This window comes from Curtobacterium sp. PhB136, assembly GCF_004346855.1.
Taxonomy (GTDB): Bacteria; Actinomycetota; Actinomycetes; order Actinomycetales; family Microbacteriaceae; genus Curtobacterium.
Genome location: NZ_SMGH01000006.1, coordinates 113268 through 170938 on the forward strand (window position 1 = coordinate 113268; position 57671 = coordinate 170938).

A 57671-nucleotide genomic window follows, 5' to 3' on the forward strand; every position below is an offset into this window, starting at 1 on the left:
CCGAGGACGGGGAGTTGTACGCGAACTGGCCCGGGTTGGCCTTGATCCAGGCGAGGAGGTCGTCGAGGGTCTCCGGGGCGTCCGTGACCTTCGTCGAGTCGTAGGCGAGCAGCACGCTCGAGGCCCGGTACGGGATCGCGCTCGTGCCGCCCTGCTCCTTCGTCGCCTCGGGGACGTCCTCGAGGTTCGGGATGCTGCTGTCGCTGACCTTCGCCATCAGGCCGGCCTTGCCCGCGGTGGTGACGAAGCCGGCGTCGACCAGGTCGTACGCGACGGACTTACCGGCCTTGACGGCGGTCGCGAGGTTCGCCTGGGTCTGGGCGTCGTGCTCGCCGTGCAGGTCGATGCTCGTGCTGACGTGGATCTCCGGGTTCGCCTTCTCGAAGGCGGGGATGAGCGACTTCTCCCAGAGGTCCTGGACGTTCGTGTCGCCGCTGATGAACACGGTGAGGTTGACTGTGCCGCTGCTGGAGTCGGCGGCGTTCGAGGCGTTGGCGCTCTGCACGCAGCCCGACAGCGCGACGGTCGCGGCGGCCGCGATCGCGAGGCCGGCGAGGACTCGGGTCTTCACGTCGATGTTCTCCCTGGTTCGTGGGGTGGGGGTGATGTGGTGCGGGTGGTGGTGCGGTGGTGGTGCGGGAACGTTCCCGCACCGTGGTCGAGTGTGGCGCTGCCCGGTGAACGGCGGGTGCCCCGCCCGTGCAGCCCCGGTGAACGCTGCGGTGCGCGCGGCCCCGAGGAGGGCTGCGAGAATGGCGTCGTGACCGATCGCACCTGGGGCTGGCTCGCAGCCGTCATCGACGTCGTGCTCATCGTGGTGTTCGCCCTCATCGGGCGTTCCTCGCACGGGGAGACGAACTCCATCGGCGCGCTGTGGACCACCGCGTACCCGTTCCTCGCCGGCTGGGCGATCGCCTACGTCACGAGCGGGGCATGGGCTCGACCGCTGAAGACCTGGCCGACCGGCGTCGTCGCGTGGATCCTGACCGTCTTCGTCGGCATGGCGATCCGGGTCGCGACGGGACAGGGCGTCGTGGACGGCAACCCGCTCCCCATCTCGTTCCTCATCGTCGCCACGGTCGTCCTCGGGGTCTTCCTGCTCGGTTGGCGGCTCGTCGCCCGCGGCGCCCTGCGCGCGGTGGCCGCACGGAGGAGCACATCCGCCCCCGCCCTCGGCGACCCGACGAAGGGCGACCCGGCAGCGGACCCGTCGAACAGCCCGGGCGTCACTCCCGGCACGTGAACGGCACACGGGGAACGCAACCGACGATCCTCGACGTCGCGGCACGAGCCGGCGTGTCGAAGTCCGCGGTGAGCCGCGTGCTGTCCGGTTCCGGCCGGTTCTCCGACGAGACCCGTGAACGTGTCGAGCGCGCGGTCGCCGAGCTCGGCTACGTCGCGAACGCGATGGCCAGGGGTCTCGTCAGCGGACGGACCAACACCATCGGCATGCTCGTCCGTGACGCCTCCTCGATGCTCTACACCGCCCTGCACGCGGTCATGGAGCAACGGGCCTCCGAGCTCGGGTACCGCGTCGTCACCACCACCGGTGTCGGACGCGTCGAGGACGAGAAGTCGGCGCTCGCAGCCCTGGTGTCGATGCGGGTCGACGGGCTCGTCGTCTGCAGCGGCCTGCTGCCCTCGGCTGACATCGCCGAGTTCGCACCACGGATCGCGACGGTGGTGGCCGGTCGACCGGAGCTCCATCCGGCCCTGTCGAGCGTGTACTGCGACGAGGCTGACGGTGGCGCACGGATCGCCGACGCCGTTGCCGACGCCGGACACCGGAATGTCATCGTGCTCACCGTCCCCATCGACAACGCACTCACGCAGCATGCTCGTTCCCGCGCGATGGTCGGACGGTTGCGCGAACGCGGCATCGCGACCGTCGACATCGACGCGAGCTTCGTCCGTCCCGCCGACGACATCGCGGCAGACGTCATCGAGACGATGGAACTCTCCGGCACGACCGCGGTGATGTGCCCGACGGACCGGATGATGCTCGACGTGTGCGATGCCCTCGCGAAGCGCGGCATCGACGTCCCCGGTGACGTCTCGGTGACCGGTTTCGACGGCGTCTACCCGCTCGCGAACGACTGGATCGGGTTCACGACGCTGCAGCAACCCGTCGACCGCATCGGGCGGGAGGCCATCGACCTCGTCATCGGCCGCATCGACGACCCGACACGGCCGGTGGAGCACCGCTCCCTCCGAGGAACGGTCGTCCCGGGACGGACGCTCGTCCGCCGGTAGCCACGAACGGCGGGCACGACGCGCGGCCCTCCGTCAGAACAGGCCTCCGCGCGACCCGTCCCCGTCGAGCCCGCGGAACATGTCCGACACCAGTGCTTCGATCTGCGGCTCGACGAGACGCTCCACGGCCTCGGTGATCCGCGGTCGGTGGTCGATCAGCGCGAGGCACACGGCAGTGCCGGTCGACCGTGCGCACTCGTCGGAGAGGTCGATCTCGTGACGGAGCGCCGCCTTCGCCTCGTCCGACAGCGGTTCGCGCGGCGCGGCCTGTGACGCTCCGGTGCCCGCGAGCCCCTCGAGCGTGAAGAGGAACGGCGCTCCCTCTTGCGGCTGCGGATCGACGTCGAGCCCCTGGAACTCGGGCGAGAGCCCCTCCGCCGGCTGGTACCCCTCGTGCCGCTTCCGTGCTGCGGCGCGCTCGAGCTCACGCTGCAGCAGCGGCAGGTTCTTCGCGGTGTAGTCGTCGACCGAGTCCTCGATGATGGTCGAGATGCGGCCGATCAGGGCGTGCTGCACGGGGTGCGGCACGTCCGGTCCGAACCCCGCGGCGCTGGCGATCGGCGACCCGGTGCACTTCCGACAGATGCGGGTGCGCGGTCGGGCGGTGCCGATCTGCCACCGCGGGAGCCACCGCAGCCAGACGTCGACGGCGTTCCGCACGCGCCCGTCGATGCCGTCCATGGTCCAACGATACGGACTGCGCGCCCGGAGCGGCGCTATGCGGTCGGCTCGGTGACGAAGTCGATGAGCTCCTCGACGCGCCCGAGCAGCGCCGGCTCCAGGTCGGCGAACGTCCGCACCTGCCCGAGGATCCGCTGCCAGGCCCTGGCGATGTCGGCCTGCTCCGCGTTCGGCCACCCGAGCGCCTGGCAGATCCCCTTCTTCCACTCGATCGACCGCGGGATCTTCGGCCAGGCAGTCAGTCCCACCCGCGCGGGCTTCACCGACTGCCAGACGTCGACGAACGGGTGCCCCACGACGAGCACGTGGGCACCCCACTTCCCGCGCATCACGGCGTCCGCGAACCGGGACTCCTTCGACCCGGGGACCAGATGGTCGACGAGCACCCCGACGCGACGCTCCCGTGACGGCCGGAACTCGTCGAGCACCTCCGCCAGGTTGTCGACGCCGGACAGTTCCTCGACGACGACGCCCTCGACGCGGAGGTCCGCTCCCCAGACCTTCTCCACCAGTTCGGCGTCGTGCTTGCCCTCGACCATGATCCGGGAGGGCAGCGCGATCCGCGCGCGCTGCGACTCGACCGCGAAGGAACCCGAGGCGGTCCGGAGCCGACCACCGTCGGACGCATGTCTGACCGTGGGACCGGCACCGGGCCTCCTGGCCGGCGGAGCAGCTGCGGCAGACCGCCCGACCGGCGCCTGCGGCCGACCCAGCGTGACGAGCTCGCCCTCGAGCAGGAACTGCCCGTCGAAGGGGAAGGCGCGGGTGCGGCCCTTCCAGTCCTCGAGGGAGACGTTCCCGGCCTCGAGCCCGACGACGGCGCCGGCCCACCCGGATGCCGGGTCCTCCAGCACCATGTCGCGTTCGAGCGGCACCTGCCGCACCTTCTTCACGCCCTTCGAGCGCCAGTCGCCCGAGAGCACGTCGCTGCCGTACCGGTCGTCGTCCACCCGCACGAGGGTACTGTCGAGTGGTCCCGCAACGGCGCTGGCGGACGGCGCGTTCCCGCGCCCGAACGAACCACAGAACGGAAAGGCACGCCCGTGCGCGCAGCAGTCATCCACGCCCCTCGCGACATCCGCGTCGAGGACCTCGACCAGCCCGAGCTGATCAGCCAGCGCGACGTCGTCGTCAAGGTCGCCGCAGCCTGCGTGTGCGGGTCGGACCTCTGGCCCTACCGCGGCGTCACCGAGACGAAGCACGCCCGACCGATCGGCCACGAGATGGTCGGCGAGGTCACCGCGGTCGGGGCCGAGGTCACCGGCATCGCGGTCGGCGACTTCGTGATCTCCCCCTTCACCATGAACGAGGGCACCTGCCAGGCGTGCCGCAACGGCATGACCTCCGGCTGCGAGCACCTCTCCGGCTTCGGCGGGAAGGACGCCTACGGCGACCCGGTCGGCGGCGCGCAGGCGGAGTACGTCCGCGTCCCCGACGCATCGGCGACCCTGGTCGTCGTCCCCGGACCGGTCGACCCAGCGCTCGTCCCGTCGCTCCTGACGCTGTCCGACGTGTTCTCCACCGGGCACCACGCCGCGGTCTCCGCGGGCGTCGGCCCCGGCAAGACCGTCGTCGTGGTCGGTGACGGCGCCGTCGGGCTCTGCGCGGTCCTCGCGGCGAAGCGCCTCGGCGCCGAGCGCATCATCGCGATGAGCCGGCACGCGGACCGGCAGGCGCTCGCACGGGAGTTCGGTGCGACCGACATCGTCGAGACCCGCGGCGACGAGGGCGTGCAGGCGGTCCGGGACCTGCTCGGCGGCGACCTGGCGGACTGCGCGGTCGAGGCGGTCGGCACCGAGCAGAGCATGGACCAGGCACTGCACGTCGTCCGGCCCGGTGGCGCGCTCGGCTTCGTCGGCGTCCCGCACGGGGTGCCGACCATCGGGATGCGGTACCTCTTCGACACGAACATCACCGTCGGTGGCGGGATGGCCCCGGCGCGGGCGTACATCCCGGAGCTGCTGCCGGACGTGCTGTCCGGCGCGATCGACCCCGGCAAGGTCTTCGACCTGGAGCTCCCGCTCGACGAGGCCGCTGAGGCCTACGCCGCGATGGACGAGCGCCGCGCGATCAAGGTGCTGCTGCGCCCGTAGGTGCACCGCGCGTTCTCACCCATGACGCTTGCGGTGGGAAGGTGAATCGCGCGTGGGAGGTCGGAACTTCCGACCGCCTACGCGCGATTCGACTCACCACGCGCGATTCGACCCGCTGACCCCGCCACGCCACGCCCCGCCCCGGACCCCCGGCGTGTTTCGCGGAACGGAACGCGTGTTTCGGAACTGTGAACAAACCTTTCAGTAAAGAAGGTTGTCCGTTACAGTCCTCGACATGACCACACGAGGACGCACCCCCGGGCAGCCCGCCCTGCTGCGCGTGCTCAACGACCGCGCCGCCCTCGGCATGCTCCTCGACGACGGCCCGATGACCCGGAACGAGATCGCGCAGCGCACCGGGCTGAGCAAGCCGACCGCCGCCGAGATCATCCGCCGGCTCGAAGCGGCCGGGCTGATCCACGAAGCCGGCACCGAGACCCAGACCGGCCGCCGCGGCCCGAGCGCCGTCGTGTACGGCGCGACGACCGACCGGGACCTCGCCGTCGCCGTGGACGTCCAGCTCGTCGACGTCCGCTCCACCGTGGTCGACGCCACCGGGCGCACCTACCCCGTGGCCGAGCACCGGATGAGCGACGCGGAGGTGCGCGCCCCCGGCGAGGACATCGTCGCCGCCGCGGTCGGCCGCGCCGCAGCAGCCGCCGGCGTCGACCCGGACCTGGTCACCGCCGTCGCCGTGGGCGTCCAGGCGTCCGTCGACCACGCCACCGACACCCTCATCTTCACCGACGGGCTGCCCGGCTGGCCGCGCGAACAGGTGTCGGCCACGCTCTCCAGGGCGCTCGGTGTGCAGGTCGTCGTGGAGAACGACGCGAACCTCGCCGCGATCGCCGAACGGAACATGGGCGCCGGCCGCGCGCTCGGCTCCTTCGCCCTGCTGTGGATGGCGGAGGGCCTCGGCATGGCCCTCGACCTCGGCGGCCGCCTGCACGCCGGAGCATCCGGCGCCGCGGGTGAGATCGGCTACCTGAGCGTGCCCGCCGACGCGCTCCCCCTCGACCCGACGGCCACGATCGTCGCGGACCTCATCTCCGAGACCGCGATCACCGCGCTCGCCGCCGAACACGGGATCACCGCACCGGACGGCACCGCTGCCGACTGGCGCCAGGTGCTCCCGCAGCTGCCCGGCCTCCCCGAGCAGCACCCCTTCACGACCGCCCTCGGCGAGCGCGTCGGGCACAACGTGCTCCCCGCGCTCGCCGTCGCCGATCCCGAGACGGTCGTCCTGCACGGCCCGACCGGGATCGCGGGCGGTCCCGCCCTGGCCGCCGCCGTGACCGCCTGGCTCCGGACCCGCTCCCGCTGGTCCACCGCCGTGGTGGCGCCCGGTGTCCCCGACACACCCGTCCTGCACGGCGCACGTCACGTCCTCATCGACGTCGTGCGCACCGCGCTCGCGGACCGGCTCGACCGCATCAGTGACGATGCGACCGAACCGGATCCCGTCCAGCGCGCCTGAGCCAGCACCAACCGCCAGCTCCACCTCCTGTACCGGCACCACTCGAGCCACACCCCAGCCCTGCCAGAGGGCTCTTCGGCGCGCCCGGAACCGGCGCCGCACGTCCGTGCGGCGTCCACCGGACGCCTCGGAGCGAGACCAGAGAGCGAGTCATCCCGTGTCACTCCCCCGCACGCACCTCAGGCGGATCCTCACCGCCACCGCCGTCGCCGCCACCGGCGCGCTCGTCGTCGCCGGCTGCAGTTCCGGCAGCAGCGCGGCGTCCATCGACGAGAGCGCCCCGAAGACCCTCAAGGGCACCGTGTCCCTGTGGCACTTCTTCACCGGCCGTGAAGCCGGCGTCGTCAAGAAGGCCGTCGCCGGCTTCGAGAAGGCGAACCCCGACGTCACGGTCGACATCCACGCCGGCCAGGACGACGAGAAGCTGCAGAAGGCGATCTCGTCCGGGCAGAACATCGACGTCGGCCTGTCCTACTCGACCGCGATCGTCGGGAGCTTCTGCTCCTCGGGCGCCTTCCGCGACCTGTCGCCGTACATCAAGCGCGACAAGGTGGACCTGTCCGACATCCCGAAGGCCGTGCAGGGCTACACCGAGTACAAGGGCACCCGGTGCACGCTCCCGGCCCTCGCCGACGTCAGCGCGCTGATGTACAACAAGCCCGCCATGCAGGCTGCCGGCATCAGCACGCCGCCGAAGACGCTCGACGAGCTCAAGACCGACGCGCTGAAGATGACGACGTACAACGCGGACGGCTCGATCAAGCAGCTCGGCTTCAACCCGCTCATCGACTTCTACGAGAACTCGCCCGAGCACTGGGCACCGATGATCGACGGCACCTGGCTGGACAGCAAGGGCAACAGCGAGATCGGCACTTCCGCCGCCTGGAAGAAGCTCATCGAGTGGCAGAAGGGCTTCGTCGACGCGATCGGCTACGACAAGCTCAAGGCGTTCACGTCCGGCCTCGGCCAGGAGTTCGCCGCGGACAACGCGTTCCAGACCGGGCAGGTCGCGATGCAGATCGACGGTGAGTACCGCACCGCGTTCATCAAGGACCAGAAGCCGGACCTGGACTACGGCACCGCGCCGACCCCGGTGATGGACGGGCTCGGCAACTACGGCTCGACGTACATCGCGGGCAACGTCGCGGGCATCGCGAAGGGCTCGAAGAACCCGGAGCTCGCCTGGGCGCTGCTGGAGTACCTGTCCACGAACACGGACGCGCAGGTCACGATGGGCAACGGGCTGAAGAACATCCCGACCCTCACCTCCGCGCTGACCTCCCCCGACCTCGAGGTCGATGCGAACTACAAGACCTTCGTCGACGTCGCCGGGAACAAGGACACGATGACCTCGCCCGCCACGGCGGACGGCGCCGCGTACATCGGCACCTTCACGAAGTTCTGGCAGGCGTACCAGGAGAACGGCGGCGACCTCGACGCCAAGCTCAAGAAGCTGGACTCCGACATCGACAACGCGAACCAGCTGGCTGGTCCGTGATGAGCGTCCCCACCAAGACCGTCTCCGGCCGGGAGGCGCGGCTCGCCCGTTCCTCCCGGCCCGCGGGCCCGACGGGGTCGGGTCCGGTGCCCGCCACGGCTCCGCCCCGTCGGCGCCGCTCCGCCGACTCCCGCCGCCGACTCGTCGCGCTGACGATGCTGGCGCCGGCCCTGCTGGGCCTCGTGGTGTTCTTCGCGTACCCGCTGGTGGCGTCGATCTTCTACTCGTTCACCCGCTACAACCAGCTGCAGGAGCCGCAGTTCGTCGGCCTGCTGAACTACCGGTTCCTGTTCACCCAGGACCCGCAGGTCGGCGCAGCGGCCCTGAACACGCTCTGGTTCGTCGTCATCCTGGTGCCGGTGCGGATCGTGTGCGGGCTCCTCGTCGCCGGGCTGCTCAGCCGGGCGAAGACCGCGACGGGGTTCTGGCGGACGCTGTTCTACCTGCCCGCCCTGGTCCCGCCGGTCGCGAGCGTCGTGGCGTTCGTGTTCCTGTTCAACCCCGGCACCGGGCCGGTCAACCAGATCCTCCGGGTGTTCGGCATCGACGGGCCGCTGTGGTTCAACGACCCGTCGTGGTCGAAGCCCTCGCTCGTGATCATGGGCGTCTGGGTGATGGGTGACATCATGATCATCTTCCTGGCGTCGCTCCTCGACGTGCCGCGCGACCTCTACGAGGCGGCGTCGCTCGACGGGGCGAACGGCGTCCAGCAGGTGCGGCACATCACGCTGCCGACGATCGCCCCGGTGATCGGCTTCGCTGCGGTGACGGGGGTGATCGCGGCGCTGCAGTACTTCACGGAGGCTGCGGTCGCCTCGGGTGTCGCGAGTGGCAAGGCCACGATCGGCGGTGGGACGGCGGCGCAGCTCGGGTACCCGGGCACGTCGCTCCTGACCTACACCGAGCTGCTCTACCAGCACGGGTTCGCGAACTTCCAGTTCGGCTACGCGTCCGCGATGGCCGTCGTGCTGTTCGTGATCACCGCGATCGTGCTCGTGTTCACGATGCGCCGGATCAGTGTGTTCCGGCCGGAGGAGTCCTGATGACCGCCGTCTCCCAGTCGCCGCTCGCCCGGGCACCCCGTGGCGCAGCGCCCGGAGCAGCCCGCGGGCCGCGTCGCAGCCTGCTGCTCTGGATCGCCGAGCACGCCGCACTCGTCGCGCTCGGTGTCGTCACCCTCGCCCCGATCGTCTTCGTGATCCTGACCTCGCTGATGTCGAGCAACCAGGCGCTGACGGCGTCGATCCTGCCGCGGCCGTTCGACTTCTCGAACTACGCCAGGGTCTTCACCGAACTGCCGCTCGCGCAGTGGTTCGGGAACTCGGCCCTCTACGCCGTGCTCGCGACCGCGTTCATGCTCGTCAGCTCGGTGCCGGCCGCGTACGCGCTGGCGCAGATCAAGTTCAAGGGCGCGAACCTGATCTTCACGGTGATCATCGTCGCGATGCTCCTGCCCCCGCAGGTCACCGCGGTGCCGGTCTACGTGATGTGGTCGCACCTGCACCTGACGGGCACGTTGTGGCCGCTGATCCTGCCGAACCTGCTCGGGGACGCGTTCAGCATCTTCCTGCTCCGGCAGTTCTTCATGACGATCCCGAAGGAGTACGGCGACGCCGCACGGATCGACGGCTGCGGTGAGTGGCGCGTGCTCTGGCGCGTCATCGTGCCGATGGCCCGGCCCGGCATCGCATCAGCGGCGATCTTCATGTTCTTCAACTCGTGGAACGACTACTACGGCCCGCTCCTCTACGCGTCCGAGAACCAGGCTGCCTGGCCGGTGGCGTACGGGCTCGCCACGTTCCGCGGGCAGCACGGCACCGACTGGTCGATGACGATGGCGATGACCGTCGTCGTCATGGTCCCGGTCGTCGTCATCTTCTTCTTCGCACAGAAGGCATTCGTCGAGGGCATCGCGCTCACCGGCGTGAAGGGATAAGCACCACAGTGAAACTCGCAGTCATCGGTGGCGGTTCCACCTACACCCCCGAACTCGTGGACGGCTTCGCCCGGCTCCGCGACCAGCTCCCCATCGACGAGCTCTGGCTCGTCGACCCCGACCCCGTCCGCCGCGAACTCGTCGGCGGTGTGGCGAAGCGCATGTTCGCACACGCCGGGCACCCCGGCACCGTGCACGTCACCGACGACGTCGTCGCCGGGGTCAGCGACGCCGACGCCGTGATGTTCCAGCTCCGCATCGGCGGGCAGGCTGCACGGCAGCAGGACGAGACCTGGCCGCACGAGGCCTGCTGCATCGGGCAGGAGACGACGGGGCCGGGCGGGTTCGCCAAGGCCCTCCGCACGGTGCCCGTGGTCCTGGAGTACGCCGAACTCGTCCGGAAGCACGCCAAGCCGGACGCCTGGATCGTCGACTTCACGAACCCGGTCGGCATCGTCACCCGCGCGCTCCTCGAGGCCGGGCACCGCGCCGTCGGGCTCTGCAACGTGGCGATCGGCTTCCAGCGCCGGTTCGCGGCGGAGTTCCAGGTCGCACCGTCCGCGGTCCGGCTCGACCACGTCGGGCTGAACCACCTGACGTGGGAGCGCGGCGTGCACGTCACCGACGCCGACGGCCGGACCCGTGACGTCCTCGACGACCTGCTCGGCGCCGACGCCCTCGACCGCACCGCCGAGAGCGTGCACATGCACCCGGACCTGCTCCGCCTGCAGCACGCGATCCCGTCGTACTACCTGCGCTACTTCTACAGCCACGACATCGTGCTCGAGGAACAGCTCCACGAGCCGACCCGCGCCGAGGCCGTGATGGCGACCGAGCGTGCCCTGCTCGCGAAGTACGCCGACGAGTCCGTGGTCACGAAGCCCGCCGAGCTCGAGCAGCGCGGCGGTGCGTACTACTCGGAGGCGGCGATCGACGTGCTGTCCTCGATCCTCGGCGACCGCGGTGAAGTGCAGGTGCTCAACGTCCGGAACGACGGCACCTTCCCGTTCCTGCCCGACGACCACGTGATCGAGGTCCCGGCCCGCGTGACCCGGCAGGCGATCACCCCCCTGCCGGTCGCGCCGCTCGACGCGGACATGGTCGGGCTCGTGTCGCACGTCGCCGGGTACGAGCGGCTCGCGCTCGACGCGGCCGTGCACGGCGGACGCGACCGCGTGCTCCGCGCGATGTGGGCCCACCCCCTCGTCGGACAGGTGGACAAGGCCGAGAAGCTCACCGACCTGCTGCTGGCCGCGAACGCGGAACACCTGCCGTGGACGCGATCGGAGCAGGTGACGTGGGCGGGCTGAGCCGCGGCGGCGGGGCGGGGGTGACCCCGGCCTCCAGGCCGACCCGCGACACGACGGACGCGAGCGGCCCGTCGGACGTGGGCCGTGCGCCGGACGGGGGCACCACGGACGCCGGCCGTGCGCCGGACGTGGTGCTCGCCGTGGACGGCGGCGGCAGCAAGACCGACGTCGTCGCGATCGCCCTCGACGGCACGCTCGTGGGGCACGCCCGCGGGCCCGGGTCGAACCCGCAGACCCGCGGGTGGGAGCTCGCCGGACCGATCCTCGACGACGTCCGCGGGCGGGTCGTCCACGCGCTCGACGGTGCGCGCGTCCTGACCACGCACGTGTACCTCGCGGGGCTCGACCTGCCCGACGAGATCACCGCGGCCACGGCGGCGCTGCAGCACTGGGCGCAGGACGGCGGGGCGCCGGACGTCCTCGACAACGACCTGTTCGCGCTGCTCCGCGCCGGCACCCTGTCGCCGGACGCCGCCGCGGTGGTGTGCGGCACCGGCATCAACGCGCTCGCGGTGCGGGCCGACGGTGCGACCTCCCGGTTCCCGGCGATCGGGGACGTGTCGGGCGACTGGGGCGGTGGCGCGTACCTCGGCAACCGGGCGCTGTGGCACGCGGCCCGGGCGGAGGACGGCCGCGGACCGGCGACGGCGCTGACGGCTGCGGTCCCGGCAGCACTCGGGCTCGGCACCGTCCGCGAGGTCACCGAGGCCGTCCACTTCGGCCGCCTCGACCAGAGCGTGTTCAACCGGCTCTGCCCCGTGCTCTTCGAGGTCGCCGCCACGGGCGACCCGGTCGCCGCCGGGGTCGTGGCGCGGCAGGCGGAGGAGATCGTGCTGCTGGCGTCGGTCGCCCTCGGGCGGCTCGGCCTCGGCGCCGCCGGCTCGTCGGTCCCCGTCGTCCTCGGCGGGGGCGTGCTCGCCGCCCGGCACCCGCTGCTCGTCGACGCGGTCGTCGGCGGGTTGGCGGCCCGCGTGCCGGGCGCGGTGCCCACGTGGGTGACCGCTCCCCCGGTGCTCGGTGCGGGGCTCGCGGCGCTGGAGTCCGTCGGTGCGGAGCCCGCGGCGCTCGAGCGGTACCGGGCCGCGGTGCTGTCGCGGTCGTTCGCGTCCACGACGGCGCGCATCGCGTAGGCGCGGCGCCCGGCGCCCGCGCGGCGCCGCCGCCGCGGCCGCGGCCGCGGCCGGTCTGGTCGCGGAAAGCGACAGTGCTCGCCCCGGAGACGGGCGAGCACTGTCGCTTTGCGCGACCGCTCCGGCTAGACCGCCGCCGCCGGCGCGCCCGCGCCCGCGAGCATCCCGAGCGTGTCGACGACCCGGTTCGAGAAGCCCCATTCGTTGTCGTACCAGGCGACGACCTTCACGTGCCGCCCGCCGTCGACCCGGGTGAGCAGGGAGTCGAACACGCTCGACTCACTCCGCCCGGTGATGTCCGTCGACACGATCGGGTCCGCCGTGAACGCCAGCACCCCGGCGAGCGGCCCGGCAGCAGCGGCCCGGTACGCCTCGTTCACCTGCTCGACGGTGACGTCCCGCGCGACGACGGTGTTCAGCTCGACGATCGACCCGACGGGCACCGGCACGCGGATGGCGTCCCCGGACAGCTTGCCGTCGAGTCGCGGGAGCACCAGACCGATCGCCTTCGCGGCACCGGTGGTGGTCGGCACGATGTTCACCCCGGCCGCACGGGCACGGCGCAGGTCGCGGTGCGGTCCGTCCTGCAGGTTCTGCTCCTGCGTGTACGCGTGCACGGTCGTCATGAACCCGTGCTCGATGCCGGCGAGGTCGTCGAGCACCGACGCCAGCGGTGCGAGCGAGTTCGTGGTGCAGCTCGCGTTGCTGATCACGGTGTGGACCGCCGGGTCGAAGGTGTCCGAGTTCACGCCGTAGGCGATCGTCGCGTCCGCACCGGTCGCGGGCGCGCTGATCAGCACCCGCTGCGCGCCGGCCGTCAGGTGCGCGGCGGCGGCGTCCCGGGCCGTGAAGCGGCCGGTGGACTCGAGGACGACCTCGACGCCGAGGTCACCCCACGGCAGGTCGGCGGGCTCGCGGGAGGCGAGGACGCGGATCCGTCGGCCGTCGATCACGAGGGCGTCGCCGTCGACCTCGACGGTGCCGTCGAAGGGTCCGAGCGCGGAGTCGTAGCGGAACAGGTGAGCGAGGGTCTCCGGTGCGGTCAGGTCGTTGACGGCGACGACGTCGAGGTCGTCACCGCCCCGGGCGATGAGTGCGCGGAGGGTGTTGCGGCCGATCCGGCCGAAGCCGTTGATCCCGATGCGGGTCATGGGGGTTCCTTTCGTTCCGCTGACCATGCTCACGGGCCTGGAGGCACGGCTCCAGTGGCAGGACAGCCAGGGTCCGCAAGGATCTCGCCACCATCTCCGAGGCCCTGGCGGGTGCGTCAGTCCTGGAACGTGCGCCGGTACTCCGTCGGCGAGGTCCCGAGCACGCGGCGGAAGTGGGTCCGCAGGTTCGCGTCGGACCCGAGCCCGGCCCGCGCCGCGACCTGGTCCACCCCGAGGTCGGTGCGCTCCAGCAGCTCGCGCGCCAGGTCGACCCGCGCCCGCAGCACCCACTGCATCGGCGTGTAGCCGGTGTCGTCCACGAAGCGGCGTGAGAACGTGCGCGGCGACACCGTGGCGTTCCGGGCGAGGACATCGAGCGTGAGCGGGTCGGCGAGGTGACGGAGTGCCCACTCCCGGGTCTCCGCGAAGACGTCCCCGAGCGGTTCCGGGACGCTCCGCGGGACGTACTGCGCCTGCCCGCCGCTCCGGTACGGGGCGCTGACCAGCCGCCGGGCGACGTGGTTCGACAGCGCGACGCCGTGGTCCCGCCGCACCAGGTGCAGGCACAGGTCGATCCCGCTCGCGGCGCCCGCGCTCGTCAGGACCGTGCCGGCGTCGACGAAGAGCACGTTCTCGTCGACCTCGACGGCGGGGTACCGGTCGCGGAGGACGCGGGTGTAGTGCCAGTGCGTCGTCGCCCGGCGCCCGTCGAGCAGTCCCGCGGCCGCGAGTGCGAACGCTCCCGTGGAGATCGCCGCGATCCGGGTCCCGCGCTCGTGCGCCCGGACGAGTGCCGCGACGACGGAGTCGGGTGGCGGCGTGTCGGCCGGGTACCGGTAGCCGGGCACGAACACGGTGTCCGCCCAGTCGAACGCCTCGAGCCCGTGGTCGACGGCGTACGCCATGCCGTCCCCTCCGGCGACCCGACCGGCACGCGGACCGCACACCCGGACCTCGTACGGCATGCTCGGCCGGTTCGAGAACACCTGCGCCGGGATCCCGACGTCGAGCGGCTTCGCTCCGTCGAGCACGAGCACCGCGACCCGGTGGAGGCGAGGGGACACCATGCCCCGACGCTAGCCGACCCGCGCCCCACGAGTTCTCCACAGGTCAGCGGCTGCCGACCTCCACGCCGAGCTCGTGCGCCAGGCCGCCGAACGGGCCTGACCAGCGTCCGCCCCTCAGGCGTCGCGGATCGCGAGCACCCGGTGCGGTGCCGCCGCCTCCGCCCGCCACCCCGTCGGCAGCGCCGCGTGCAGCTCCGGCAGCGTGAAGCTCCGCCGGATCGAGCGGAGCCCGTCCACGCGCACGAAGGTCCCTGCGGCCACCAGGGCCGACCCGAGCGCGTACGCCCGGTAGGCCGCGGGCGACCGCCGGATGTCCGAGTGCAGGCTCCGCGTCGTCGCGAGCCGCTCGGAGTCGGCCAGGAACCCCGCACGCTCCTCGTCGCCGAGGTGGTGCAGCACGTGGTTCGAGACCACCACGTCGAACCGCTCCCCGGCCGCGACGAGGTCGCCGCTCGACTGCTCGCGGAAGGTCACTCCGCGCGGCGTCGAGCGCGTCGCCGCGGCGATGGCACGGGGATCGGGGTCGATGCCGACCACCTCGACGTCGAACCCGTCGCTCGCCGCCCAGCGCACCAGCGCGCGGGCGAGGTCGCCGCCGCCACAACCGAGGTCGAGCACACGGCCGCGCCCGTTCGCCGGCAGCGCCGGGACGACGTGGGTCCGCCACGCGGCCCGCCATCCGCTGACGAGCGAGTTCACGACGGCGAACCGCCGGAACGTCCGCGCGAGGGCGCGCGGGTCGCAGTCCGGGTCGTCCATCAGCTCCCGCAGCTCCAGGTCGCGGGTGCGCAGGTCGACGGCCGGGAGGCCCGGTCCGGCCTCGGTGCGTCGGCTCACCGGTACTCCACGGCCAGGTCCGGAGCCGCGATCGCCTCGGCGACACGGGTCCCGACGGCGGTCAGGCGGGCGCTCTCGACGGTGAGGCCGGGCCCGAAGGCGAGCGCGACGACGGAGGCCCCGTCTTCGATCCCGGCGTCGAACGCGTCCCGCAGCACGAAGAGCACGGTGGCGCTCGACATGTTCCCGTGGTCACGGAGGACGGCACGGCTGCTCGCCATCGCGGCGTCGGGCAGGGCGAGGGCGTCCTGCGTCCGGTCGAGGATGGCGCGTCCGCCCGGGTGCACGGCCCAGATCGGGACGTCCGCGGCGGGACCGTCGAGGAGCGGTGCGACGGCCTCCGCGACGGTGGCGCCGACGAGCTTGGGGACGGCGGTGCTGAGGACCATCTCGAAGCCCTCGTCGCCGATGTTCCACGCCATCTCCGACGCCCCCTCGGGGACGACCGTGGTCGCGAACCGGTCGAGCCGGAGCCCGGGGCCCTCTGCCGTGACGACCGCTGCGGCCGCGCCGTCACCGAAGACGCTGTTCGCGACGATCTGGTCCGGGTCGTCCGACGCCCGGACGTGCAGCGTGCAGAGCTCGGCGCAGACCACGAGCACGACGGCGGTCGGGTCGGACTCGGCGAACGCGGCAGCGATGCGGAGGGCGGGGAACGCGGCGAAGCAGCCCATGAAGCCGACGTGCTGCCGGAACACCGTGCGGCGCAGGCCGAGTTCCTCGACGATCGCCAGGTCCGGGCCCGGTTGCGTGAAGCCCGTGCAGGACACGGTCACGACGTGGGTGACCTCGGCCGGGTCCATCCCGGAGCGCTCGAGGGCGTCCCGGGCGGAGGCGACGAACAGCGGCGGCGCGAGCTCGCGGTACCGGTCGTTGCGGGTCCCGGTCGACGGCGAGTGCAGGACCCCGTCGGCGTCGCGGAACGCGCCGGGCGCTCCGGCCGGGTCGAGGTCCGTCAGGACGGTGTGCCGATGCTCCACCGCCGAGGCGTCGAAGGCCGCTGGGACGATGCGGCGACCGAGCCGACCGAGGTCGGGCTGCGCGGTGAACAGGTCGCGCACGGCGGCCTGGTCGAGCGTCGTCGGGGGGACGGCGGTGCCGATGGCACGGATCGTTGCGGACACGCCTCATCCTGTCACCGGGCCGTGGACGTGTCCCCAGGAACGACGGGAGGCACGGTGCGGACCCGCACCGTGCCTCCCGTCCGATCTGGTCGCTACGCCTGCGCGCGCTCCAGGACCAGCTCGCGGACGCGCGCCGCGTCCGCCTGGCCCTTCATCGACTTCATGACCGCACCGATGATCGCGCCGGCGGCCTGGACCTTGCCGTCGCGGATCTTCGCGAGCACGTCCGGCTGCGCCGCCAGTGCCTCGTCGACGGCGACGGTGAGGGCGGAGTCGTCCGAGACGACCTTGAGTCCGCGCGACTCGACGACGGCTGCGGGCGAGCCCTCTCCGGCGATGACGCCCTCGAGCACCTGGCGGGCCAGACGGTCGGTCAGCTCGCCGGACTCGACGAGGGTGATGAGTTCGGCGACGTGTGCGGGCGACACCAGGTCGCCGGGGGCGGCGTCCTGCGTGTTCGCGACGCGGCTGATCTCGCCGGTCCACCACTTGCGCGCGGCCTGGGCCGGGGCGCCGGCGGCGACCGTGGCCTCGACCTCGTCGAGGAGCCCGCCGTTCACGACGTCCTGGAACTCGAGGTCCGCGAACCCGAACTCGCCCTTGAGGCGACGACGACGGGCGACAGGGGCCTCCGGCAGGGACGCGCGGAGCTCCTCGATCATCGCCTTGTCCGGGATCACGGGCAGCAGGTCCGGCTCCGGGAAGTACCGGTAGTCGTCGGCGTCCGACTTCGGACGGCCGGCCGACGTGCGACCGGTGTCCTCGTGCCAGTGCCGGGTCTCCTGCGTGATCGTGCCGCCGTCCGCGAGGATCGCGGCCTGACGCTGGATCTCGTAGCGGATGGCACGCTCGACGGCGCGGAACGAGTTGACGTTCTTGGTCTCGGTGCGGGTGCCGAGCTTCTCCTGGCCCCACGGGCGGAGCGAGATGTTCGCGTCGCAGCGCAGGTTGCCACGCTCCATGCGGGCCTCGGACACGCCGAGCGCCCGGACCAGGTCACGGATGACCTGGACGTAGGCGGCACCGAGCTCGGGGGCACGGTGCGCGGCGCCGAAGATCGGCTTCGTGACGATCTCGACGAGCGGGACCCCGGCGCGGTTGTAGTCCACCAGGGAGTACTCGGCACCCTGGATGCGACCGGTCGCACCGCCGACGTGCGTCAGCTTGCCCGCGTCCTCTTCCATGTGGGCGCGCTCGATCGGCACCTGGAACAGCGTGCCGTCGGCGAGCTCGACCTCGACCTCCCCCTCGAAGGCGATGGGCTCGTCGTACTGCGAGATCTGGTAGTTCTTCGGGTTGTCCGGGTAGTAGTAGTTCTTCCGGGCGAACCGCGAGGACTCGGCGATCGAGCAGCCGAGCGCGAGCCCGAGGTTGATCGAGAAGCGCACGGCCTGCTCGTTCACCACGGGGAGCGACCCGGGCAGCCCGAGGTCCACCGGGGTGACGTTCGTGTTGGGCTCGCCGCCGAAGAAGTTCGGGGCGTCGGAGAACATCTTCGTCTTCGTCGCGAGCTCGACGTGCACCTCGAAGCCGAGGACCGGCTCGAAGCGCTCGAGCGCCTCGTCGAAGTCCATGAGTGCGTCCTTGGCGGCCATCAGACCACGCCTTCCTCTGCTGCCGACTGCTGACTTGCGTCGAGGTCCGGGATCCGTTCGATGAGCGGGGCACCCCACTGCTGCTCGAGCAGGCGCTCCAGCGCTGCGCCGTAGCGGTACAGACGGGCGTCCTCGCGCTGCGGTGCCATCAGCTGCACGCCGGTCGGCAGGCCGTCCTCGGGCGCGAGGCCGTTCGGGATGCTCATGCCGGGCACGCCGGCGAGGTTCGCCGGGATCGTGGTGAGGTCGTTGAGGTACATCGCCAACGGGTCGTCGAGCCGCTCGCCGAGGGGGAACGCGGTCGTCGGGGCCGACGGGCTGATGAGCAGGTCGACGTGCTCGAACGCCTTGTCGAAGTCCCGCTGCACGAGCGTCCGGACCTTCTGCGCGCTGCCGTAGTAGGCGTCGTAGTAGCCGGCGCTCAGCGCGTAGGTGCCGAGGATGATGCGGCGCTTGACCTCCGGCCCGAAGCCGGCTTCGCGCGTCGCGGCCATCACGTCCTCGACGGTCGCACCGCCCTCGGGCGTGACGCGGAGGCCGAAGCGGACCGAGTCGAACTTCGCGAGGTTCGAGGACGCCTCCGCCGGGAGGATCAGGTAGTACGCGCTGATCGCGTAGGCGAAGGAGGGGGCATCGATCTCGACGACCACCGCACCCGCGGCCTCGAGGATCGCGACCGTCTCCTGGAAGCGCTGCGTGACGCCGGCCTGGAAGCCGTCCCCACCCGCGAGCTCCTTGACCACGCCGACGCGCAGGCCCTTCAGCGTGTCCGCCTGCAGGCCGTCACGGGCGGCTGCCGCGAACGACGGCCACGCCTCCGGGATGGACGTGGAGTCCTTCGGGTCGTGCCCACCGATGACGTCGTGCAGGAGCGCGGCGTCGAGGACGGTGCGGGCGACCGGGCCGACCTGGTCGAGGCTCGACGCCAGCGCGATCGCGCCGTAGCGGCTGACCCCGCCGTACGTCGGCTTCACGCCGACGGTGCCCGTCACGGCACCCGGCTGACGGATCGAGCCGCCCGTGTCGGAGCCGAGGGCGAGCGGTGCTTCGAACGCGGCGACGGCAGCGGCAGAGCCACCACCGGAGCCGCCGGGGATCCGGCCGAGGTCCCACGGGTTGTGCGTCGGGCCGTACGCCGAGAACTCGGTCGTCGACCCCATCGCGAACTCGTCCATGTTGGTCTTGCCGAGCGGCACCATGCCGGCCCGACGGAGCTTCAGCACCGTGGTGGCGTCGTACGGCGGCACCCAGCCCTCGAGGATCTTCGAGCCGGAGGTCGACGGCATGTCGATGGTGCAGAGGACGTCCTTGATGGCGACCGGCACACCGGCGAGCGCGCCGAGGTCGTCGCCGGCCGCACGACGGGAGTCGATCGACTTCGCGACGCCGATGGCGTTCTCGTTGACGTGCAGGAACGCGTGCACGTCGGGGTCGACGGCCGCGATGCGGTCCAGGTGCGCCTGGGTCGCCTCGACGCTGGAGACGTCGCGCGCCACCAGGGCGTCGGCGAGCGCGGCCGCGCTGAGGCGGGTGATGTCGTCGGTCACTGCTCTTCTCCCAGGATCGCCGTCACGCGGAACCGTTCGCCGTCCGTGTCGGGCGCCCCGGAGAGCGCCTGCTCCTGCGTCAGCGTCGCGCCGACCACGTCGGGTCGGAGGACGTTCGCGAGGGCGACCGGGTGGCTGGTGGCGGGGACGTCCGGCGTGGCGACCTCGGTCACCTTCGCGACGCTGTCGACGATGTGCGACAGCTCCCCGGTCAGCTTCTCGATCTCGGCGGGCGTGAGGGCGATACGTGCGAGGTTCGCCAGGTGGGCGACCTGCTCGCTCGTGATGTCAGGCATGCCGACCAGTCTACCGAGCGCGTCACTTGCCGCTGTCGCCGCCGCTGGTGCCGCCGCTCGTGCCGCCGCTCTTCGTGGTGCTGCCGCCGCTGTTCGTCCCGGTGGCGCCGCCGGTGGTGCTGCCGCTCGTGGTGCTGCTGGTGCTGCTGCTGCTCTTCGACGACGCGCCGATCATCGACTGGCTCGGTGTCGGCAGCGCATCGCCGCCGTACTGCGCGTCGAGGTAGGTCATCATCGACTTCCCCACCCCGAACTTCGCGCTGTACCCGGTCGTCCCCTGCAGGAACGGCCAGTTCGCGAGGCGCACGTTGCCCTGCACGTTGCCGATCCAGGTCGCGTTCGTGTACTTCGTCGACGACGCGACGAGCCAGTTCTGCACGTCACCGTCGGTGGTGCCCGTCTTGGCGAACTTCGGCGTCGCGTCGCCGGGGTTCGCGCTCGCGGCCGTCCCCGCGCCGGTCAGCACGGACTGCAGCGCGTAGTCGACCGTGCCCGCGACGTCGGAGTCCACGCCGCGCGTGCAGGACGCGGGCGTCGGGGTGATCTTCGTGCCGTCCGCCTCGGTGACGGAGTCGATCGCGGTCGGGGTGCACACGATGCCGCCGTTCGCGAAGCCCGCGTAGGCCTCGGCGAGGTCGATCGGCGACAGGTTGTTCGTGCCGAGGATCATCGACGGCACGGAGCTGATCGCCTTCCCCGCCGCGGTGTGGATGCCCATCGACTCGGCGAGGTTCGCGATCTCGCAGAGGTCGAGCTGCTTGCCCATCGCCGCGAACGCGGTGTTGATGGACTCGGCGGTGGCGGCCTGCACCGTCATCGAGGCCGGCACCGACTCGGCGTTCGCCACCGACCAGTCCGGGCCGGCGATGTTCGCGCACGAGTTCGTGAACTCGGACGTCGGGTAGTCGTGCTGACTCGTCGCCACCGACTGGGAGAGGGTGTGCCCGGTGGCGAGCCACTCGGCGAGGGTGAACACCTTGAAGGTGGACCCGGTCTGGAACCCGCCGGAGTTGCCGTACGCGGTGTCCGCGCTGTAGTTCACCGCCGTCGTGCCGGCCGCGGTGCTGTCGCCCTGCGTGTACGTGGTGTTCTGCACCATCGACATGATCCGGCCGGTGCCGGGCTCGACCGTCACGTTCGAGCCGCCCGCGTCGACGCCGGCCATCGAGGTCGGCACGTACGACGACAGCGCGTTCTGCGCCTGGGACTGCAGGTCGAGGTCGAGCGAGGTGTGGATCTCCAGGCCCTTGGTGTCGAGGGTGGCGATGCGCTCCGCGGAGGTCTTGCCGAACGCCGGGTCCTGCAGCACCTGGTCGCGCACGTAGTCGCAGAAGTAGCCGGCGTCGTAGTTCGTCGCGGCGGAGGAGCAGCCGTTCGCCGTCTCGGTGATCTTCGGCTGCACCGGGGTCGCGATCGCCGCGGTCTCGTCGGCCTTCGTGATGGAGTGGTGCGCGTACATCCGCTGGAGGACGTAGTCACGACGGGCCTTCGTCGCCGCGTACCCGTTCGCCGTGCCGTTGTCGGCGTTGCTCGGCTGGTCGATGCGCAGGTTCGAGGGGTTGTTGAGGATCGCGACGAGCGTCGCCGACTGCACGAGCGACAGGTCCTTCGCGTGCACGCCGAAGTAGTACTCCGCCCCGGCCTCGGCGCCGTAGACCCGGCCGCCGAGCCCGACGATGTTGAGGTAGCCGGTGAGGATCTCCGACTTGGAGTACTTCTTGTTCACGGCGATCGCGTACCGCATCTCCTGGAGCTTGCGCTGCGGGGTGACCCCGGCGGCGTCCTCGTAGCAGGCCGCGATCTTGGCCTTCGTCGCTGCGGCGTCCTTGCCGGTGAGCTGCTCGCACTGCTGCACGAGGACGTTCTTGACGTACTGCTGCGTGATGCTCGACCCGCCCTGGACGTCGCCGCCGACGACCGTCGCGGCCGCGCCGCGCAGGGTGCCGATGACGTCGATGCCGCCCTCGTCGTAGTACCGCGGGTCCTCGGTGTCGATCGCCGCCTGCTTCAGGGTCGTGGCGATCGCGCTCGAGTCGACGTTGGTGCGGTTCTCGGCGTAGAAGGACGCGATCTTGACGTCCTTGCCGCCCTGCTTCGCGTAGACGGTGGAGACCTGCTGCGGGGTCTGCACGTCGAGGTAGCTCGGCAGGTCCTCGAAGAACGCGGCGGCACCGGAGGCCCCCTCCCCGGCCACGGCGACGGCCGGGGTCACGGCGACGGCGACGAGGAGCCCGGCGAGCACGGACATCACGACGAACATCAGGAGGGCGCCGGGCCACCGCACTACACGCATGGGAGCACGGTAGGGAGCCGCCCTGGGTCGAGACCGCTCCGACCGCCGCAGAAGCTGCACCGGTCCTCAGGTTCACACTCAGTCGCGTGGCTGCAGGTCCTGCGGTCGGACGAGGTACATGTCCGGGGAGGCACCGACGACGCCCTCGCCGCGGCCGTTGCCCTGGCGGATCCCGTCACGCACCATGTCGCCGCGGCCGACCGCGATCAGCGCGACGTCGTGGAGCGACGCGGTGCCGGGCTTCAGGTAGTCGTTGTGCCCGACCGGTCGGCGGAACAGGTCGCCGGCGTCCTCCGGGTCGACACCGCCGGCGAGGTCGAGGACCGTCGAGCCGAAGCCGGCGACGCCCGGGTCGGTGCCGAAGTACCCGGAACCGGCGATCGGGTCCCAGTGCGCTCCCCCGACGAACACCTCGCCCGAGGACACCGCGAGCTCGGAGGCGTTCGTGACGTCGCTGCCCGGTGACCCGAGCACCGTCAGGCTGTCCGCGCTCATGTGCCCGGACGCCAGGGCCATCAGCGCCGTCGTCGAGCCGTAGGAGTGCGCGACGATCCCGAGCCGCGGCTGCTGACCGTCACGGAGTTCGCGGATGCCGTCGACGGTGCGCTCGAGCCGGGCCGCACCGGTCTTCGCGAGGTCGAGCGAGAGGATGTTCGACAGGTCCGGCGTGCGGTACCCCATCCAGGCGACCACCGCGACACCCGTCCCCGACGCCGGTGCGGCGACCGGAGCGAGCGTCGCCTGCTCCGCGTACAGGTCCCCGGCGGTCGCGGTGAAGTCGACCATCTGCCCGGTGACCGTGAAGAACATCCCCGGGACGACGACGGTCACGTCCGCCGCGGTGTCGAGGTCCCCGATCGCGATCGCGGCGCGACCGGCGCCGCGGGTGTCGAGCGTGATCAGCGACTTCGGCGGGGTGTCGGCGACGCGGCGGAGGGACTCCCGGACCTGCCCGAGCATCGCGGACTCCGACGCCGCGGTGTGCGGGTCCGCGAGCCCGGCGGCGAGCACCGCACGGTTGACGTGGTCGCGCACCGTGTACGGCACGCCGTCCAGGTTGCCGACGACCACCGGGGCGTCCCGTTCGAGCCGTGCGCGATCCGCGGACCCGAGACCGGACCACCAGGTCGTGACCTCGGCGGCGGTCGGCGGGTGGTCCATCGCCGTCGCGACCACATCCGCCTCCGTGGCCGCGTGCGCCAGGCGGTCCGGGGCGACGGCGACGAGGTCGTCGAGGAACGTCCGCCCCCTGGCCGCCCGGAGATCGGCGGTGTCGACCGTGTCCTGTCCCCCGGTCATGACCGGTCGGGAGGCCGTGGCGGGGTCGTGGACGATCGCGGCGGTCCGGACGATCGCGACGGATGTGCTCGCGGGCGCGACCGGCGACTCGACCACTCCGAGCGAGTGCATCGAGGCGGTGATCAGAGCAGCGGCGACGAGCAGCAAACCGGTCTCCCCCGGGAAGGCCTTCCCATCGTCCCCCTGCAGACGACAGGTGATGCTCTGTCGAGTGTAAGGAAGACGGGCCGGAACCGGTCGTGCTCGATGCAACTTGCCCCCTGAACTGGGTGCAAGGAGCAGCGAGTCGCGGTGTGCGGACAGGCCGTCGGCGTGCTCATGGACCGGTGTCAGTCCGCGGCCGGCGCCTCCGGCGCATCGGCCGTCGCCGTCGGTGGCTCGGGCAGGGCGTCCGGTCCCTCGGTCACGAGGAGCCGGAACTGCTCGGCGTCGATGATCCGCACGCCGAGCTGCTCGGCCTTCGTCAGCTTCGATCCGGCACCGGGACCGGCCGCAACGAAGTCGGTCTTCTTGCTGACGCTCGATGCCGCCTTGCCGCCCGCGGCGATGATGGCCTCCTGCGCACCTTCCCGGCTGTACCCCTCCAGCGAGCCGGTCGCGACCACCGTGAGGCCGCTGAGGACACCGCCCTCGGTGCTCGCCGCGCCCGGCCCCGGATGCCCCGGGGTCGTGAACTGCACACCCGCCGCGGTCCAGCGGTCGATGATCTCGCGGTGCCAGTCGACCTCGAACCAGTCGAGGAGGGCGTCCGCGATGATCCCGCCGACCCCGTCCACCGCCGCCAGGTCCTCACGCGACGCGGACCGGATCGCGTCGAGGGAACCGAAGTGGTTCGCCAGCGCCCGCGCGGCGACGGGCCCGACGTGGCGGATGCTCAGGCCGACCAGGATGCGCCAGAGCGGCTTCGTCTTCGCGGCGTCGATGTTCGCGAGCATCTCGAACGCGTTCTTCGACGGGTACCGGCTCGGTTCGCCGGTGTACTCGGCCCCACGGGCAGCGGCGTCGAAGGGCGGGTCCGTCTTCTTGCGCGCCCGGCTGAACGGCGTCACGCGCTTCGGGGTGCCGTCGTCGTCGGTCTTCTCCATGCCGGTCTCGGCGTCGCGGACGATCACCTCGATCGGGACGATGTCCTCCATCGTCAGGTCGAACAACCCCGCTTCGGTGACGAGCGGCGGGACCTCCGGGTGGAGCGGTTGGGTGAGGGCTGCCGCGGCGACCTCACCGAGGCCCTCGATGTCGAGCGACCCGCGGGAGGCGATGTGCTCGACGCGCCCCCGGACCTGGGCGGGGCAGCTGCGGGCGTTCGGGCAGCGGAGGTCGATGTCGCCTTCCTTCGCGGGGGCGAGCGTGGTGCCGCACTCCGGGCACGCGGTCGGCATCACGAACTCGCGCTCGCTGCCGTCCCGCAGTTCCACCACCGGGCCGAGCACCTCGGGGATGACGTCCCCGGCCTTCCGGAGGACGACGGTGTCCCCGATGAGCACGCCCTTCGCCTTCACGACCTGCTGGTTGTGCAGCGTCGCCTGCCGCACCACCGACCCGGCCACCTCGGCCGGGGCCATCACCGCGAACGGCGTGGCCCGACCGGTCCGCCCGACGCTCACGACGATGTCGAGGAGCTTCGTGTGCACTTCTTCCGGCGGGTACTTGTACGCGATCGCCCAGCGCGGCGCCCGGGACGTCGAACCGAGTTCCTCGTGCAGGCCGAGGTCGTCGACCTTGATGACGATGCCGTCGATCTGGTGCTCGACGGACGCGCGGCGCTCCCCGTAGTCCTTGACGAAGCCGAGCACGTCGTCGATGGTGTCGAACACCCGGTGGTGGGTCCCGGTCGGCAGCCCCCAGGTGTGCAGGAGCTCGTAGACCTCGGACTGGGAGCGGACGTCGGTGTCCCGCTCGAGTTCGCGCACCGGCCACGCACCGATGCCGTGCACGAGCATCCGCAGGCGCCGCAGCCGGTCGACCATGAGTTCACGCTTGGCGGCGGACTTGCCCTCTTCCTTCTGCCGGAGGGAGCCCGCTGCGGCGTTCCGCGGGTTGGCGAAGAGGCGCTCCCCCGCTGCGAGCTGCTTGGCGTTCAGCTCGTCGAACTGCTCGACCGGGAAGAAGATCTCGCCCCGCACCTCCACCAGGGGCGGGTGGCCGGAGCCGGACAGCCGGTCCGGGATGGTGCCCATCGTGCGGACGTTGCCGGTGACGTCTTCCCCGACGACACCGTCACCGCGGGTGGCCGCCGTGACGAGGCGCCCGTTCTCGTAGCGGAGGTTGATCGCGAGACCGTCGATCTTCAGCTCGGTGAGGAACCGGACACGCTCGGCTCCCGCGTCCCGCTGGACCTTGATCGCCCAGTCGGTGAGTTCTTCCGGCGAGAAGACGTTGTCGAGCGAGAGCATGCGCTCCGCGTGCTCGACCGGGGCGAACTGCGTGGTCTCGGCCTGCCCGCCCACCGTCTGCGTCGGGCTGTCCTCGGTGAGGAGTTCCGGGAAGCGCCGCTCGATCGCGTCGAGACGGTGCACGAACGCGTCGTACTCGGCGTCCGACGCGGTCGAGGCGTTGTCCTCGTAGTAGCCGTGCCGGAGTTCGTTGATCGTCGAGCGCAGGCGGTCGACCTCACGCGCGGCCTGGGCGGCGTCGAGCCCCTCGGGGTCGATGGTCTCGAACGTGGCGTCGGTCTCGCTCATACCCACAGTTCTACCGTGGACCACCGACCCGGGACGTCAGGCGTCGACCGGGACCGCGCTGACCGTGGTGTCGATGGTGCACTGCCCGAGGACCCGGGTCCCGACGTACACGACGGCCGTCTGCCCGGGTGCGACACCGTGCAGCGGCTCGTCGACGTCGATCACGAGCGTGCCGTCGGCCACCCGGGCCGTCGCGGGCACCGGGTCGGCGTGCGCGCGGATCTGGACGTCGCAGGAGAACGGCGTGGCGGGGTCGGCCGGGGCGGCACCCGCCCAGGTGAACCGCGACCCGGACATCGAGGAGACGGCGAGCGCCTCCTTCGGTCCGACGACGACGGTGTTGTCCTTCGGGCGGATCTCGAGCACGAAGCGCGGCTTGCCGTCCGGTGCCGGGCGGCCGAGTGCGAGTCCGCGGCGCTGCCCGACGGTGTAGCCGGTCGCGCCCTCGTGCGTGCCGACGACCGTGCCGTCGCGCTCGACGACCTCACCCGGGGCGGTGCCCACGCGGTCGGCCAGCCACCCGCGGGTGTCGCCGTCCGGGATGAAGCAGATGTCGTAGGAGTCCGGCTTCTGCGCGACGGTCAGTCCGCGTGCAGCGGCCTCGGCGCGGACCTCGTCCTTGGAGGGGGTCGCCCCGAGCGGGAACATCGCGTGCTGGAGCTGCTCGGCCGTGAGCACGCCGAGCACGTACGACTGGTCCTTCGCCCACGCGGCCGAGCGGTGGAGCTCCCGCGAGCCGTCCGCCAGGGTGACGATCGAGGCGTAGTGCCCGGTGCAGACCGCGTCGAACCCGAGGGCGAGCGCCTTCTCGAGGAGCGCGGCGAACTTGATGCGCTCGTTGCACCGCATGCAGGGGTTCGGGGTCCGGCCGGCCTGGTACTCGGCCACGAAGTCGTCGACGACGTCTTCCTTGAACCGGGCCGAGAAGTCCCACACGTAGTACGGGATGCCGAGGGCCGAGGCCGCGCGCTGGGCGTCCATCGAGTCCTCGATGGTGCAGCACCCGCGGCTGCCGGTGCGGAGGGTCCCGGGCATCCGGCTCAGTGCCAGGTGCACCCCGACCACGTCGTGGCCGGCGTCGACCGCCCTGGCCGCGGCCACCGCCGAGTCGACACCACCGCTCATCGCCGCCAGAACACGCATGCGTCAAGGGTAACCCGCCGTGCAACCGGTACCGCTGGCGTACGGTTGATCGCGCGATGGCCACGACCGAGAACGACTCATTCGACTTCCGTTCCGTCCTGTTGTCCGGGTTCCTGCCTGCCGCACTCTTCGCCATCGGCGAGGGCGCCATCATCCCGATCATCCCGATCGCCGCGGACTCGCTCGGTGCGAGCCTGGCGATCGCCGGGTTCGTCGCGTCGCTGATCCTCGTCGGGGAGCTCATCGGCGACGTGCCCTCCGGCGTGGTCGTCGCCCGGATCGGCGAGCGCAACGCGATGATCGGCGCCGCACTGGTCTCGGTCGTCGGCCTGCTGGTGTGCACGGCGGCGCCGAACCCGGTGGTGCTCGCGATCGGCGTCTTCCTGGTCGGTGTCTCCACCGCGGTGTTCGCGCTCGCCCGGCACGCCTACATGACCACCGCGATCCCGGTCCGCATCCGGGCCCGCGCGCTCTCCAGCCTCGGCGGCGTGTTCCGCTTCGGGTACTTCGTCGGCCCCTTCATCGCCGCGGGCGTCGTGCACCTGACCGGCACGACGCAGAGCGCCTTCTGGATCCACATCGTCTGCTGCATCGCGGCAGCGGTGACCCTCGTCGTGCTGCGCGACCCCGCGACGGGCGTCCGCGGTCTGCGGTGGCCGAGCCGGGCCTCCCGTCCGGACGGCGACGCCGTCGACGCGACCGACACCGGCGCGATCCTCGTGCAGCAGGAGTCGCACGGCCTCTTCCGCACGATCCGGGCGAACCGCAGCGTGCTGCTCCGACTCGGGAGCGGCGCCGGCCTGATCGGCGCGATGCGCGCCGGGCGACAGGTCATCCTGCCGCTCTGGGCGGTGAGCGTCGGCCTCGACGACGCCACGGCCGCGTTGATCATCGGCATCGCCGGCGCCGTCGACTTCGCACTCTTCTACACGAGCGGCCAGATCATGGACCGCTGGGGACGGCTCGCGAGTGCGCTCCCCTGCATGCTCGGGCTCAGCGTCAGCTACTTCCTGCTCGCGTGGAGCGGGCACCTGGACGCCCGCGTCGGCTGGTTCGTCGGGATCGCGATGGGCATGTCGCTGGCGAACGGCGTCGGGTCCGGGATCCTGATGACGCTCGGGGCGGACCTCGCACCACGGGACGACCCGGCGCCGTTCCTCGGCGCGTGGCGGTTCACCGGCGACTTCGGCCAGGCGGCGGCACCGCTCGTCATCTCCGGCATCACCGCGGTGGCGTCGATCGCGATCGCCAGCGGGGTGATGGGCGTCCTCGGCCTCGTCGGCGCCGGCGTCCTGATCCGCTACGTCCCCCGGTACCTGCCCCGCCGCCTGCGCTGAGCGCGCGGCGCTGCGCGGTTCACGGCCGGGAGGCCGGGGTCGCCCCCGCCACGCACGCCGCGGTGGCGGGGCGGCCGGTACGATGTCGGTGCTCGCGGGAGTGGTGGAATCGGTAGACACGCAGGATTTAGGTTCCTGTGCCCCAGGCGTGAGGGTTCGAGTCCCTCCTTCCGCACCGAGGACGCACGCACACACGCGCGCTGGCAGCCACACGCAGGCCGCCGCACCGAGCCTGCGTGCTCGCGCATCTCATACCGCCGGAGGACGGCCCGTCCGGACCCGCACGGTACTCTCGTCGTGCGGGTGACCTTCCCGTCACCGCACCAGCACGACCGGAAGAAGCATGCACTCCGTCGCACTCGCCCTGATCCCCTGGCTGGATCCGCAGTACATCCTCGACCACTTCGGGGCCGTCGCCGTGCTCGTCGTGTGCGCGATCGTCTTCGCCGAGACCGGCCTGCTGATCGGCTTCATCTTCCCCGGCGACAGCCTGCTCGTGATCACGGGCCTCTTCGCGTTCGACCGCGGCGGGGAGATCGGCGGCATCCCGGTGTGGGTCGCAGCGCTGATGATCGGCGCCGCGGCGTTCCTCGGCGGCGAGCTCGGCTACTACATCGGGAAGAAGGCCGGTCCGCCGATCTTCGAGCGCAAGGAGAGCGGTCTGTTCTCCAAGGCGAACGTCGACCGCACCAACGCCTTCTTCCACCGGTTCGGCGCCCTCGCCGTCATCCTCGCCCGCTTCGTGCCGGTCGTGCGCACCTTCGCGCCGATCGCCGCGGGTGTCGGCCGGATGGACTACAAGAAGTACTCGCTCTACAACGCCATCGGCGCCGTGGTCTGGGGCGTCGGCGTGACGTTCCTCGGCTACTTCATCGGGCACATCCCCTTCGTGGCGCACATCGTCCGCGAGTACATCGACGTCATCCTGCTGCTCGCGGTCGTCGTGACCGTCGTGCCGATGGCGCTGACGTACCTCCGGAACGCCCGCAAGGCGAAGAAGCAGTCCGCCGAGTAGCCACCCCGGCCGGGAGCCGACGCCCCGCACAACCGAAAGCACCTCGCACCACGGGATCCCGCGGTGCGAGGTGCTCTTGGTTGTGCGGGAGCAAGCCGCACCGCGGGCGGCCGCGGGCGGCACCGCGCGCGGCCGCACGGGCGGGCCGCCGCGGGCCGACCCGCGCTACGCGCCGAAGTACTCGCGCACGATCGGGGCGATCCCGCGGAACGCCTTCGCACGGTGCGACAGCGCGTTCTTCTCCGCGCGCGTCAACTCCGCCGACGACCGATCGGCGTCGTCCGGCTTGAAGACCGGGTCGTACCCGTGGCCACCGTCACCGCGACGCTCGGTCAGCACCTCGCCGTTCCACACGGCCTCGACCACGTGCTCCACACCGGCGGGCGTCACGAACGCGGCTGCGCACACGAACGCCGCGGTCCGCTCCACGACACCGTCCAGGTTCCGCAGCAGCAGGTCGATGTTGTCCGCGTCCACCCGGGTCCCCGCGTAGCGCGCGGAGTTGATGCCGGGGGCACCCCCGAGCACGTCGACCGCGATCCCGGAGTCGTCCGCGAGCGCCGGCAGCCCGGTGTGCGCCACCGCCGCGCGCGCCTTGATGAGCGCGTTCGCCGCGTAGGTGTCGCCGTCCTCGACGGGCTCGGGACCGTCGTAGCCCTGCAGCTCCACACCGGATCCGAGGGCGTCGCCGAGGATCTCCCGCAGTTCGACCACCTTCCCCTGGTTGTGGGTCGCCAGGACGACGATGCCGGTCACGCGAGCCCCAGTGCGTCGCGCTGGATCGCCGCCAACGAGGCGTTGCCGGCGAGCCCGAGGTCGAGCAGCACGTTCAGCTCGTCGCGGTCGAACGGCGCGTGCTCGGCGGTGCCCTGCACCTCGATGAACTTGCCGGAGCCGGTCGTGACGATGTTCATGTCGGTGTCGGCGGCGGAGTCCTCGGTGTACGCCAGGTCGAGCATCGGCACACCCCCGACGATGCCGACCGAGATCGCCTGCACGCTGTCGACCAGCGGCGTGGCCTTCTTCGCGATGAAGCCCTTGCCACGACCCCACTCGATCGCGTCCGCCATCGCGACGTACGCGCCGGTGATGGACGCCGTGCGGGTGCCGCCGTCGGCCTGCAGCACGTCGCAGTCGAGCACCAGGGTGTTCTCGCCGAGGCCCTTCATGTCCACGACGGCACGGAGCGAGCGCCCGATCAGGCGGGAGATCTCGTGCGTGCGACCGCCGACCTTGCCCTTGATCGACTCGCGCTGCATGCGCTCGTTCGTGGAGCGCGGGAGCATCGAGTACTCGGCGGTGACCCAGCCGGTGCCCTTGCCGGCCATCCAGCGCGGGACGCCGTTGGTGAAGGACGCGGTGCAGAGCACCTTCGTGTTGCCGAAGGAGATGAGGGCGCTGCCCTCGGCCTGGGTGCTCCAGCCACGTTCGATGGTGACGGGACGGTGGTCGGTGGTCGTGCGACCGTCGATGCGGGTGGTCATGGGGTCCTTTCGATCCGGCCTGGAGGCTCGGTGCGGGTTGTCGGAGCTGGTCACGCCGAGCGGCTGGTCGCCGCCGGGTCGTGGGGACGTGGCAACGTGATGGCGCCGGTCTCGAGGTGGCCGACGCTGACGATCTCAGGACCGAGGAACCGGCGGGCGAGCCGGAGGAACCCGGCCTTGTCGTCGCCGGTCGCCTCGAACGCGTAGGTCGGGGGTTCGGTGGTGGTCCGTTCGAGGCCGTGCTCGACGAGCCGGCGGTAGACGTCGCTCGCCGTTTCCTCCGCGCTGGACACCAGCGTGACGTCGGGGCCCATCACGTACTGGATCGCCGCGGACATCAGCGGGTAGTGCGTGCACCCGAGGACGAGCGTGTCGACGTCGGCGGCCCGGATCGGCGCGAGGTACCCGGCGGCGATCTCGCGGAGCTCGGGCGAGGAGGTGTCCCCGGCCTCGACGAACTCGACGAACCGCGGGCACGCGGCGAGCGTCAGCGACACGTCGGAGGCCACGGCGAAGGCGTCCTCGTAGGAGCGCGACCCGATCGTGCCGACGGTCCCGATCACCCCGATCCGCCCGGTCCTGGTCTGCTTGACGGCCGCGCGGGCCGCGGGCTGGATGACCTCGACCACGGGGATGCCGTACGCCTGTTCGTAGCGTTCGCGGGCGTCCCGGAGCACGGCGGAGGACGCGGTGTTGCACGCGATGACGAGGGCCTTGACGCCCTGCTCGACGAGGTCGTCCATCACCTGCAACGCGTAGCGGCGGACGTCCGCGATGGGCTTCGGGCCGTACGGCGAGTGCACGGTGTCGCCGACGTACCGGATGCTCTCGCGCGGCAGCTGGTCGATGATCGCCCGGGCGACCGTCAGGCCGCCGACGCCGCTGTCGAAGACTCCGATCGGTGCATCCGTCACGGGACCAGCGTACCGACGCACGCCGACAGGTCCGCGTCAGCACAGCCTCCAGGCCGGTGTCCTGACTAGTGTCGGAGACGTGACCAGCGCGCTCCTGACGGACCAGTACGAACTCACCATGGTCGACGCGGCCCTGAAGGACGGCACCGCCGACCGCCGCTGCGTGTTCGAGGTGTTCACCCGACGGCTGCCGGACGGGCGCCGCTACGGCGTCGCTGCCGGGCTCGGCCGCTTCCTCACCGCCCTCACCGACTTCCGCTTCGGGGACGAGGAGATCGGGTTCCTGCGGGACCGCGGCGTCATCGACGCCGGCACCGCGACCTGGCTCGCCGACTACCGGTTCACCGGCGACGTCCGCGCGTACCGCGAGGGCGAGGTCTTCTTCCCGAACTCCCCCGTGCTGCAGATCGAGGGCACCTTCGCCGAAGCCGTCGTCCTCGAGACCCTGGCCCTGTCGATCTTCAACGCCGACTCCGCGATCGCCTCGGCGGCTGCACGGATGGTGTCCGCCGCCGACCACCGCCCGCTCGCCGAGATGGGCTCCCGCCGCACGGGTGAGTGGAACGCGGTCGCCGCTGCCCGCGCCGCGTACATCGCCGGGTTCGGCGCGACGAGCAACCTCGAGGCGGGCCGCAGCTGGGGCATCCCGACGATGGGCACCGCAGCGCACGCCTTCACGCTCCTGCACGACTCCGAGGAAGCGGCGTTCCGCTCGCAGCTCGACGCGCTCGGCGACGGCACCACGCTCCTCGTCGACACGTACGACATCGAGGCCGCCGTCGACACCGCCGTGCGGCTGACGAACGGCAAGCTCGGCGCGGTCCGCATCGACAGCGGCGACCTGCCGTCCGTCGTCGCCTCGGTCCGCGGCCAGCTCGACCGGCTCGGCGCGACGAACACCAAGATCACCGTGACGAACGACCTCGACGAGTACACGATCGCGGCACTCCGCGCGGCCCCCGTCGACTCCTACGGTGTCGGCACGTCCGTCGTGTCCGGCTCCGGACACCCCGCCGCCGGCATGGTCTTCAAGCTCGTCGCCCACCACACCGCCGCCGGCGAGTGGGTGTCGGTGGCGAAGAAGTCCGCCGACAAGGCGTCGATCGGCGGCCGGAAGGACGCCGGGCGTCGCCTCCGCAACGGGATCGCCACGGCGGAGGTCGTGCGGACCTCCGGCTCGGTCGGCCCGGACGAGCGGCCGCTGCTGGTGCCCGTCGTCACCCAGGGCGAGGTCGACCCGGCGTTCCTCGGGGTCCGCGGGGTCGAGGCCGCACGCGCACACCACAAGGGCGCCAAGGCCGAGCTGCCGGCGGACGCGTCGCGGATCGGGCGGGGCGACCCGGCGATCCCGACGCTCATCGTGTGAGCGGCTACTCGGCCTTCATCTTCTCGTAGATGGCCTTGCAGTCCGGGCAGACCGGGAACTTCTCCGGGTCACGGCCCGGGATCCACTTCTTGCCGCACAGGGCCTTCACCGGCTTGCCGCTCAGCGCGGACTGCAGGATCTTGTCCTTCTTGACGTAGTGCGAGAAGCGCTCGTGGTCGCCAGGCTCGATCGCCTCTTCCTCGAGGAGCTTCTCGAGCTCGCGGTCCATCACGTCGAGTCCGCCGCCACCGGGTTCCGTCATGCTCATGACACCAGGGTACGTCGGGTCCGGCTCCCTTGCGTGCTGCTCGCTGCGTGCTGCTCGCGTCTCGTTCCGCTGCGCCGCGGCGGTGCGCGTCTCGTTCCGCTGCGCCGCGGCGGTGCGCGTCTAGTTCCGCTGCGCCGCGGCCAGCAGGTCCGGCCCGTGCCGGTCGAAGAGCTTCCCGCCCGCGACCACGCCGATGCCGAGCACCACGATGCCGACACCCGCGCCGACCACCAGCGTCAGGACCGCCCACGGCTCCGCACCGTCGGAGAGCGCCAGCACCCCGAGCCAGCCCGCCGGGACCGAGAACAGCAGGATCCCGATGATCGTCGTGGACTGCGACACGGTGGAGACCACCCCGGCGGCCTGCGGCTGCTGGAACGGCCGGTCCCCCGGGCGGACGGTCGGGTAGGGCAGCAGCACGGACACGACGCTGGAGATGCCGAGTCCGGCGAAGAGCGCGGCCACGCAGACGCCGATGAGCACCGGGAACGCGACCCAGTCGCCGAACAGCCACGCGGACAGCGCCGACCCCGCGGCGATCGCGGGGACGCCGACGACGATCACCGGGGTCAGCCGGCCGAGACGGTCGCTCCACCCGGGCGCACCAGACGCGACGTGCAGCCACACCGCGGTGTTGTCGTACGAGACGTCGTTGTGCGGGAGGAACCCGGCGATGACGGCCATCAGCGGCAGCGGGATGAGCGCCGTCCAGTGCCACGGCACCCCGGCGACCCCGAGCGGGACGACCACGATCGGCACGAACAGCAGGATCAGGTACGAGGTGCGGTACCGCGGGTCACGCCCCCAGTAGGTCAGCGCACGAGCGGCGACCGCGGCGACCGGGGTCGCCCCGAGCCGGTCGAACCAGCCGAGCGTCCGGTAGCTCCGCACCGCGGTGCGGTCGTCGACGGTGACGAGCATCCGGCCGACGAGTCCCCACCACGCGGCGGCGAGGAGCCCGAGGACCACCAGCGCGAGGAGCAGCTTCACGATGCCCTCACCGGTGTGGCCCGAGGCGACGTCGGCGGGGACCGCCCACGCGGCACCCCACGGCGTCCACCCGGCGATGTCGGCGATCCGCTGGAGCTCGGCGCTCCGGGGGTTCAGCCAGTCGACGCGGAGCAGCAGCGAGACGGTCGGGATGACGAGCACGACGACGACCAGGGCGACGAGCCAGCCGGCGTCACGGCTCGGCCGGTGTGACCCGATCAGCCACGAGCCGACGGTGCAGCCGACGCGGACGAGCAGCCCACAGGTGGCGATCACGACCAGCGACGCGACGACGCCGAGCACACCCGTGCCGGCACCGCGCATCCACGCCACGGACTGGGACACCGCGACGATCGCGACCCCGACGACCGGGACCCCGACCAGCCCCGCGACGGCGAGACCGATCGCCAGGTCGCGGCGACCGACGCCGAACACCGCGAACCGTCGCGGGTCGAACTGGTCCGCACCGCCGACGGCGAGCGGGATGATCGTGAACCCGACCGTGATCAGGGTGCCGACCGGGACGATGACGGCGCGCGCCACCGCGGGATCGGCGGTGCGCAGGGACGACATCGCGATGCCGATGAGCACCGCGGCGACGAGCCCGGCCAGACTGCCGACGACGACGAGGACCGAACGCCTGGCACTCCCGCGGACCTCGCCCGCGAGCAGGTCGGCCCTCAGCCGGAGAAGCTGTGCAACCATTCCATGCTCTCCGCGACGACGCGGCCACCCGCGAGTTCGACGAACTTGTCCTCGAGGCTCTTGCGGCCACGGACCTGGGCCATGGTGCCCGACGCGAGCACCTTGCCCCCGACGATGATGGCGACCGAGTCGCAGGTGCGCTGGACGAGCTCCATCGAGTGACTCGACAGCACGACCGTGCCACCGCCCTGCGTGTAGCGGCGGAGGATCTCGGTGATGGTCGCCGCGCTGACCGGGTCGACGGACTCGAACGGTTCGTCGAGCACGAGCACGCGCGGCGAGTGGATCAGCGTGGCGGCGAGGGCGATCTTCTTCGCCATGCCGACGGAGTAGTCCGCGACCGGACGGCCGAGCGCGTCGCCCAGCCCGAACGCCTCGGCGAGGTCGGAGCTGCGGGCCCTGGCGGTCTTGCCGTCGATCCCGCGGAGCGTCGCCGAGTAGAAGAGCAGCTGCGCGCCGGTGAGCCGGTCGAACAGCCGCAGCCGGTCGGGCAGCACCCCCATGGACCGCTTCGCCGCGGCGGGGTCCGCCCAGACGTCGTGGTCGAGCACCGTCGCCGTGCCGGCGTCCGGGCGCAGGAGGCCGGTGAGCATCGACAGGGTCGTGGTCTTGCCGGCGCCGTTCGGGCCGACGACGCCGAAGATCGAGCCCTGGCGGATCTCGAGGTCGACCTCGTCGGCGGCGAGCGTCTGCCCGTACCGCTTCACGAGGCCGCTGGCGCGGAGGACCACCGGCTGCTGCTTCGGGGCCTGCTTGGGGGCCGTGGTGCGGGCCTTCTTCTTCGGTGCCGGCTTGGTCTGCGTGGTCGCGTCGGCGCGGGGCTCGGCAGTGCGGGGCTCGGCAGTGCGGGGCTCGGCAGTGCGGGGCTCGGCAGTGCCTGTTCCGTCGGCACGGACGGGAGGCTCGGCGTCCGTCACGACGTCACCCTGCGTCGTGTCACTGGTCGCGCTGCTCGTCTTGTCCGTGGCGGCCGTTTCCGCGGCCGCGGCGCCCTGCGGGCGTGTCGCGCGGCTCGGGCGCTTGGCGCGGGGCTTCTTCGCCGTGCTCGGCTTCGTCGTGGTCGACGCTGCGGCCGCAGGCAGCACGCCCGTCCCCTCGGTCGCTCGCGCGTCGTCGCCGGTCGAGGTGTCGTCGACCCTCGTCCGGTCGTCGGTCCTGGTGGTGCTGTCGTCCGTCATGCCGTCCTGGTCGGGGCGGTCGTCCGCATCGCTGTCCCCCGTGTCGCGGTGTGTCGAGACGCCGGCCGTGTCGTCGGCCGTGTCGTCCCCGTCGTCCTGGTCGTCCTGGTCGTCCTGGTCGTCTTGATCGGTGTCGTCGAGCTCGTCGAGCTCGTCCACCTCGTCGTCGACCTCGGTGAGCCACGCAGCGTCGGACGTGGCGTACACGTCCTCGTCGTCCCCTGCTGCAGCCACGGCCCAACCGTACCAACGCGGTGGGGACATCGGCGGGGGCGGACACCCAGTGTCACGAAATGACTACGAACCCGCTCAGCACGTACCCCGGCGCGGGGTCGTTCCGTATGATTCACCGGGACACGACGGAGTGTTCACCACTTGGAAACCTGCTCGGACCGTGCACACGGCCGGGGTTCTCCGCCGTCCACGACGTGACGGTGGCGCGACTCTCGGCTGATTCGGATCGACTGCGAGCAGACTCGACGTGGCTTGTCCGTGCCCAAGGGCGCGCGGGCGGATACCGGAAGGGACCAGTATGACCACGCAGATCGTCATCCTCGCAGCGGGGATGGGCAGCCGCCTCGGGCGCAGCCTGCCGAAGCCGCTCACCGAGCTCAGCGACGGCCGCACCATCATGCAGCAGCAGTTCGAGAACATCCGGGCCGCGTTCGGTTCGAGCGCCCGCATCACGGTCGTCGTCGGCTACAAGTCGGAGTACATCGTCGAGGCGTTCCCGGAAGCGAACTTCGTCTACAACGAGTCCTACGACTCCACCAACACCTCGAAGAGCCTCCTCCGTGCGCTGAAGGCCACGGGCAAGGGCGGGGTCCTCTGGATGAACGGCGACGTCGTCTTCGACCCCCGTGCGCTCGTCCGTGCGGCCGACATGATGGACCAGGACCGGTCCTTCGTGAGCGTCAACACCGAGAAGGTGTCCGACGAAGAAGTCAAGTACACCGTGGACGCGGAGGGCTTCATCCACAAGCTCTCGAAGCAGGTCGTCGGCGGCCTCGGCGAAGCGGTCGGCATCAACTACGTCTCCTCGGCCGACAAGCAGGCCCTGATCCGTCAGCTCGGTCGCGTCGACGACCAGGAGTACTTCGAGGGCGGCATCGAGGCTGCCATCGGTGAGGACGGGCTACGCTGGACGCCGATCGACATCTCCGACCTGTACGCGGTCGAGATCGACTTCGCCGAGGACCTCGAGCGCGCGAACAACCTGTTCGCCTGAGCAGCCGGTCTCCTCTCGGCGATCCAGGCCGGAAGGACCCCATGACGACAGCGAGTGCGCCGACCGCGCCCGTGGCCGCCGCACCAGCGGCGACCCGGAGCTCCGGTCGGCGCTATCGTCATGCGCTCTGGTTGCTGACCAAGCGCGACCTGCGGGTGCGGTACTCGACCTCGGCGCTCGGCTACTTCTGGTCGATCCTCGACCCGCTGGTGATGTCGGCGATCTACTGGTTCGTCTTCACCCAGGTCTTCCACCGTGGATCGGTCGGCGAAGAGCCCTACATCGTCTTCCTCCTCGCGGCACTCCTGCCGTGGATGTGGTTCACCGGAGCGGTCTCCGACTCGACCCGGGCCTTCATCAAGGAGTCGAAGCTCATCCGGTCGACCACGATCCCCCGGAGCATCTGGGTCCTGCGGATCGACGCGTCGAAGGGCATTGAGTTCCTCCTGAGCATCCCGGTCCTCGCGATCTTCGTGATCGCGACCGGAGCACAGGTGCACTGGCAGGTCGTGCTCTACCCGTTCGCGATCGTGCTGCAGGCGGCGCTGGTCTACGGCATCGGCCTCATCGTCGCCCCGCTCGTGGTGTTCTTCCGCGACCTCGAACGCGCCGTGAAGCTGGTGCTCCGCTTCGCCTTCTACGCGTCCCCGATCATCTACGGCCCGAGCGCGCTGCCGGACACCCTCCACGACCTGGCGGCGATCAACCCGCTGACGGGCATCTTCGGCATCTACCGCTCCGCGTTCTTCCCGAGCCAGCTCGACTGGTTCCAGGTCCTCGCCTCCGTCGTGACCACGGCCATCGTGGTCACCGTCGGGCTCCTGGTGTTCCAGCGCAGCGAGCACCGCGTCCTCAAGGAGCTCTGATGACCGCCACGCAGTCGACCGGTCAGACGAAGACCGTGGCCCCGGTGATCTCCGTCACGGACGCCGGCATCCGGTTCAAGCGGAACCGGCGTGCCAGTCGCAGCTTCAAGGACCTGTTCGCCGGCAGCAACCGCCGGAAGCGCGGCGACGAGTTCTGGGCCCTGCGGCACGTCTCGTTCGACGTCCGCCCCGGAGAGGCCATCGGCGTCGTCGGGCGGAACGGCCAGGGCAAGTCGACGCTCCTGAAGCTCGTCGCCCAGGTGATGCTCCCCGACGAAGGCCGGGTCCGCGTCGGCGCGGGCGTCGCTCCGCTCATCGAGATCACCGGCGGGTTCGTCGGCGACCTGACCGTCCGGGACAACGTCTACCTGACCGCCGGGCTGCACGGGATGTCCCGAGCGGAGATCCGCGACAGCTTCGACGAGATCATCGACTTCGCCGAGATCGGCGACTTCGTCGACACCCCCTACAAGCACCTCTCCAGCGGCATGAAGGTCCGGATCGCGTTCGCGGTGATCTCGCGCCTCGACGAGCCGGTGATCCTCGTCGACGAGGTCCTGGCGGTCGGCGACAAGGCCTTCCGCGAGAAGTGCTACAAGCGCATCGAGGAGCTCCTCGCGGGCGGTCGGACGCTCTTCTTCGTCTCCCACAACGACAAGGACCTGCGCCGGTTCTGCCAGCGCGGCCTGTACCTCGACAAGGGCCGGTTGCAGCTCGACGGGCCCATCGAGGAAGCCCTGAAGCGGTACAACGCGGAGTACGGCGTCTGACCCTGGGGTGCCCCCGTCCCACCACAGCCACGCCCGCCAGGACCCCCCTCCACAGGCCCAGGTCCCCGGGCGAATCCCGGCCCCCAGCGTCGGACCCTCCCCCTAACGTTCCCCCCATGCACCCAACACCCACCGCCTACGCGGTCCCCTTCGCGGTCGACCGTACCCATGCGCCACACCGATACGACCTCGTCAACATCAGCGATGAACCGATCGACGGCCTGAGCCTCACGCACCTCGGGACGGGCTACTGTCCGCCGCTCGTCGTCCGCCACCTCGACCCCGGACGCAGCATCGCGATCGCGGTCTTCGGCGTCTCCTTGGAAGAGACGGGCGTCGTCATCGTCCGCTGGCGCCGTCCGGATCGATCCGAGTACCTCTGGCGGATGTCCCTCGCCGGCCCCGGTCTCGCGCCGTGACGTCCCGCCGACCTCAGCGCCCCTGACGCTCCCGGGCGACCTCGTGCCAGCGCGCGAGCAGCCGCTCGATCGCGTCGTGGAAGCGGGCCGTGGCCGTTCCCGGTGTCGTGTCGCCGAAGTACCGCGTCACCCAGTGCTGCAGCTGCGCCAGTTCCTCGGCGTCGTGCGCCGCCGCGTCCACCCGGGCGACCACGTCGTCGGCGTCGGGTGCCAGCAGCCAGTTCGCGGCTGCCAGGTACCCGCGCTCGTCGACGTCCGCCTCGGGGGCGACCGGCCGGGTCACGATGAGCGGCTTGCCCACGGCCAGGCGGTCGTAGATCATGGCGCTGATGTCGGTGATGGCGACGTCGGCGTCGGCGAGCTGCCAGCCGAGTTCCGCCCCGTCGTCGAACACGTGGTGCGCGGACGGATCGGCCGTGTTCGCCGCAGCGATGGCGGCGACGATGCGCTCGTGCGCGGCCTTGTACTCCGCGTCCCGAACGCCGCTCCGCGGGTGCGGCCGGTACACCAGTCGGTGCTGGGGCGACGCGAGCACGCGCTCCGCGATGGTGGTGCCGTGGCTCGCGATCGACCCGTAGGCCGCGGCAGCGCGGTCTCCCTCCCACGTCGGCGCGTAGAGCACCACTGTGCGATCGTCGTGCGGGTACGGCGGTTCCCCGGCGAAGTGGTCGGCCTGCGGACGGCCGATCGCGATCGCGCGCCGATCCAGGTCGTAGTCCCACAGGGCCTCGTCCAAGCGGTCACGAGCGGCGTCACCAGCGATCAGGGCGTAGTCGTACGCCTTGAACTGGTTCGTCGTCATGTACATCTTGTCGCTCTCGCCGTGGTTGACGAAGACGTGCCACATCCGCCCGTACCGCATCATCTGGAAGTTGCGGGCGTTCTGGTTGACGTAGAGCACCACCTTGGGTGCCTGCTCGTCCACGAACTGCTCGAGGTCTACCACCTGACGGGCGTACACCGACCGCACGGGTGCTTCGTCGAGCAGCGTCAGCATGGTGCCGGGGCTGCGCGAGACGATCGCGACCGGGTGCGTGCGGGACAGCTCGGCGAGCGGTGCGTACCACTGCCGGACCTGGTACATGTTCACGGGGCCGTCGGCGAAGTACACCGCGATCTCGATGCTGCCGGGGACCAGGGGCTGCTCCGCCGACAGGCGCCGGGTCAGCTGGCGTCGCTGGCTGCGCGAGCGCAGGAGCCGACGGGCGAGGCGGAACGCCGTGCGGACGTCGTTGGTGATCGGCATGCGGACCTCTCTCTCGTGGTGGGGCTCAGACGATCGGCGGGCGACCGGCGATGGTCATCCGGCCGATCGTCAGCCAGCCCATGGGCGTCGCCGGACCGCAGTCGGTGCTCCAGCCTTCGCGGACGCCACCGAACCAGACCCGCAACCGTGCCGGGTGCCGCCACCAGCGGGCGGTCTGGATCGCGGCCCACGAGCCGACGTAGAGCGGGCGCAGCAGCGGTGGCAGGTTGCGGCGGGCCAGCCAGACCCGGTTCCGGGCGTTCAGACGGTAGTACTCGGTGTGCCGTGCCGGGTCGATCGCGGGGTGGTGCGCGATGAGGTCCCCGGCGTACCAGGCCCGTCGTCCGGCGTCCCACACCCGCCATGCGAGCTCGATGCCCTCGTGCGCGTAGAAGTACGGCGCTCCCCAGCCGCCGACGACGCGGTACACGTCCATCGGCAGCACGACCGCGCCCTCCCACACCGAGAAGACCGGCGACGACTCCGTCGGGTCGCCCTTGCGGATCCGGGGCACCCAGCGGAGCGGACTCGCGGCGCCGGACGGATCGACCACGCGGGGCTGCACCAACCCGAGGGACGGGTCCCGCTCGAACAGGGCGATCGCGTCGCGCAGGAACGTGTCCGAGGGGACGGACGCGTCGTCGTCGAGGAAGAACACGTAGTCGCCGTCGACGACCGCAGCGCCTGCGTTCCGACCGGCGGGGATGCCGACGTTCTCCGGCAGCGCCAGGGCCCGGACACCCTCGGGCAGGCCGACGGGCTCCCAGCCGTTGCCGACGCAGACGACGTCGAGCTCGACGTCGCGCTGTGCGAGGACGCTCTCCAGCCCGCGGCGCAGGTCTTCCGGACGCGTCCCCTGGGTCAGGCTCACGACGGCGACGCGCGGGCGCTCTCGGTGCGGGACCGCGTTCCGGCGGACCGTGCCCGGCGTCATGCCCGCACCCGCTTGGAGGAGATGATCGCCAGGAAGTGCCCGACGGTCGCGATCACGGCCAGCGGCAGCAGGACCCCGACGAGGATCCGGTCTGCCAGGGGATCGCCGATGACGAGCCCGAGCAGCGCGAACACGAAGGCGAGCATCGAGAGCTCGACGGAGTGGTACAGACGGTGGAACGGCAGGAAGCGCGCGATCCGTCGCAGGGAGGCCAGGCGTCGACCGGACGGTGCGGTGGAGGCGTCCCGACGATCGACGAGCTTGTCGAGCCCGGAGTTCGCGCGAGCCACGTGGACCATGTCGTTCAGCGCCTTGTTCCAGACGATCACCAGGCCGAGTGCGCAGCCGATCGTGGTCCACATCCAGTCCGCGTCGTGGATCGGCCAGGTGGCGGCCCGGATGCCGAGCGCGACCGGGATGAGTCCCTCGGTCGTGTAGTGCCCGACCTTGTCGAGGAAGATCCCGGCCGGCGAACGGGTCCCGCGCCACCGCGCGACCTCGCCGTCGGAGCAGTCGACGAGCATCTGGAGCTGCCCGAGCACCAGCGCGAGCGCCGCACCCCAGATCCCCGGGATGAGCAGCGCCGCGGCGACGGACCACCCGACCAGGATCATCAGGCCGGTGACCTGGTTCGCGCTGATCCGGGTCTTCAGGAGCACCCACGTCAGGTACGGGGAGATGTCCCGCAGGTACAGCGACGCCGTCCAGTGCTCCGCGTTGGCGCGGGACCGGACCTCGTCCGGCTGTGCCACGGCACGGAGCTCGGCGATCGAGGTCGGGTGGGCGTAGCCGCGCTCGGCGGGTTCGGGCTGGAGGTCGGGCAAGGAGGTCACCGTCCGGTGTGGGTCGTCAGCTCGGAGGTCCGCGTCAGGAACCCGACGATGAACCCGACCCCCCAGCCGATGTGGATGCAGGGCAGCACGACGAGCAGCCAGCCCCGTGTGGCGGCGTCGGATCGCCGCGAGACCGCGACGGTGCCCACGACGACGAAGAGCAGGTAGACCGCTGGCACCGCGAACCCGAGCATCGCCCAGGCGGCACCGCTGTGGAACAGGGCGCCGATCACGCCGACGATCCCGGCGACCAGGCCGAGTCCGACCGCGGCCACCATGGCCGGCGGGACGAAGTACCGGAGGCCGTTGTTCGCGGGGAACCGTCGAGCCAGTTCACCCCGCCAGAGGCCGGTCGCCACGAACTGCCGGATCAGACGCTTGAGGCTCGGCCGCGGTCGGTATGTCACGACGAGTTCCGGCGTGAACCACACCGTGCCGCCGGTGGTGCGCAGCCGCCGGTTGAGCTCCCAGTCCTGGCCCCGCTTGATGCCCTCGTCGAAGAGACCGACCGCGAAGAGCCGGTCTCGGCGGAAGACGCCGAGGTACGCGGTCTCGGCCGGTCCCGCCTGTCCGCCGACGTGGTGCGGGGTGCCGCCGAGGCCGACGCGGCTGCCGTACGCGAGCGCCACGGCCTTCTCGAACGGCGTGCGACCCTCGGCGCGCATGATGCCGCCGACGTTGTCCGCACCGGACTCCGTCAGGGTCCGCACCGCGATCCGCGTGTACTCCTTGGGCAGCACCGAGTGCGCGTCGACACGGACCACGATCGGGTGCTCGGACGCGCGGATCGCCACGTTCAGGCCGGCCGGCGTCGAGCCGACGGGGTTCTCGACGGCGCGGATCCGGGGGTCGGCGGCACTCATCTCGGCGACGAGTTCGTTCGTGCCGTCGATCGAGGGTCCGAGTGCGAGGACGACCTCGAACGGCCCGGCGTAGTCCTGCTCGAGCAGACTCGCGACGGCGGCCCGGACCTCGGTGACCTCGTTGAGGACGGGCATCACGTACGAGACGCCCGGCAGGGGCTGTCCGTCTGTCTGCATGCGTTCCTCGGGGTCCTGGCGGTGAGCGACTCGCAGCCTATCAAGAGGCCGAGCACCCCACCTGCGCGCTCCCCCACCACCGCCCGCCCCCGCCGAGCGGGCAAAACACCACGGTCCGCCCCGCACCCCGCCTGGGCATTTCGCCCACTCACCACACACACGAACGCCCGCCCCGCCGAGCGGGCGAAACACCACGGTCCGCCCCGCGCCCCACCCGGGCATTTCGCCCGCTCGTGCGAGAGCGAGCGAGCGCGCGGGGCGGGGCCGGCGGGGCGGTGCTGCGGGGCAGACGACGGACGGGAGGCCCGGTGCCGACTGGCACCGAGCCTCCCGTCCGATCTGGGGTTGCGTCAGCTCTTGCTGTCGTAGGTCCCGAGGGTCACGTCAGCCTCGTGGGACTGGCCGTTGCGCACGTAGGTGATCGTCGTCTTCGCGCCACCGGCGAAGTACCGCACCTGCGCCGTGAGGTCGGTCGCGTCCGCGACGGTCGCGTTGCCGATCTTCGTGACGACGTCGCCCTTCTGCAGGCCCGCTCCGGAAGCCGCGCCGCCGGAGGACACCGACTTGATGAGCGCACCCATCTGGGTGGCCTTGGCGTCCTCGTTCGCGTCGCCGACCGTCGCGCCGAGCAGACCGTGCGTCGCCGAGCCGTTGTCGATGATCTCGTTCGCGACCCGCTTCACCAGGTTCGCCGGGATCGAGAAGCCGACGCCGATGCTGCCCGACTGGGAGTCGGACGAGTCCGTGCTGCCGGCACTCGCGATCGCGACGTTGATGCCGATCAGCTTGCCCTTGGAGTCGAGCAGCGCGCCGCCCGAGTTCCCCGGGTTGATGGACGCGTCGGTCTGGATGACCGGGAGCGACACCGTGGCGGTGGTGCCGGTGCTCGAGCCGTTGTCGCCGTTGCCCCAGAAGTCGAACGGGCCGTTGCCGTTGTTGCCCTGGCCCTCGTTCGAGTCGCCGCCGGCGTTCGGGTCGCTCGAGGTGACCTGGATGCTGCGGTTCAGGGTCGACACGATGCCGTCGGTGACGGTGTTCGACAGGCCGAGCGGAGCGCCGATCGCGACCGCGGTGTCGCCGACGTTGAGCTTCGAGGAGTCCGCGAAGGACATCGGCTTCAGGTCGCTCGCGTCGATCTTGATCACCGCGAGGTCGACCGTCGGGTCGGTGCCGACGAGCTTGCCGGCGTAGATCTTGCCGTCCGACGTGGTGACCTGGATCGTCCCCGTCGAGCTGTCACCGTCGAGCGTCACCACGTGGGTGTTCGTGACGATGTAGCCGTCCTTGCTGAGGACCACGCCGGAGCCGGTGCCGGCCTCGCTCGAGGACGACACGTTGATCGTCACGACCGAGGGAGTGGCCTGCGCGGCGACCGCGGTGACGACCGTCGCCGAGTTGTAGTCGTTGACCGTCAGGTTGCCGCCACTGGAGCTCGAGGAGCTCGAGGTGGTGCCGCCGTTCGAGGTCGCCGCCACCCAGCCACCACCGGCAGCCCCGCCGACGAGCGCGCCGACGATGAGGCCGCCCACGAGGGGCAGGACGATGCGGGAACGCGTGGACTTCGGCTTCGTGGCGGTGTCCGTGGCAGCGCCTGCACCCGCTCCGGTCGCTGCTGCGCCGGAGAAGTAGTAGCCGTTGGTGCGGTCGGAGCCGTCGGGTCGCTGGTCGTCGCCGAAGGCGGACGAGGGAGCCTGGGCGGACTGGCCGTACTGCTGCTGGCCGGCGGGCTGGGAGTACGACTGCTGTCCGTAGGACTGCTGGCCGTACTGCTGCTGCCCGTACTGCTGCTGGCCGTAGGCGGACTGGTCGTACTGTGGCTGCCCGGAGGGCTGCTGTCCGTAGGCGGACTGTTCGCTCGCGGACGCCGGCGCCTGCGACGACGCCGGCTGCGCGTACTCGCCGTACCGAGGACGGTCCTGCTGGCCGTACTGGCTGGTCTGGCCGTACTGGCTGGTCTGGCCGTAGTCGCTCGTCTGGCCGTAGGCACTCGTCTGACCGTAGGCACTCGTCTGGCCGTAGTCGCTTGTCTGGCCGGACCCTGCGCCGTAGGGCGAGTGGTCCTGGCCGTAGCCGCCCTGCTGGCCCTGGCCCTGGCCCTGGCCCTGGCCTTGGCCCTGGTCTTGGCCGTACTGCGTCGTGGGGTACGGCGCCGTGTACTGGTTCGACTCGTTCGCCGGCACCGGATCGATCACGTCGGTGTGGTCGGCATCAGCGTGACGCGCGTGCTCGTCGGGGCTCCCCGTCCCGGTCGCGGTGGTCTCGGAGTCGCTCGGCGTCGACGCACCAGCGTCGCCCGCCTGCTGCGCGGCATCGTCGGCGGCGACCTCGGGGGTCGTGTCGTCCGGACGGTTGTCGTCGCCGTGCCCGTTGGGCGTGGTGTCGGTCATGCTGGACGTGCTCCTTTCAAGCTCGTGCAGTCTGTCGCACGCACCTGGGCAGTGCTCCTGACGGCCCTGCGAGTGCACTATGGCGATCTTATGCGTCGGCTGTGGATCGACTCCCGGGCCCGCGCGTCGGCACGCACTAAGTTGGGGTCCGTTCAGCGTGAGCGCTCGTCGGAGGGAACCACATGCGGCAGTCAGGACCCTGGTTGCGCGCCGCGGAGGGCGCGATGCTCCTCGGCCCGGACGGCGTCCCCGCGCCGACGGTGTTCGCCGAGATGAGTGCCCTGGCAGCGCGTACCGGCGCGATCAACCTCGGGCAGGGCTTCCCCGACGAGGACGGCCCCGCCGAGGTCCTCGACGCTGCTGTGCGCGCGATCCGCGACGGCGTGAACCAGTACCCGCCAGGACGCGGTACTCCCGATCTGCGCCTGGCGATCGCAGAGCACCAACGCCGGTGGTACGGCGTCGAGGTCGATCCCGATCGAGAGGTCCTCGTGACCGCCGGTGCGACCGAAGCACTCGCCGCGACACTCCTCGCCCTCGTCGAACCCGGCGACGAGGTGATCACGTTCGAGCCCTTCTACGACGCGTACGGGGCGCTGATCAGCCTCGCGGGCGGCACACACGTCACCGTCCCGCTCACCGCACCCGACTTCCTGCCCGACGACGACACGCTCCGTGCGGCGTTCTCGGACCGGACACGCGCCGTCCTCGTCAACACCCCGCACAACCCGACCGGCCGCATCCTCCCCACCGAGGTGCTCCGGAGGGTCGTCGAGCTCGCGGCACGGTACGACGCCCTGGTCATCACCGACGAGGTCTACGAGCACCTGACCTTCGACGTCCCGCATGTCCCCATCGCCACGCTCCCGGGTGCTCGGGAACGGACCGTGACGATCTCGAGCGCTGGGAAGACCTTCAGCACCACGGGCTGGAAGATCGGCTGGCTCACGGCTCCCCCGGCCCTGGTCGACGCGATCACATCGGTGAAGCAGTTCCTGACGTTCGTCAACGGCGCCCCGTTCCAGCCCGCGGTCGCGGCCGGACTGCGTCTCCCCGACGAGGTGTTCGCGGGGATCGCGGCGGATCTCGCGGCGAAGCACCGGGTGCTGGCCGCGGGGCTGACCGCCGCCGGCTTCGAGGTGATGCGCCCCGACGGCGGGTACTTCGTCATCGCCGACACAGCGCCCCTCGGGTACGAGGACGCGCGGGCGTTCTGCCTCGAACTCCCCACCCTCGCCGGGGTCGTCGGTGTGCCGGTCTCCGCCTTCGTCCGACCCGACCACGCCGCCGGGTACCGCTCGCTCGTGCGCTTCGCGTTCTGCAAGCGTCGATCGGTGCTCGAGGACGCGGCCGGCCGGCTCGCGGGGCTCGGCGCCCGTCACCTGACCGGCGGCTCGCAGCGCTCCTGACGGACCGGGCCCGATGCCCGTGACCTGATGGGTGGCCCGGGTGGCCTCAGCGCTCCGTGACGTCGTAGCGACGCAGTGACAACGAGGGGTTGACCCGCCGGACCTCGTCGGTGACGGCCGTGTCCACCGTCGCGACGAGCATGCCGGGGGCCGCACCGAGTGCCGCGGTGGCCACGCCAGCCGGGTCCAGCACCACCGATCCCCCGATCCCCACCGGCGGTGCCTGCCCGACGCCGACGACCCAGATCGTGTTCTCGATCGCCCTGGCCGTCAGCAGCGTGCGCCAGTGGTGCTCCTTGCCCGGACCGCGGACCCATTCAGCGGGGAGCAGCACCACGTCCACCGACGCCGCGGCCAGTCGCCGCGTGACCTCGGGGAAGCGGAGGTCGTAGCACGTCTCCAGCCCGATCCGCACGCCGCCGAGTTCGAACACGGGGAGCTGTGACGGGTCGCCGGGCTCGATGCGGTCGGACTCTCGGGAGCCGAACGCGTCGTAGAGGTGCACCTTCCGGTACGTCTGCAGGACGGCTCCGTCTGCACCGATCGCGACGAGGGTGTTCCGGAAGCGCTCCGGTCGGTCCGTGGCCTCCGCGGTGCCGACGACGAGCGCGACGCCGGTGTCCCGGGCGACCTGTCGGAGGCCGGTCACGAACGGGCCGTCCATCGGCTGGGCAGCAGCCACGAAGTCGTCGTCGATCTCCGCGGTGAAGTACGACGTGTACTCGGGTGTGACGAGCAGGTCGGCGCCACGTGCTGCGGCCTCGACCGCGGCGTTGCGAACCGTCTCGAGGTTCGCCACCGGGTCGTCGACGGGGGCGAACTGCTCGGCTGCGATCGTCAGGGTCGTCACGGAGCAAGGCTAACCGGCCGACACCGGACCGGCCCGGTCAGCTCCGTCGGACGTCCAGAACGTCGAACGCCCGCCGCAGGATGCCGACCACATCGTCGTCGGCCTCGGTCGCCCACGTGGTGATCGCGACGTCGAAGCACCCCAGCGCCGCCTGCACGATCGTCCGCGCACGCAGGTCGAGGTCGTCGTCCGTGCCGTCGATGCGCCGGGCGACCAACGGTGTGAGGACGTCCGCCCATGCCTGGTGCTTCTCGAGGTTCCTGGCTCGGAGGGACGGCGCGCTCGTCATCACACGGACGGAACGTCGCCCCGTCTCGGAGTCCTCACCGCCACGAGCGACCATCTGCACGAACGCTTCACGGAGCGCGGTCCACACCGGCTCGTCCGACGGTCGTGCGCGGAACGCCTCGGCGAGGGCTCCGCGATGGCGCGCCGGGTCGCCGATGACAGCGTCCTCCTTCGCGGGGAAGTACCGGTGGAAGCTCCGCGCGGAGATCCCGGCTTCGGCAGCGATCTGTTCCACGGTGACGCGCTCGAACCCGTCGGCGTCGAACCGGGCGATCGCGACGGCTGCGATACGCGCGCGCACGGCGTCGCGGGTGATGTCCCGCAGACCAGGGCGCGGTTCCGTGCTCGTGTCGCTCACGCTTCGAGTCTAGCGACCTGGCAGCAAACGCCAGTTGTGTCACCCTCTGCCATTTCCGGCGTACAGTGCCACCTGTACCGCTCTCCATGTCTCGAAAGGACAGCACATGCAGCAACGCACCCTCGGCCAGCAGGGGCTCGTCGTCGGCTCGATCGGCTACGGCGCCATGGGCACGACGTACGCCTACGGGCCGGGCGACGACACCGAGTCGATCGCTGCCATCCGCCGCGCCCACGAACTCGGGGTCACCCACTTCGACACCGCCGAGCTCTACGGATGGGGAACCGGTGAGCAGCTCCTCGGCACGGCCCTGGCACCGATCCGTGACGAGGTCACCATCGCGACGAAGTTCGGGTTCACCCCGGAGACCTACGCGCCGAACTCGCAGCTCGACCACATCCGCGAGGTCGTCGACACGAGCCTCCGCAACCTCGGCACGGACTCGATCGACCTGCTCTACCAGCACATCCACGACCCCGCGGTCCCGATCGAGGACGTCGTCGGCGTCATGCAGGAGTACGTCCAGGCCGGCAAGGTCCGGTTCCTCGGGCTCTCCAACACCGACGCCGAGAGCATCCGACGCGCGAACGCCGTGCACCCGATCTCGGTGCTGCAGACGGAGTACTCGATCTTCTCGCGCGAGTCCGAGGACCTGTTCCCCGTCGTCGACGAACTCGGGGTCGGCCTGGTCGCGTACTCACCCCTGGCACGTGGGTTCCTCAGCGGCGCGGTCGGACCGCGGAGCGCGTACGCCCCGGACGACATCCGTCAGTTCCTCGACTGGTGGGCGCCGGAACACTACGACGCGAACGCCGGCGTCGTCGCCGGACTGACCGAGCTCGCGGCCGCGAAGGGGATCTCGCTCTCCCAGCTTGCCCTCGCGTGGATCCTCGCGCAGCGAGATGACATCGTCCCGATCCCGGGATCGCGGAACCCCGGACGCGTGGCCGAGAACGTCGCCGCCGCCGACGTGACCTTCACGCCGGAGGAACTGGCCCGGATCGACGCACTCGGCCACGGTGTCCGTGGCAAGCGCGCCGGCTGATCGCGACCGCATCCGGACGGGAGGCCCGGCGCACGCCCGCCCCGGGCCTCCCGCCCGCCCCGCCCCGCGCCTCCACAGCCGCGCCCGCCCCGCCTCGCCCCTCGCCTCGCAGCCGAGCGGGCGAAATGCCCGCGTTCCCCGCGAGCCCACCCCGCCATTTCGCCCGCTCGACCCGCGAGCCGCCGAGCCCACGAGCCGACGAGCCGACGAGCCGACGAGCGGGCGAAAGACCAGGCTCCCGCCAGGCGGACACCGCGGCATTCCGCCCGCTCAACCACCCGGGGGCCGAGCGGGCGAAAGACCAGGGTCCCGGCGCATGGGCGATCTGGCACTTCGCCGGCTCGGCGCAGGCAGGGCCGAGCGGGCGAAATGCCCGGGCCCCCGCGGTGGGTACCGCGGCATTTCGCCCGCTCAACGCAGCCGGGCTCGAGCGGGGCTGGGACGGGCGCGGCACGGGCGGACGGAGCGGCGCGACGACTCCGGTACCGGCGGCGCGGCGGCGGCGTCTGCGGACTCGGCGACGGCGGGCGGCGGCGCCAGGCACCAGGCACCAGGCGACGGGCGACGGGCGACGGGCACTAGGCGACACCAGGCGCCAGGCGCCGGGCACCGGGCACCGGGCACCGGGCACCGGGCACCGGGCACCAGGCACCAGGCGTCGGGCGTCGGGCACACGAAGAAGCCCCGGTCCGTGAGGACCGGGGCTTCTGTGTCGCGTTGGTTGCGGGGGCAGGATTTGAACCTACGACCTCTGGGTTATGAGCCCAGCGAGCTACCGAACTGCTCCACCCCGCGGCACGTTGATAAGCCTACACGGGTACGGGCGGGGCGCCAAATCGAGCGCCCCGCCCGTGTGTCAGTTGCCCGAGCTGCTGTCACCCTCGGCGTCGATCGCGGCCTGGATGGCCTCCTGCAGACGCTTGTCCGCCTCCGCCGCGGCGACGAGGTCGTTGTCCGCGTAGGCCTGCGTCCGGTCCTGCAGCGCAGCGTTCGCGTCCGACAGGGCCTGCTGCAACGCCGGGCTCGGCGTGGTGCCCGTGCCCGTCGAACCGGAGGACCCGGTCGACCCGGAGTCGGTCGACCCGGAGCCGGAGCCGCTGTCCGAGGACCCGGAGTCGGAACCGGAGCCCGAGGACCCGGACCCGTTCGCCGCGCCCTGGTCACCCGCGGCCGCACCGGAGTCACCACCGAAGAGCTGGTTCAGCGCCTCGTCGAGGGTGTCCTCGAACGCGATCTTGTCACCGAAGGCCACGAGCACCTTCTGCAGCAGCGGGTACGAGCCGCTCGACGTCGACTGGACGTAGACGGGCTGGACGTAGAGGAACCCGCCACCGACCGGCAGCGTGAGCAGGTTGCCCTGCTTCACGGTGCTGTTCCCGCGTTTCAGGATGTTCAGCTCCTGCGACACGGTGGTGTCGGAGTTGAACAGGTTCTGCACCTGGAGCGGGCCGGGGATGTTGTCCGTCTTCGGGATCGTCAGCAGTGTGAGCTTCCCGTAGCCGGACGAGCGTTTGCCCTTGCCGGCCCCTCCGGCGTCGGAGTCGACGGCGAGGTACCCGGTCAGCACGTTCCGCGCGTTCGACCCCGTCTGCTGGGGTATGTACGTCGTGTAGAGCGTGTAGGCGGTCCCCTGCCCCGGCACCTTCATCGTCAGGTAGTACGGGTCCTGTTGGTCGGCCTTGGCGGTCGTCGTCTGGGTCCCGAGCGCGTTGGTCGTCGTCGTGGAGTCGGTCGCGGTGGTGTCGCTGTCGTTCGACCCGCTGGTGGGGTCGGACGGTGTCGTCCACGCGTCGTCTCCGGAGTAGAACGAGTTCGCGTTGGTGACGTGGTACGTCCCGAGGATCGACCGCTGCACCTTGAAGAGGTCGGTCGGGTAGCGCACGTGGTCGAGGAGCTCGGCGCTCATCGAGGACACGGACTTCATCGACGTCGGGAAGATCTTCTGCCACGTCTTCAGCACCGGGTCCTTGGTGTCCCACGTGTAGAGCGTGACCTTGCCCGTGTAGGCGTCGACGGTGGCCTTGACCGAGTTCCGGATGTAGTTCACCTGGTCGGTGCGGTAGGTCGAGGACTCGGTGCCGTTGATGCTGTCCGACAGGCTCTGGCTCTGCGAGTACGGGTACGCGTCACTGGTCGTGTAGCCGTCCACGATCCACTGCAGCCGGTGGTCGACGATCGCCGGGTAGGCGTCGCTGTCCAGCGTCAGGTACGGCGCGACCTTCTTCACGCGGGTGATCGGGTCACGGTCGTAGAGGATCTGCGAGTCCTGGTTCACCGCGTTCGAGAGCAGGATCTGCTCCGACTGGAACTTCGCCGCGTAGACGAGCCGGTTGAAGAAGTTCCCGATGCTCGGGCCACCGTTGCCCTGGTAGGTGGTGGTCGCGTTGCCGCCGTTGGCGTCGTTCGAGTCGTCGGAGCCGGACGGGTAGTCGAGCTCGACGTTCTTGGAGCCCTTCGGCGCACCGACGATCGAGTACGGCGGCGAGGTCTCACCGAAGTACACGCGCTGCTGGTAGTCGCCGAGGGCACCGGTGGTCGGGATGCCGGACTCGAGGAACACCGGCTTGCCGTCGCTGGCGCGCTGGTTGCCGTAGGCCGCGGTGACGCCGAAGCCGTGGGTGTAGACGAACGTGCGGTTGTACTGCGTGTTCGCCGCGGCGCTGAGGCCGTCGAGGTCGATGTCGCGGACCGCGATGACGGTGTCCTCGGTCTGGCCCTTGATGTCGTAGCGGTCGACGTCGAGCTCGTCCGGGAACTGGTAGTACTGCCGCGACTGCTGCAGCTGGCTGAACGTGTCCGACACGATCTTCGGGTCGATCAGGCGGATGTTCGTCGTGGTCTGGGCGTCTTCCGCCAGGGCGCCGGTGGCCGTCTCGGTGGTGGCGTCGTAGTTCGACTCCTTGACGCCGGCGACCCCGTAGGCGTCACGGGTGGCGTCGATGTTCCGCTGGATGTACGCGGACTCGAACGAGCGCTCCGACGGCGCGACCTGCAGGCGCTGGACGATCCACGGGTAGATGCCGCCGATGACGATGGCGGAGACCAGGAGCAGCCCGGTGCCGACGATGGAGATCCGCCAGCGGCCGATGATCGCGGTGACGATGAACAGGATCGCGACGATCGCGGCGATCCCCGCCATGATCTCGCGGCCCGGGATGGTGGCGTTGACCTCGGTGTACTGCGCACCGGTGATCAGCGAGTTGCTCTTCGTGAGGGCCGCGTACTGGTCGAGCCAGAGACTGACGGCCTGCAGCGCGATGTAGACGGCGGCGGTGATCGCGAGCTGGACGCGGGCGGCGCGCGAGATGCGGACCTCTCGCCCACCGAAGCGCATGGCACCGTAGAGGTAGCACGCGGCGAGTGCGGCGAGGCCGGCGATCAGCACGACCGCGGACGAGTACGCCACGACCGAGCGCCAGAACGGCAGCTCGAAGACGTAGAACCCGATGTCGAGTCCGAACTGCGGGTCCTTCTGGCCGAACGGGGTCCGGTTGAAGTACTCGAGCACCATGCTCCAGCGCGGCGCCGTCGCGAGCCCGGCGAAGATGCCGAGGACGACCGGGATGCCGATCATCACGACGCGGCGGAGCGGCTCGATGACCTGCTGGTAACGGTCCAGCTGCGAGCCGAGCTTCGCGTAGACCGGCCGGAACCGGAACGCCAGCAGGATGCTCAGGTACACCGGGACGGCCATGCCGAGGAACCCGGCGAAGAACATCGCCGTCCCTGCGATCCACCTGGTGGTCAGGACCTGCTGGAACCCGAGCTGCGCGAACCACGCGTAGTCGGTGTACAGGCTGGCGAAGATGAAGAAGGCGATCACCAGTGCAGCGAGCACGATGATCGTGACCACGATCGGGACACGCGGCGAACGCCGTCCCGCGGTGGACGAGGTGGACGAGGCAGTCGTCACGTGATGTGCTCCAGACGTGTCGGACCGGCGGCCCGGCGCACCGGGCCGTCAGTGTTCACGATCCTATTGGACCGGACCGACTGCGAACCTGTACCCGATCTCAGGATGACGGCCAGGGCCTCCCGTCCGGTGCGGTGACGACCACCCCGGGAACGCGAGCCGGGTCGACGCCGACCGTCTCAGGAGCCGCAGGTGGCGAGACCGGCCGTGCTCTTCCCGCTCGCGATCGTGTCGAGGTCGGTGACCGCCTGGTCCAGCGTCTTCACGGCGTAGACGTCGAGCCCGTCCGGGACGTGGCCGACGACCTCGTCACAGTTCGACGCCGGCGCGAGGAAGACGGTCGCTCCCGCGTCCTTCGCGCCGTACAGCTTCTGCCGGATCCCGCCGATGGCCCCGACCTCGCCGTCCGCGGTGATGGTGCCGGTGCCGGCCACGTGCTTGCCGCCGTTGAGCTTGCCCGGTGTGATCTCGTCGATGATCCCGAGCGCGAACATCATGCCGGCGGAGGGTCCGCCGACGTCCTGCAGCTTGATCGAGACGTCGAACGGGAAGTCGTAGTGCTCCACGACCCCGACGCCGAGGAGCGCGGTGCCGCTCTGCTCGCGCGGCGTGACCTGGACGTCCTCGGACTTCCCGTCACGGGTGATCGTCACGGTCGCCGGCGACGAGGTGCCGTGCTTGCCGACCAGGTCGCGGAGCGTCGTCGCGTCCGCGTTCGTCGTCAGCGAGGTGCCGTCGAACGCCGTGATGACGTCGCCCTTCTCGATCACGCCGTCCGCCGCGGTGTCCTTGCCGACCGTCCCCACCTCGAGCTCCGTGGGGATCTTCGTCCCCTGCTGGATCAGGGCAGCGGCCACGGCGGACTGCTGCGAGTTCGTCATGTCGGCGGCGTCCTGCTCGTTCACCTGCTCGGTCGTGGTGCCGGGTGGGTAGATCGCCGAGGCGGGGACGACGGCCTGCGACTTGGTGAACAGCGCGCGGATCACGCTCGTCCACGCCGGACGCTGGGTGGCCGTGCCCTCGACGCTCACGGTGAGCATGTCGAGCGCGCCGGACGTCGGGTACGTCGGGTGTCCGTCGACCTGGATCAGCTTGACGTCCTTCGCGTCCTTGCCGGTCCCCTGCTGCTGCGTGCCGATCGTGTTGAACACGGGGCCGGGCAGCTCGATGACGTACGGGCTCGGCAGGACGCTGGCGATGATCGCGAGCACGACGGCCCCGATCACGAAGGCCCAGCCAACGGTCCGGGTGCGGGAGCGACGACGGGGCGCGGGCGCGAAGAGGGTCAACGGGGTCCTTCCGGAGGGACACATGCGGGCCGACCGCCCACCTGCTCGCCCTTCCTGCCGGAGGGGCTGTTCGCCCTCGGCGCAGCCGGATGGGCGTTCCCACGGGGCCGTCCCAGGTCCGGTCCCACGAGCGGGGATTAGCGTAGTCGGCATGCCTGATGAACCGCAGCCGGGGCCGGACGACGACTTCCAGGAGATGCTCCGCAAGCTCCTCGCCGGCGAGGGGCAGATCGACCCGTCACAGCTCGCCGGTGCCGCCGGCCTGCCCAACGACCCCGCCTTCGTCGCGAACCTGATGAGCCAGCTCCAGCAGGCCGCCCAGAACGGCGGCGACGGCATCGACTTCTCGGTGACCGCCGAGCGCGCGGTCGCCATCGCCAAGGACGGCGCACACGGTGTCGACCCGGCGACGAGCCAGGCGAGCGACCAGGCGTTCCAGGTCGCGGCGCTCTGGCTGGACGAGGTCACGAGCGTCGCCGAGCTCACCGCGACGCCGAGCCTGTACACGCGGGAGCAGTGGGCGAAGGCGACCGCGCCGGTCTGGTCGCAGATCGCCGAGCCGGTCGCGGCGAGCATCGCCGACGCCCTCACCGAGGCGATCGACCAGCGTGCGCCGGAAGAACTGAAGGCCATGCTCGGTGACGTCTCGAAGGCGATGCGCGGCGTGGGCGGCGCACTCTTCGCGATCCAGCTCGGCCAGGTCGTCGGGCAGCTCTCGAAGGAGGTCGTGTCCGGCGGCGACGTCGGGATCCCGCTCCTCGACGAGCAGGTCGCGGCGCTCCTCCCGCAGAACGTCGCCGAGTTCGCCGAGGGCCTCGACGTCCCGGTGGACGAGGTCCGGATCTACCTCGCGGTGCGCGAGCTCGCGCACGCCCGGCTGTTCCGGTCGGCGCGCTGGCTGCGGCTGCACATCATCTCCTCGATCACCGAGTACGCCCGCGGCATCCACATCCCGTTCGACCGGGTCGAGGAACTCGCGGCCGACATCGACCCCACCGACCAGGAGCAGCTCCGCGACGCCCTGGCGTCCGGCGCGCTGATCCCGCCGCGCACCCCGGAGCAGGACGCCGCGCTCGCCCGCCTCGAGACGATGCTCGCGCTCGTCGAGGGCTGGGTCGACACCGTCACCGCCGCCGCCACCGCGCGACTCCCCCGGTCCGGTGCGATCGCCGAGACCGTCCGCCGCCGCCGTGCCGCCGGTGGCCCCGCCGAGTCCGCGTTCGCGACGCTCGTCGGGCTGGAGCTGCGCCCCCGCCGCCTCCGTGAGGCCGCGGCGATGTGGCAACGGGTCACCGACGAGCTCGGTGCCGAGCAGCGCGACGCGCTCTGGGAGCACTTCGACCTGGTGCCCGTCTCCGATGACATCGACGCACCGGACGCACTGGTGGCGCGGCTCCGGAACCCGGGGCAGACGCCGGAGGACGACGAGTTCGACCGTGCGCTCGAGGACCTGCTGAACGACTCGACGGGGTCGCGTCCGCGGGAGGACGAGTCGGGCGGGGTGTCCGACGAGGACGGTCCCGACGCCGGTCCGGCTCCCGAGGGCGGCCCCCGCTAGTCCCGTCCGGCCGACGGGCCGCGGTGGCAGTCCCGTCCGGCCGACAGGTCGCGGTGGCGGTCCCGTCCGGCCGACGGGCCGCGGTGGTGGTCCCGTCCGGCCGACGGGGGCGCGGTGGCGGTCCCGTCCGGCCGACAGGTCGCGGTGGTCCGGCCGGGAGGCTCGGATCGCCGCCGGCACCCGGCCGGCTGTGGGCAACGTGGTTGTCCACAGATCCGACGGTCGCGCCCCGACGCCCGGTCCCGTCCGCCACGGTGGACCCATGGGCATCCGCATCGATCCGACGCTCGAGTTCGTCTGGCGTGACCCGGTCACCGTGCAGCTCGGCGTCGACCCGCCGCGCGCCGTGGTCTGCGTCCCCACCACGGCCGAGGAACGCTTCCTCCTCGCACTCCGGCGCGAGACCGGCCGGGACGCCCTCGCCGGGGTCGCGGGCAGCGTCGGGTGCCGGCCAGAGGTTGCGGCACGGGTCCTCGGCGCGGCGAGCCCGGCGGTGCTCGACATGCTCCCGGAACCCCTGGTCCGCGTCGAGGTCCACGGGGTCGGCGCTCTGCCCGACACGCTCGACAC

The 57671-nt window shown here is 71.3% G+C and carries 49 protein-coding genes and 2 tRNA genes (2 of these 51 cut by a window edge); 21 read left to right on the forward strand and 30 right to left on the reverse strand.

The features are described from left to right. Positions 1–571: the beginning of an extracellular solute-binding protein gene (locus EDF27_RS10000; RefSeq protein WP_132048607.1), read on the reverse strand. 587 nt of this gene lie to the left of the window's left edge; only the first 571 of its 1158 coding nucleotides appear in the window; the start codon lies at positions 569–571; its stop codon lies off the left edge, out of view. 189 nt (positions 572–760) lie between these two features. On the opposite strand from EDF27_RS10000, the gene EDF27_RS10005 reads away from it, so the two are divergent. Both EDF27_RS10005 and EDF27_RS10010 read left to right on the forward strand, forming a co-directional pair. Next, the gene (locus EDF27_RS10005; RefSeq protein WP_123654048.1) at positions 761–1243 is read left to right on the forward strand and encodes a DUF3054 domain-containing protein; all 483 of its coding nucleotides are present in this window, start codon (positions 761–763) and stop codon (positions 1241–1243) included. Beyond that, the gene (locus EDF27_RS10010; protein ID WP_132048609.1) at positions 1240–2253 is read left to right on the forward strand and encodes a LacI family DNA-binding transcriptional regulator; all 1014 of its coding nucleotides are present in this window, start codon (positions 1240–1242) and stop codon (positions 2251–2253) included. The genes EDF27_RS10005 and EDF27_RS10010 overlap by 4 nt, the downstream gene beginning before the upstream one ends. A gap of 33 nt (positions 2254–2286) precedes the next feature. On the opposite strand, the gene EDF27_RS10015 is transcribed toward EDF27_RS10010, so the two are convergent. Further along, complete coding sequence (locus tag EDF27_RS10015) at positions 2287–2934, reverse strand: spermidine/putrescine ABC transporter substrate-binding protein (protein ID WP_132048611.1); 648 nt, start codon at positions 2932–2934, stop codon at positions 2287–2289. Between the two features lie 35 nt (positions 2935–2969). After that, positions 2970–3884, reverse strand: a complete 915-nt coding sequence (locus EDF27_RS10020; RefSeq protein ID WP_132048613.1) for a DUF3097 domain-containing protein — start codon at positions 3882–3884, stop codon at positions 2970–2972. Between the two features lie 93 nt (positions 3885–3977). Here EDF27_RS10020 and EDF27_RS10025 point away from each other — a divergent pair, with 93 nt between their 5' ends. From EDF27_RS10025 to EDF27_RS10055, 7 genes are all read left to right on the forward strand, one after another. Beyond that, positions 3978–5027, forward strand: a complete 1050-nt coding sequence (locus EDF27_RS10025) for an alcohol dehydrogenase catalytic domain-containing protein (RefSeq protein ID WP_123702979.1) — start codon at positions 3978–3980, stop codon at positions 5025–5027. 235 nt (positions 5028–5262) lie between these two features. Further along, positions 5263–6504 (forward strand): ROK family transcriptional regulator, encoded by a 1242-nt coding sequence (locus tag EDF27_RS10030; protein WP_123654053.1) that lies wholly within the window; start codon positions 5263–5265, stop codon positions 6502–6504. Positions 6505–6661: 157 nt separating this feature from the next. Then, positions 6662–8002 carry an extracellular solute-binding protein gene (locus EDF27_RS10035; RefSeq protein WP_243698295.1) on the forward strand — a complete coding sequence of 447 codons (1341 nt, stop codon included), beginning with the start codon at positions 6662–6664 and terminating at the stop codon, positions 8000–8002. After that, complete coding sequence (locus EDF27_RS10040; protein ID WP_207909605.1) at positions 8002–9045, forward strand: sugar ABC transporter permease; 1044 nt, start codon at positions 8002–8004, stop codon at positions 9043–9045. Before EDF27_RS10035 ends, EDF27_RS10040 begins: the two co-directional genes overlap by 1 nt. Continuing rightward, the gene (locus EDF27_RS10045; protein WP_123654055.1) at positions 9045–9938 is read left to right on the forward strand and encodes a carbohydrate ABC transporter permease; all 894 of its coding nucleotides are present in this window, start codon (positions 9045–9047) and stop codon (positions 9936–9938) included. Before EDF27_RS10040 ends, EDF27_RS10045 begins: the two co-directional genes overlap by 1 nt. 8 nt (positions 9939–9946) lie before the next feature. Beyond that, positions 9947–11248 (forward strand): 6-phospho-beta-glucosidase, encoded by a 1302-nt coding sequence (locus EDF27_RS10050; RefSeq protein ID WP_132048615.1) that lies wholly within the window; start codon positions 9947–9949, stop codon positions 11246–11248. After that, positions 11236–12378 (forward strand): BadF/BadG/BcrA/BcrD ATPase family protein, encoded by a 1143-nt coding sequence (locus EDF27_RS10055; protein WP_243698296.1) that lies wholly within the window; start codon positions 11236–11238, stop codon positions 12376–12378. Before EDF27_RS10050 ends, EDF27_RS10055 begins: the two co-directional genes overlap by 13 nt. A gap of 125 nt (positions 12379–12503) precedes the next feature. Here the strand turns inward: EDF27_RS10055 and gap are convergent, their stop codons facing one another. From gap to mnmA, 11 genes are all read right to left on the reverse strand, one after another. Continuing rightward, on the reverse strand, positions 12504–13529 hold the full coding sequence (gene gap, locus EDF27_RS10060; protein ID WP_132048617.1) for a type I glyceraldehyde-3-phosphate dehydrogenase: 1026 nt from the start codon (positions 13527–13529) through the stop codon (positions 12504–12506). 116 nt (positions 13530–13645) lie between these two features. Beyond that, positions 13646–14596: a helix-turn-helix domain-containing protein gene (locus tag EDF27_RS10065; protein ID WP_123654058.1), complete on the reverse strand. Its 951-nt coding sequence runs from the start codon at positions 14594–14596 to the stop codon at positions 13646–13648. A gap of 114 nt (positions 14597–14710) precedes the next feature. Then, entirely contained in the window at positions 14711–15433 is a 723-nt protein-coding gene (locus EDF27_RS10070) for a methyltransferase domain-containing protein (protein WP_260235845.1), read from the reverse strand. Then, a complete protein-coding gene (locus EDF27_RS10075) occupies positions 15430–16557 on the reverse strand; it encodes a type III polyketide synthase (RefSeq protein ID WP_132048619.1) in 1128 nt (375 codons plus the stop codon). The genes EDF27_RS10070 and EDF27_RS10075 overlap by 4 nt, the downstream gene beginning before the upstream one ends. A gap of 92 nt (positions 16558–16649) precedes the next feature. Continuing rightward, a complete protein-coding gene (gatB, locus tag EDF27_RS10080; RefSeq protein WP_123654060.1) occupies positions 16650–18152 on the reverse strand; it encodes an Asp-tRNA(Asn)/Glu-tRNA(Gln) amidotransferase subunit GatB in 1503 nt (500 codons plus the stop codon). Further along, positions 18152–19699, reverse strand: a complete 1548-nt coding sequence (gene gatA / locus EDF27_RS10085; RefSeq protein ID WP_123654061.1) for an Asp-tRNA(Asn)/Glu-tRNA(Gln) amidotransferase subunit GatA — start codon at positions 19697–19699, stop codon at positions 18152–18154. Before gatA ends, gatB begins: the two co-directional genes overlap by 1 nt. After that, the gene (gene gatC / locus EDF27_RS10090; protein WP_123654062.1) at positions 19696–19995 is read right to left on the reverse strand and encodes an Asp-tRNA(Asn)/Glu-tRNA(Gln) amidotransferase subunit GatC; all 300 of its coding nucleotides are present in this window, start codon (positions 19993–19995) and stop codon (positions 19696–19698) included. Before gatC ends, gatA begins: the two co-directional genes overlap by 4 nt. 22 nt (positions 19996–20017) lie before the next feature. Continuing rightward, entirely contained in the window at positions 20018–22288 is a 2271-nt protein-coding gene (locus tag EDF27_RS10095) for a transglycosylase domain-containing protein (RefSeq protein ID WP_123702990.1), read from the reverse strand. A gap of 78 nt (positions 22289–22366) precedes the next feature. After that, positions 22367–23734, reverse strand: coding sequence for an alpha/beta hydrolase (locus EDF27_RS10100; protein ID WP_132048621.1), 1368 nt, complete (start codon positions 23732–23734; stop codon positions 22367–22369). 182 nt (positions 23735–23916) lie between these two features. Continuing rightward, positions 23917–26268, reverse strand: coding sequence for an NAD-dependent DNA ligase LigA (ligA, locus tag EDF27_RS10105; protein WP_132048623.1), 2352 nt, complete (start codon positions 26266–26268; stop codon positions 23917–23919). 36 nt (positions 26269–26304) lie between these two features. Further along, entirely contained in the window at positions 26305–27411 is a 1107-nt protein-coding gene (gene mnmA, locus EDF27_RS10110; RefSeq protein ID WP_123654066.1) for a tRNA 2-thiouridine(34) synthase MnmA, read from the reverse strand. A 56-nt stretch (positions 27412–27467) separates the two neighbouring features. Here mnmA and EDF27_RS10115 point away from each other — a divergent pair, with 56 nt between their 5' ends. The 3 genes from EDF27_RS10115 (at position 27468) to EDF27_RS10125 (ending at position 29763) form a co-directional block, all read left to right on the forward strand. Next, positions 27468–28748: an MFS transporter gene (locus tag EDF27_RS10115; RefSeq protein ID WP_123702998.1), complete on the forward strand. Its 1281-nt coding sequence runs from the start codon at positions 27468–27470 to the stop codon at positions 28746–28748. A gap of 94 nt (positions 28749–28842) precedes the next feature. Continuing rightward, positions 28843–28923 (forward strand) — tRNA-Leu (locus EDF27_RS10120). Between the two features lie 168 nt (positions 28924–29091). Continuing rightward, a complete protein-coding gene (locus EDF27_RS10125; RefSeq protein WP_123654068.1) occupies positions 29092–29763 on the forward strand; it encodes a VTT domain-containing protein in 672 nt (223 codons plus the stop codon). 165 nt (positions 29764–29928) lie between these two features. Here the strand turns inward: EDF27_RS10125 and rdgB are convergent, their stop codons facing one another. From rdgB to murI, 3 genes are read right to left on the reverse strand one after another with little or no spacing between them, the layout of a single operon-like run. Continuing rightward, positions 29929–30519 (reverse strand): RdgB/HAM1 family non-canonical purine NTP pyrophosphatase, encoded by a 591-nt coding sequence (gene rdgB, locus EDF27_RS10130; protein ID WP_132048625.1) that lies wholly within the window; start codon positions 30517–30519, stop codon positions 29929–29931. Beyond that, the gene (gene rph / locus EDF27_RS10135; RefSeq protein WP_123654070.1) at positions 30516–31247 is read right to left on the reverse strand and encodes a ribonuclease PH; all 732 of its coding nucleotides are present in this window, start codon (positions 31245–31247) and stop codon (positions 30516–30518) included. The genes rdgB and rph overlap by 4 nt, the downstream gene beginning before the upstream one ends. A 50-nt stretch (positions 31248–31297) precedes the next feature. After that, positions 31298–32161: a glutamate racemase gene (murI, locus tag EDF27_RS10140; protein WP_123654071.1), complete on the reverse strand. Its 864-nt coding sequence runs from the start codon at positions 32159–32161 to the stop codon at positions 31298–31300. Positions 32162–32240: 79 nt separating this feature from the next. Here murI and EDF27_RS10145 point away from each other — a divergent pair, with 79 nt between their 5' ends. Next, positions 32241–33527, forward strand: coding sequence for a nicotinate phosphoribosyltransferase (locus EDF27_RS10145; RefSeq protein WP_132048627.1), 1287 nt, complete (start codon positions 32241–32243; stop codon positions 33525–33527). Between the two features lie 4 nt (positions 33528–33531). Here the strand turns inward: EDF27_RS10145 and EDF27_RS10150 are convergent, their stop codons facing one another. From EDF27_RS10150 to EDF27_RS10160, 3 genes are all read right to left on the reverse strand, one after another. Next, positions 33532–33795: a DUF3039 domain-containing protein gene (locus EDF27_RS10150; protein WP_071299074.1), complete on the reverse strand. Its 264-nt coding sequence runs from the start codon at positions 33793–33795 to the stop codon at positions 33532–33534. 120 nt (positions 33796–33915) lie between these two features. After that, positions 33916–35490: an ABC transporter permease gene (locus EDF27_RS19675; protein WP_165931440.1), complete on the reverse strand. Its 1575-nt coding sequence runs from the start codon at positions 35488–35490 to the stop codon at positions 33916–33918. Next, entirely contained in the window at positions 35466–36902 is a 1437-nt protein-coding gene (locus EDF27_RS10160; protein ID WP_243698297.1) for an ATP-binding cassette domain-containing protein, read from the reverse strand. The genes EDF27_RS19675 and EDF27_RS10160 overlap by 25 nt, the downstream gene beginning before the upstream one ends. A gap of 298 nt (positions 36903–37200) precedes the next feature. On the opposite strand from EDF27_RS10160, the gene EDF27_RS10165 reads away from it, so the two are divergent. The 4 genes from EDF27_RS10165 (at position 37201) to EDF27_RS10180 (ending at position 39951) form a co-directional block, all read left to right on the forward strand. After that, positions 37201–37896 (forward strand): phosphocholine cytidylyltransferase family protein, encoded by a 696-nt coding sequence (locus EDF27_RS10165; RefSeq protein ID WP_123654074.1) that lies wholly within the window; start codon positions 37201–37203, stop codon positions 37894–37896. Between the two features lie 41 nt (positions 37897–37937). Continuing rightward, positions 37938–38762, forward strand: coding sequence for an ABC transporter permease (locus EDF27_RS10170; protein WP_132048629.1), 825 nt, complete (start codon positions 37938–37940; stop codon positions 38760–38762). Continuing rightward, on the forward strand, positions 38762–39532 hold the full coding sequence (locus tag EDF27_RS10175; protein ID WP_185017179.1) for an ABC transporter ATP-binding protein: 771 nt from the start codon (positions 38762–38764) through the stop codon (positions 39530–39532). The genes EDF27_RS10170 and EDF27_RS10175 overlap by 1 nt, the downstream gene beginning before the upstream one ends. Positions 39533–39648: 116 nt before the next feature. Then, complete coding sequence (locus EDF27_RS10180) at positions 39649–39951, forward strand: hypothetical protein (protein ID WP_123703006.1); 303 nt, start codon at positions 39649–39651, stop codon at positions 39949–39951. A 13-nt stretch (positions 39952–39964) separates the two neighbouring features. Here the strand turns inward: EDF27_RS10180 and EDF27_RS10185 are convergent, their stop codons facing one another. From EDF27_RS10185 to EDF27_RS10205, 5 genes are all read right to left on the reverse strand, one after another. Further along, the gene (locus EDF27_RS10185; RefSeq protein WP_132048631.1) at positions 39965–41197 is read right to left on the reverse strand and encodes a CDP-glycerol glycerophosphotransferase family protein; all 1233 of its coding nucleotides are present in this window, start codon (positions 41195–41197) and stop codon (positions 39965–39967) included. A gap of 25 nt (positions 41198–41222) precedes the next feature. After that, a complete protein-coding gene (locus EDF27_RS10190) occupies positions 41223–42131 on the reverse strand; it encodes a glycosyltransferase (protein WP_132048633.1) in 909 nt (302 codons plus the stop codon). After that, entirely contained in the window at positions 42128–42955 is an 828-nt protein-coding gene (locus EDF27_RS10195; RefSeq protein WP_132048635.1) for a CDP-alcohol phosphatidyltransferase family protein, read from the reverse strand. The genes EDF27_RS10190 and EDF27_RS10195 overlap by 4 nt, the downstream gene beginning before the upstream one ends. 5 nt (positions 42956–42960) lie before the next feature. After that, on the reverse strand, positions 42961–44004 hold the full coding sequence (locus EDF27_RS10200; RefSeq protein WP_123654080.1) for a glycosyltransferase: 1044 nt from the start codon (positions 44002–44004) through the stop codon (positions 42961–42963). A gap of 350 nt (positions 44005–44354) precedes the next feature. Next, positions 44355–46391, reverse strand: a complete 2037-nt coding sequence (locus EDF27_RS10205) for a trypsin-like peptidase domain-containing protein (protein WP_132048637.1) — start codon at positions 46389–46391, stop codon at positions 44355–44357. Positions 46392–46573: 182 nt separating this feature from the next. On the opposite strand from EDF27_RS10205, the gene EDF27_RS10210 reads away from it, so the two are divergent. Beyond that, positions 46574–47800: an aminotransferase class I/II-fold pyridoxal phosphate-dependent enzyme gene (locus EDF27_RS10210; protein WP_132048639.1), complete on the forward strand. Its 1227-nt coding sequence runs from the start codon at positions 46574–46576 to the stop codon at positions 47798–47800. Positions 47801–47846: 46 nt separating this feature from the next. Here the strand turns inward: EDF27_RS10210 and EDF27_RS10215 are convergent, their stop codons facing one another. Beyond that, on the reverse strand, positions 47847–48650 hold the full coding sequence (locus EDF27_RS10215) for a carbon-nitrogen hydrolase family protein (RefSeq protein WP_123703018.1): 804 nt from the start codon (positions 48648–48650) through the stop codon (positions 47847–47849). A gap of 37 nt (positions 48651–48687) precedes the next feature. Then, positions 48688–49296 (reverse strand): TetR family transcriptional regulator, encoded by a 609-nt coding sequence (locus tag EDF27_RS10220; RefSeq protein WP_123703020.1) that lies wholly within the window; start codon positions 49294–49296, stop codon positions 48688–48690. A 106-nt stretch (positions 49297–49402) separates the two neighbouring features. Between EDF27_RS10220 and EDF27_RS10225 the strand changes: the two genes are divergently transcribed. Then, positions 49403–50341: an aldo/keto reductase gene (locus EDF27_RS10225; RefSeq protein ID WP_123703022.1), complete on the forward strand. Its 939-nt coding sequence runs from the start codon at positions 49403–49405 to the stop codon at positions 50339–50341. A 718-nt stretch (positions 50342–51059) separates the two neighbouring features. Here the strand turns inward: EDF27_RS10225 and EDF27_RS10230 are convergent. The 3 genes from EDF27_RS10230 to EDF27_RS10240 all read right to left on the reverse strand — a co-directional run bounded on the left by EDF27_RS10230 (position 51060) and on the right by EDF27_RS10240 (position 55543). Then, positions 51060–51136, reverse strand: a tRNA-Met gene (locus EDF27_RS10230). A gap of 61 nt (positions 51137–51197) precedes the next feature. Then, positions 51198–54194 carry a UPF0182 family protein gene (locus EDF27_RS10235; protein ID WP_207909616.1) on the reverse strand — a complete coding sequence of 999 codons (2997 nt, stop codon included), beginning with the start codon at positions 54192–54194 and terminating at the stop codon, positions 51198–51200. A gap of 239 nt (positions 54195–54433) precedes the next feature. After that, on the reverse strand, positions 54434–55543 hold the full coding sequence (locus EDF27_RS10240) for a S16 family serine protease (protein WP_243698298.1): 1110 nt from the start codon (positions 55541–55543) through the stop codon (positions 54434–54436). A gap of 151 nt (positions 55544–55694) precedes the next feature. Between EDF27_RS10240 and EDF27_RS10245 the strand changes: the two genes are divergently transcribed. Both EDF27_RS10245 and EDF27_RS10250 read left to right on the forward strand, forming a co-directional pair. Further along, positions 55695–57101: a zinc-dependent metalloprotease gene (locus EDF27_RS10245; RefSeq protein ID WP_132048641.1), complete on the forward strand. Its 1407-nt coding sequence runs from the start codon at positions 55695–55697 to the stop codon at positions 57099–57101. 262 nt (positions 57102–57363) lie between these two features. Continuing rightward, on the forward strand, positions 57364–57671 hold the beginning of the coding sequence (locus EDF27_RS10250; protein ID WP_132048643.1) for a TOMM precursor leader peptide-binding protein. The gene runs 550 nt beyond the window's last position; 308 of the gene's 858 nt are visible here — the first part of the coding sequence; it begins with the start codon at positions 57364–57366; its stop codon lies off the right edge, out of view.

Excerpts from the sequence above, each read along its gene's own strand:
- EDF27_RS10150 (WP_071299074.1), bottom strand. The coding sequence starts at position 33,795 with ATGAGCATGACGGAACCCGGTGGCGGCGGACTCGACGTGATGGACCGC.
- EDF27_RS10205 (WP_132048637.1), bottom strand. The coding sequence starts at position 46,391 with ATGACCGACACCACGCCCAACGGGCACGGCGACGACAACCGTCCGGAC.
- ligA (WP_132048623.1), bottom strand. The coding sequence starts at position 26,268 with ATGAGCGAGACCGACGCCACGTTCGAGACCATCGACCCCGAGGGGCTC.
- EDF27_RS10225 (WP_123703022.1), top strand. The coding sequence starts at position 49,403 with ATGCAGCAACGCACCCTCGGCCAGCAGGGGCTCGTCGTCGGCTCGATC.
- EDF27_RS19675 (WP_165931440.1), bottom strand. The coding sequence starts at position 35,490 with ATGGTTGCACAGCTTCTCCGGCTGAGGGCCGACCTGCTCGCGGGCGAG.
- gatB (WP_123654060.1), bottom strand. The coding sequence starts at position 18,152 with ATGGCCGCCAAGGACGCACTCATGGACTTCGACGAGGCGCTCGAGCGC.
- gap (WP_132048617.1), bottom strand. The coding sequence starts at position 13,529 with ATGACCCGCATCGGGATCAACGGCTTCGGCCGGATCGGCCGCAACACC.
- EDF27_RS10180 (WP_123703006.1), top strand. The coding sequence starts at position 39,649 with ATGCACCCAACACCCACCGCCTACGCGGTCCCCTTCGCGGTCGACCGT.
- EDF27_RS10045 (WP_123654055.1), top strand. The coding sequence starts at position 9,045 with ATGACCGCCGTCTCCCAGTCGCCGCTCGCCCGGGCACCCCGTGGCGCA.
- EDF27_RS10030 (WP_123654053.1), top strand. The coding sequence starts at position 5,263 with ATGACCACACGAGGACGCACCCCCGGGCAGCCCGCCCTGCTGCGCGTG.
- EDF27_RS10015 (WP_132048611.1), bottom strand. The coding sequence starts at position 2,934 with ATGGACGGCATCGACGGGCGCGTGCGGAACGCCGTCGACGTCTGGCTG.
- EDF27_RS10040 (WP_207909605.1), top strand. The coding sequence starts at position 8,002 with ATGAGCGTCCCCACCAAGACCGTCTCCGGCCGGGAGGCGCGGCTCGCC.
- EDF27_RS10115 (WP_123702998.1), top strand. The coding sequence starts at position 27,468 with ATGGCCACGACCGAGAACGACTCATTCGACTTCCGTTCCGTCCTGTTG.
- EDF27_RS10125 (WP_123654068.1), top strand. The coding sequence starts at position 29,092 with ATGCACTCCGTCGCACTCGCCCTGATCCCCTGGCTGGATCCGCAGTAC.
- EDF27_RS10165 (WP_123654074.1), top strand. The coding sequence starts at position 37,201 with ATGACCACGCAGATCGTCATCCTCGCAGCGGGGATGGGCAGCCGCCTC.
- EDF27_RS10185 (WP_132048631.1), bottom strand. The coding sequence starts at position 41,197 with ATGCCGATCACCAACGACGTCCGCACGGCGTTCCGCCTCGCCCGTCGG.
- mnmA (WP_123654066.1), bottom strand. The coding sequence starts at position 27,411 with ATGCGTGTTCTGGCGGCGATGAGCGGTGGTGTCGACTCGGCGGTGGCC.
- EDF27_RS10245 (WP_132048641.1), top strand. The coding sequence starts at position 55,695 with ATGCCTGATGAACCGCAGCCGGGGCCGGACGACGACTTCCAGGAGATG.
- EDF27_RS10170 (WP_132048629.1), top strand. The coding sequence starts at position 37,938 with ATGACGACAGCGAGTGCGCCGACCGCGCCCGTGGCCGCCGCACCAGCG.
- gatC (WP_123654062.1), bottom strand. The coding sequence starts at position 19,995 with ATGCCTGACATCACGAGCGAGCAGGTCGCCCACCTGGCGAACCTCGCA.
- rph (WP_123654070.1), bottom strand. The coding sequence starts at position 31,247 with ATGACCACCCGCATCGACGGTCGCACGACCACCGACCACCGTCCCGTC.
- EDF27_RS10190 (WP_132048633.1), bottom strand. The coding sequence starts at position 42,131 with ATGACGCCGGGCACGGTCCGCCGGAACGCGGTCCCGCACCGAGAGCGC.
- EDF27_RS10210 (WP_132048639.1), top strand. The coding sequence starts at position 46,574 with ATGCGGCAGTCAGGACCCTGGTTGCGCGCCGCGGAGGGCGCGATGCTC.
- EDF27_RS10065 (WP_123654058.1), bottom strand. The coding sequence starts at position 14,596 with ATGGTGTCCCCTCGCCTCCACCGGGTCGCGGTGCTCGTGCTCGACGGA.
- EDF27_RS10200 (WP_123654080.1), bottom strand. The coding sequence starts at position 44,004 with ATGCAGACAGACGGACAGCCCCTGCCGGGCGTCTCGTACGTGATGCCC.
- EDF27_RS10095 (WP_123702990.1), bottom strand. The coding sequence starts at position 22,288 with ATGCGTGTAGTGCGGTGGCCCGGCGCCCTCCTGATGTTCGTCGTGATG.
- EDF27_RS10175 (WP_185017179.1), top strand. The coding sequence starts at position 38,762 with ATGACCGCCACGCAGTCGACCGGTCAGACGAAGACCGTGGCCCCGGTG.